Origin of the sequence: Candidatus Accumulibacter cognatus, assembly GCF_000584975.1 — a bacterium.
In the GTDB taxonomy this organism is placed as follows: domain Bacteria; phylum Pseudomonadota; class Gammaproteobacteria; order Burkholderiales; family Rhodocyclaceae; genus Accumulibacter; species Accumulibacter cognatus.
Genome location: NZ_JDST02000007.1, coordinates 1 through 54,837, shown reverse-complemented (window position 1 = coordinate 54,837; position 54,837 = coordinate 1). Strand labels below are relative to the sequence as shown.

At 61.4% G+C, this 54,837-nt stretch carries 42 protein-coding genes, 1 tRNA gene and 2 pseudogenes; 37 read left to right on the top strand and 8 right to left on the bottom strand.

Translation table 11 applies throughout. The annotated features are described in order from the left end of the window. From AW06_RS19670 to dacB, 6 genes are all read left to right on the top strand, one after another. On the top strand, positions 1-363 hold a 363-nt coding region (locus AW06_RS19670; protein ID WP_034944702.1), incomplete at its 5' end, for an SPOR domain-containing protein. Between the two features lie 17 nt (positions 364-380). Beyond that, positions 381-1,028, top strand: a complete 648-nt coding sequence (locus AW06_RS01890; protein WP_034944699.1) for a thiol:disulfide interchange protein DsbA/DsbL — start codon at positions 381-383, stop codon at positions 1,026-1,028. Positions 1,029-1,130: 102 nt separating this feature from the next. Next, on the top strand, positions 1,131-1,892 hold the full coding sequence (locus AW06_RS01885) for an SDR family oxidoreductase (protein ID WP_273704289.1): 762 nt from the start codon (positions 1,131-1,133) through the stop codon (positions 1,890-1,892). Between the two features lie 206 nt (positions 1,893-2,098). Next, positions 2,099-2,791, top strand: a complete 693-nt coding sequence (locus AW06_RS01880) for a Crp/Fnr family transcriptional regulator (protein ID WP_034944756.1) — start codon at positions 2,099-2,101, stop codon at positions 2,789-2,791. 47 nt (positions 2,792-2,838) lie between these two features. After that, complete coding sequence (locus tag AW06_RS01875; protein ID WP_273704288.1) at positions 2,839-4,317, top strand: CYTH and CHAD domain-containing protein; 1,479 nt, start codon at positions 2,839-2,841, stop codon at positions 4,315-4,317. Positions 4,318-4,541: 224 nt separating this feature from the next. Next, on the top strand, positions 4,542-5,915 hold the full coding sequence (gene dacB / locus AW06_RS01870) for a D-alanyl-D-alanine carboxypeptidase/D-alanyl-D-alanine-endopeptidase (RefSeq protein ID WP_273704287.1): 1,374 nt from the start codon (positions 4,542-4,544) through the stop codon (positions 5,913-5,915). Between the two features lie 19 nt (positions 5,916-5,934). Here the strand turns inward: dacB and AW06_RS01865 are convergent, their stop codons facing one another. From AW06_RS01865 to ubiA, 5 genes are read right to left on the bottom strand one after another with little or no spacing between them, the layout of a single operon-like run. Beyond that, complete coding sequence (locus AW06_RS01865) at positions 5,935-9,405, bottom strand: EAL domain-containing protein (protein ID WP_273704286.1); 3,471 nt, start codon at positions 9,403-9,405, stop codon at positions 5,935-5,937. Positions 9,406-9,446: 41 nt separating this feature from the next. Next, positions 9,447-9,848: a membrane protein gene (locus AW06_RS01860; protein WP_034944696.1), complete on the bottom strand. Its 402-nt coding sequence runs from the start codon at positions 9,846-9,848 to the stop codon at positions 9,447-9,449. Between the two features lie 46 nt (positions 9,849-9,894). Next, the gene (gene ubiD / locus AW06_RS01855; RefSeq protein WP_034944692.1) at positions 9,895-11,358 is read right to left on the bottom strand and encodes a 4-hydroxy-3-polyprenylbenzoate decarboxylase; all 1,464 of its coding nucleotides are present in this window, start codon (positions 11,356-11,358) and stop codon (positions 9,895-9,897) included. 11 nt (positions 11,359-11,369) lie between these two features. Beyond that, complete coding sequence (locus AW06_RS01850; RefSeq protein WP_034944689.1) at positions 11,370-11,798, bottom strand: hypothetical protein; 429 nt, start codon at positions 11,796-11,798, stop codon at positions 11,370-11,372. Beyond that, positions 11,795-12,691, bottom strand: a complete 897-nt coding sequence (ubiA, locus tag AW06_RS01845; RefSeq protein ID WP_034944686.1) for a 4-hydroxybenzoate octaprenyltransferase — start codon at positions 12,689-12,691, stop codon at positions 11,795-11,797. The genes AW06_RS01850 and ubiA overlap by 4 nt, the downstream gene beginning before the upstream one ends. A 266-nt stretch (positions 12,692-12,957) precedes the next feature. Here ubiA and AW06_RS01840 point away from each other — a divergent pair, with 266 nt between their 5' ends. The 30 genes and pseudogenes from AW06_RS01840 to AW06_RS19660 all read left to right on the top strand — a co-directional run. After that, on the top strand, positions 12,958-14,199 hold the full coding sequence (locus AW06_RS01840; RefSeq protein ID WP_171047268.1) for an ATP-binding protein: 1,242 nt from the start codon (positions 12,958-12,960) through the stop codon (positions 14,197-14,199). Beyond that, the gene (locus AW06_RS19665; protein ID WP_273704285.1) at positions 14,196-15,845 is read left to right on the top strand and encodes an ATP-binding protein; all 1,650 of its coding nucleotides are present in this window, start codon (positions 14,196-14,198) and stop codon (positions 15,843-15,845) included. The genes AW06_RS01840 and AW06_RS19665 overlap by 4 nt, the downstream gene beginning before the upstream one ends. Before the next feature lie 19 nt (positions 15,846-15,864). Further along, complete coding sequence (locus AW06_RS01830; protein WP_324576586.1) at positions 15,865-16,356, top strand: response regulator; 492 nt, start codon at positions 15,865-15,867, stop codon at positions 16,354-16,356. Between the two features lie 262 nt (positions 16,357-16,618). Then, positions 16,619-17,938, top strand: a complete 1,320-nt coding sequence (locus AW06_RS01825; RefSeq protein WP_034944680.1) for a diguanylate cyclase — start codon at positions 16,619-16,621, stop codon at positions 17,936-17,938. Between the two features lies 1 nt (position 17,939). Next, positions 17,940-20,198 (top strand): EAL domain-containing protein, encoded by a 2,259-nt coding sequence (locus tag AW06_RS01820; RefSeq protein WP_337958722.1) that lies wholly within the window; start codon positions 17,940-17,942, stop codon positions 20,196-20,198. Positions 20,199-20,478: 280 nt separating this feature from the next. Beyond that, complete coding sequence (locus tag AW06_RS01815) at positions 20,479-21,654, top strand: aspartate aminotransferase family protein (protein WP_034944677.1); 1,176 nt, start codon at positions 20,479-20,481, stop codon at positions 21,652-21,654. Positions 21,655-21,665: 11 nt separating this feature from the next. Further along, positions 21,666-22,616 (top strand): ornithine carbamoyltransferase, encoded by a 951-nt coding sequence (gene argF, locus AW06_RS01810; RefSeq protein WP_034944674.1) that lies wholly within the window; start codon positions 21,666-21,668, stop codon positions 22,614-22,616. After that, positions 22,613-23,842, top strand: coding sequence for an argininosuccinate synthase (locus AW06_RS01805; protein ID WP_034944671.1), 1,230 nt, complete (start codon positions 22,613-22,615; stop codon positions 23,840-23,842). Before argF ends, AW06_RS01805 begins: the two co-directional genes overlap by 4 nt. A gap of 18 nt (positions 23,843-23,860) precedes the next feature. After that, a complete protein-coding gene (locus AW06_RS01800) occupies positions 23,861-24,070 on the top strand; it encodes a DUF2788 domain-containing protein (protein ID WP_034944668.1) in 210 nt (69 codons plus the stop codon). A 2-nt stretch (positions 24,071-24,072) separates the two neighbouring features. Beyond that, positions 24,073-24,384, top strand: a complete 312-nt coding sequence (locus tag AW06_RS01795) for a pyrimidine/purine nucleoside phosphorylase (RefSeq protein WP_034944665.1) — start codon at positions 24,073-24,075, stop codon at positions 24,382-24,384. A 69-nt stretch (positions 24,385-24,453) separates the two neighbouring features. After that, complete coding sequence (locus AW06_RS01790; protein WP_034944662.1) at positions 24,454-24,948, top strand: YajQ family cyclic di-GMP-binding protein; 495 nt, start codon at positions 24,454-24,456, stop codon at positions 24,946-24,948. A 225-nt stretch (positions 24,949-25,173) separates the two neighbouring features. Next, positions 25,174-28,194 (top strand): DEAD/DEAH box helicase, encoded by a 3,021-nt coding sequence (locus tag AW06_RS01785; RefSeq protein ID WP_034944659.1) that lies wholly within the window; start codon positions 25,174-25,176, stop codon positions 28,192-28,194. A gap of 130 nt (positions 28,195-28,324) precedes the next feature. Further along, complete coding sequence (locus AW06_RS01780; protein ID WP_034944656.1) at positions 28,325-29,662, top strand: nicotinate phosphoribosyltransferase; 1,338 nt, start codon at positions 28,325-28,327, stop codon at positions 29,660-29,662. Between the two features lie 9 nt (positions 29,663-29,671). Continuing rightward, the gene (locus AW06_RS01775; protein ID WP_034944653.1) at positions 29,672-30,235 is read left to right on the top strand and encodes a phosphoribosyltransferase family protein; all 564 of its coding nucleotides are present in this window, start codon (positions 29,672-29,674) and stop codon (positions 30,233-30,235) included. Positions 30,236-30,498: 263 nt separating this feature from the next. Further along, a complete protein-coding gene (thrS, locus tag AW06_RS01770; protein WP_034944650.1) occupies positions 30,499-32,415 on the top strand; it encodes a threonine--tRNA ligase in 1,917 nt (638 codons plus the stop codon). A gap of 26 nt (positions 32,416-32,441) precedes the next feature. Further along, the gene (infC, locus tag AW06_RS01765) at positions 32,442-32,963 is read left to right on the top strand and encodes a translation initiation factor IF-3 (protein ID WP_138677829.1); all 522 of its coding nucleotides are present in this window, start codon (positions 32,442-32,444) and stop codon (positions 32,961-32,963) included. A gap of 115 nt (positions 32,964-33,078) precedes the next feature. After that, positions 33,079-33,276: a 50S ribosomal protein L35 gene (gene rpmI / locus AW06_RS01760; RefSeq protein WP_034944647.1), complete on the top strand. Its 198-nt coding sequence runs from the start codon at positions 33,079-33,081 to the stop codon at positions 33,274-33,276. 11 nt (positions 33,277-33,287) lie between these two features. Further along, positions 33,288-33,647 (top strand): 50S ribosomal protein L20, encoded by a 360-nt coding sequence (rplT, locus tag AW06_RS01755; protein ID WP_034944644.1) that lies wholly within the window; start codon positions 33,288-33,290, stop codon positions 33,645-33,647. A gap of 52 nt (positions 33,648-33,699) precedes the next feature. Beyond that, the gene (gene pheS / locus AW06_RS01750; protein ID WP_034944640.1) at positions 33,700-34,746 is read left to right on the top strand and encodes a phenylalanine--tRNA ligase subunit alpha; all 1,047 of its coding nucleotides are present in this window, start codon (positions 33,700-33,702) and stop codon (positions 34,744-34,746) included. 52 nt (positions 34,747-34,798) lie between these two features. Beyond that, positions 34,799-37,174 carry a phenylalanine--tRNA ligase subunit beta gene (pheT, locus tag AW06_RS01745; protein ID WP_034944637.1) on the top strand — a complete coding sequence of 792 codons (2,376 nt, stop codon included), beginning with the start codon at positions 34,799-34,801 and terminating at the stop codon, positions 37,172-37,174. Positions 37,175-37,186: 12 nt separating this feature from the next. Continuing rightward, positions 37,187-37,489 carry an integration host factor subunit alpha gene (locus tag AW06_RS01740; RefSeq protein WP_034925120.1) on the top strand — a complete coding sequence of 101 codons (303 nt, stop codon included), beginning with the start codon at positions 37,187-37,189 and terminating at the stop codon, positions 37,487-37,489. Then, a complete protein-coding gene (locus tag AW06_RS01735) occupies positions 37,473-37,844 on the top strand; it encodes a MerR family transcriptional regulator (protein ID WP_034944634.1) in 372 nt (123 codons plus the stop codon). Before AW06_RS01740 ends, AW06_RS01735 begins: the two co-directional genes overlap by 17 nt. Positions 37,845-37,876: 32 nt before the next feature. After that, positions 37,877-37,953, top strand: a tRNA-Pro gene (locus AW06_RS01730). A 387-nt stretch (positions 37,954-38,340) separates the two neighbouring features. Beyond that, a complete protein-coding gene (locus AW06_RS01725; protein WP_034944631.1) occupies positions 38,341-39,132 on the top strand; it encodes an ABC transporter substrate-binding protein in 792 nt (263 codons plus the stop codon). 93 nt (positions 39,133-39,225) lie between these two features. Continuing rightward, positions 39,226-39,918 carry an ABC transporter permease gene (locus tag AW06_RS01720; protein ID WP_034944735.1) on the top strand — a complete coding sequence of 231 codons (693 nt, stop codon included), beginning with the start codon at positions 39,226-39,228 and terminating at the stop codon, positions 39,916-39,918. A 10-nt stretch (positions 39,919-39,928) separates the two neighbouring features. Further along, the gene (locus tag AW06_RS01715) at positions 39,929-40,660 is read left to right on the top strand and encodes an ABC transporter permease (protein ID WP_034944628.1); all 732 of its coding nucleotides are present in this window, start codon (positions 39,929-39,931) and stop codon (positions 40,658-40,660) included. 14 nt (positions 40,661-40,674) lie between these two features. Beyond that, on the top strand, positions 40,675-41,457 hold the full coding sequence (locus tag AW06_RS01710; RefSeq protein WP_034944625.1) for an ATP-binding cassette domain-containing protein: 783 nt from the start codon (positions 40,675-40,677) through the stop codon (positions 41,455-41,457). 151 nt (positions 41,458-41,608) lie between these two features. After that, complete coding sequence (gene rocF, locus AW06_RS01705) at positions 41,609-42,532, top strand: arginase (protein ID WP_034944622.1); 924 nt, start codon at positions 41,609-41,611, stop codon at positions 42,530-42,532. Between the two features lie 328 nt (positions 42,533-42,860). Then, positions 42,861-43,310 (top strand): hypothetical protein, encoded by a 450-nt coding sequence (locus AW06_RS01700; protein ID WP_273704284.1) that lies wholly within the window; start codon positions 42,861-42,863, stop codon positions 43,308-43,310. Further along, positions 43,246-43,434 (top strand): annotated as a pseudogene (locus AW06_RS19660) (Ig-like domain-containing protein); the annotation flags it as partial. The gene AW06_RS01700 and the pseudogene AW06_RS19660, both read left to right, overlap by 65 nt. 33 nt (positions 43,435-43,467) lie before the next feature. On the opposite strand, the pseudogene AW06_RS19655 reads toward AW06_RS19660, so the two are convergent. The 3 genes and pseudogenes from AW06_RS19655 to AW06_RS19650 form a co-directional block, all read right to left on the bottom strand. Beyond that, positions 43,468-43,575, bottom strand: a pseudogene (locus AW06_RS19655) (alpha/beta fold hydrolase); the annotation flags it as partial. Positions 43,576-43,581: 6 nt separating this feature from the next. Next, positions 43,582-44,976: an HlyD family type I secretion periplasmic adaptor subunit gene (locus tag AW06_RS01690; RefSeq protein WP_034944729.1), complete on the bottom strand. Its 1,395-nt coding sequence runs from the start codon at positions 44,974-44,976 to the stop codon at positions 43,582-43,584. A gap of 137 nt (positions 44,977-45,113) precedes the next feature. Then, positions 45,114-54,461, bottom strand: a complete 9,348-nt coding sequence (locus AW06_RS19650) for a putative Ig domain-containing protein (RefSeq protein WP_273704283.1) — start codon at positions 54,459-54,461, stop codon at positions 45,114-45,116. A gap of 3 nt (positions 54,462-54,464) precedes the next feature. Between AW06_RS19650 and AW06_RS01675 the strand changes: the two genes are divergently transcribed. Continuing rightward, positions 54,465-54,837 (top strand): hypothetical protein (locus tag AW06_RS01675; RefSeq protein WP_034944613.1); only part of this gene is annotated, 373 nt, incomplete at its 3' end.

Genomic DNA, 54,837 nt, shown 5'->3' with positions numbered 1-54,837 from the left:
AAGCCGATCGAGACCAAGCCGGTCGAGGCGAAACCGACAGAGGGCAAAGCCGCTCCCAGCAAGGCCGAGAGCAAGGCGGCTGACGCCAAACCAGCAGACGGCACCAGGAGCAGGACCGAAAATACCCTCAAGGAGCCGCTCTATCTGCAGGCCGGCTCGTTCCAGAACGCGCATGAGGCTGACAACCAGAAGGCACGTCTGGCGTTGATTGGGACCGAGGCGCAAATTCAGCAGGTGATGCTGCAAGACAAGGTGTGGTATCGCGTCCGCATCGGGCCGTACCACAAAATCGACGATGTGAACCATTTGCGTGCCGACCTCGCCAGGCAGGGCATCGACGCCAATGTGGTCAGGAAAGACTGAGAGAGGAGAGAAAACCCATGCATCAAGGTCATAGCGGATGGTTGCTTGCCATTACCTTGGCCATGCTGGCAGTGGTCCTGCCGGTGCGGGCCGAACTTGTGGTCGGTCGCGACTACGTACCGATCATCCCAGCACAGATGACCGATACGCCGGCAAAGATCGAAGTGATCGAGTTCTTCTCATACGGTTGTCCGCACTGCAGCGATTTCCATCCGATTGTCGGCAAATGGGCGGCCGCATTGCCGAGTGACGTGACCTTCAAACGCGTGCCGGTTACCTTTGGACGTCCTCCGTGGGCCAGTCTGGCGCGACTTTTTTATGCGCTGGAGGCCACTGGCGACCTGGCCAAGCTGGACAGCGCAGTTTTCGATGCCCTGCACAAGGCGGGCAGCAAGCTCTATGATGATAAAAGCATCACCGCATGGGTGGCTGCGCAAGGGGTTGACGCCAAAAGGTTCACCGAAGCCTACAATTCATTTGCCGTCGTCAGCAAGGCCAAGCGCGCCGATCAGATGGTGCAGACGTACAAGATCCAGGGCGTTCCGGCAATGACCGTCGACGGTAAGTACCTGGTTACCGGCAAGGAACTCAAGGGTCTGGCTGAACTGCCGTCGCTTACCGACCAGGTGATCGGTATGGCGCGTACCGATCGCAAGAAAAAGTAGCAGGTTCAGCCTGTCAAACCCTGCGGCGCCATTCTCCGACAAGCCTTTGCGCCGCCGGCAACGGAACACTGCCGGCGTCTCGTTTCCAGTCTGGCTTCCCGCATGCTCAAGGTTTTCATCACCGGCGCTTCGTCCGGAATCGGTTGGGCTCTGGCCGAATACTACGCAGCGCAGGGGGCACGAATCGGACTGTCTGCGCGCCGGGCCGAACCTTTGCTGCGCCTTTCCGCACGCTGGCCCGGCCAAGTCCGTGGCTACCCGCTCGACGTCACGGACGCGGCGGCATTGCGTGCAGCCGGCGAAGACTTCGTCGCGGCGTTCGGTGTTCCAGATCTCGTGATCGCCAACGCGGGCATCTCGGCTGGCACCCTGAGTGAATTTGCCGCCGATCTTGAAGTCATCCGGCGGGTCATGGACGTCAATTATTTCGGCATGGCCGCCACCTTTTCACCGTTCATCGGTGCCATGCGGCAAGCGGGATGCGGGCGGCTGGTCGGCATCGCCTCGGTCGCAGGAATCCGCGGCCTGCCTGGTGCAGAGGCCTACTGCGCATCAAAAGCCGCGGTGATCAGCTATCTCGAAAGCCTGCGTGTCGAATTGTGCGACACGGGGGTGAAGGTCCTCACCCTTTGCCCCGGTTACATCAATACCCCGATGACCGCCGCCAATCCTTTCCCGATGCCTTTCCTGATGTCGGCCGACGAGGCTGCGCGGCGCTTTGCGCGAGCGATCGAGCGAGGAGGCAGCTACCATGTCATTCCTTGGCAAATGGGCCTGGTGACCAGGATTCTGCGCCTGCTGCCCAACGTTCTTTACGATCGCCTGTTCGCCGTTGCACCGCGCAAACCGCGGCAAGCGCCGTAGCGGTAGTGAAAGTCGTCGGCGATGTAAGAATCTCCCCGACCTACTCGCGCCAGATCTGACCCCGGTATTCTCCTGATCAGGGTGGCCATTTCCGATCGCTCTGTCGCTCTCGGTTCCCATGCAATGCTCTTGCCCCTGAAGGTCACAAATGCGAATATTGCCGACTGCCAATGTCGGCGCTGGCTGATTCCTTCGAAAAACCGCCCATGCACTCAATTCAACACGGCATCAACATAGAAGCGCTGCTAGCGCATGTGCCGCTGTTCAACGGGCTGGATAAAGAAGAAATCGCGCGTATTGCTCACGGCACGCGTGAAATCGCCGCCTCTCGCGGTGACATCCTCTTCCACAAGGGAGATACCCCGACCGGCTTTTTCCTGCTGGTTTACGGCCAGGTGAAACTGGCGTTCACCTCGCCGCAAGGCGGGGAAAAAGTCGTCGACATCATCGGGCAAGGTCAGACCTTTGGTGAGGCCGTGATGTTCGCGGACAGATCATTCGTGGTCTATGCGCAGGCACTGGCCGATTCTCTGCTGCTGCACATCTCGAAGACGGCGATTCTCGACGAACTCGACGCGGACCCTAAGTTCGGTCGAAAGATGATTGCCGGGCTCTCGATGCGTCTGCACCACCTGGTCAGAGACGTGGAATCATATTCACTGTGTTCGGGCCGGCAGCGCATCATCGCTTATCTGCTACTAGATATTTCCGGCAGCGGAGGCAAGGGAATCACCGTGACCTTGCCGACCAACAAGGGCGTCATCGCCTCCCGCCTCAACCTGACGCAGGAGCATTTCTCGCGTATCCTGCACGAGCTCTCGGAGAAAGGGCTGATTGTCGTCGAGGGGCGAAGGATCCACATTCCCGATGTCGAGAAACTGCGCATGCACGATTCCTGAAAACTGCAGTACCTAGCACCTATATCCCCCCACGAGGAGACTAAGATATGGCAATCGAGACCGAGATCAAGCTGAGCCTGCCGGCAGGAGCTGCCAGGCGGGTCCCTGCACACGCGCTGCTGGCCAACAGCCAGCCGATCCGACAGAAGCTGGTCAATACCTACTATGACACACCTGACCGGCGTCTGCAGCGCAAACGTCTCGCCGTGCGTTACCGCCGCAAGGATTCGGCATGGCTGCTGACCGTCAAGAGTGACGCCGCCTCGCCCGGTGGACTGGCGCAACGCCGTGAATGGGAGGCGCCCGGACAACCCGGCGAATTCGATTTTTCACACGTGGACAACCCCAAGCTTCGCCGCTTTCTCGAAGCGGCGATCCCCGAACTGGCACCGGTTTTCAGCACCGACTTCACCCGCAGCTTCTGGTTGCTGACGCCGCAGGAGGGAACTCGCATCGAGGTCGCCCTCGACCGCGGCAAGATCGTCGCCGGCGATCATCAGGAAGCGATCTGCGAAGTCGAGCTTGAACTGCTCGAAGGGAAGGTCACCGACCTTTTCGACGCCGCACTTTCCTTGCAGAAGGATCTGCCGCTGCATCCCGAGAGCGCCAGCAAGGCCGAGCGCGGCTATCGACTGGCCGACGAAACCACGCTGAAACCGGCCAAGGCTGCCGACGCGGAGCTGGCCATGGGGATGACCAGCATCGCCGTTTTCCGCAGCACCCTCTTTTCGTGTCTGGCGCAACTCCAGGGCAACGAGCGTGGGCTGCGCGAGACCAACGCTCCTGAATTCGTCCACCAGGCACGCGTCGCGATGCGCCGCCTGCGTTCGGCGATCCGGCTCTGGCGCCCATTGCTGCCGGAAGAATACGTCAGCAACTTTGACCCCCGCTGGCGGACCCTGGCCAATCAACTGGGGGATACCCGCAACTGGGATGTCTTCATTACCGAAATCCTGCCGCCGATCAATAAGGCTTTTCCCGATCACGCCGACCTGCTCCGGCTCACCAGCCAGGCCAACAGCCAACTGGCTGCCTGTCGCAAGACGGCGCAAGCGGCCATGGCCTCGCCCACCTACTCGCAATTGTTGCTCGAATTCACCGCCGCCACCCTTGCCCTCCCGGAAAGCAAGAAGCCGCCAATCACCGCTTTTGCACCGCGCTCCTTGAACAAGCGCGCCAAACGCGTCGCCGAACTGGCGACTGAAACCAAGGATGCGGATCCGGAAGCCCGGCATGCCCTGCGTGTCGCCTTGAAGCGGCTGCGTTACGCGCTCGAGTTCTTCGCACCGCTGTTTCCGGCACGGCGCATTCAGCGCTATCAACAGAATGCCACCGGACTGCTCGACCTGCTCGGCCGGATGAACGACACTACCGTCGCCGAACAACTCGCCGTGCAGGCCTTGCCTGGTCACCACAGCGACCTGGTCCGCGCCTGGCTGGCTGGACGTAACGACCTGATGCTCAGCCAACTCGATTCGCTGCTGACCAAGTTTCTCAGCCATCCGCCGCCTTGGGAGCACGGCTGAACGGCACGCTTCGGCGTCTGACCGCGGTCGTGGCCATAGGTCGGGTTGGCTTGGCGTTACCCGCCATTCCTTGGGCAGAATGTCGGGCTCGCGACGCCCGCCCACCTACACTGGCGCTCTGTAATTCCTTGGGCAAAATGTCGGCTGTGCTAACCCGACCTGCGCAGCCTTGGCAAGCGGCGTGTACGCACGCGTCAGGGTGGTCCTCCCTCCACAGAATCAGCGTGCTTGTGCTGATCGTGCTCGGCCTGTCGTCAGCCCATGCGGGAGACCTTCCGCCAGCCGTCAGTCAGGCGCTGCAGGAAGCCGGCATCCCCGCGCGTTCGGTCGCCATTGTCGTGCAGGCGGTTGATGGTGGCCTGCCGCTGCTTTCTCACCACCCGCAGCAGGCCATGAACCCGGCCTCGGCAATGAAGCTGCTGACCACTTACGCCGCCCTCGAACTGCTCGGGCCGGCGCATACCTGGCGCACCGAGGTGCTCGCCGAGTCTGTCCCGGTCAACGGCCGACTCGACGGCCATCTCTATCTGCGCGGCAGTGGCGATCCCAAACTCGGTCTCGAACAGTTCTGGCTGTTGCTGCGGCAACTGCGCGCGCGCGGCGTGGCCGATATAGGTGGTGACCTGGTTCTCGATCGCAGCGCTTTCGCGGTTCCACTACACGATCCAGGCGAGTTCGACAAGGAACCTCTGCGACCGTACAACGCCGGTCCGGACGCGCTGCTGGTAAACCTCAAGAGTGTCCGCCTGACACTGTTACCGGACTCGGCGCGCCAGGCGGTCAAGGTGATTGCCGAAACACCAAGCGAAGGGCTGCGCATCGACAATCGTCTGAGCCTCGGAAACGAGGCCTGCGGCGACTGGCGCGAACAGGTCAGGCCGGTGGTCAATGGTCAGAGCATCGAACTTGGCGGTCGTTTTCCGGCCGCCTGCGGCGAAAAGGCATTGCACCTGGCACCCTGGGCTGCCGACCTGCAGGTCGAGGGTCTGTTCCGGGCTTTGTGGCGCGAACTCGGCGGCGGCTTCAGCGGCCGCGTTCGCGAAGGCCATGTGCCGGCCAGTGCGCGCATGCTGGCGGTGCAGGAGTCACCAGCGCTCGGCGAGGTGATTCGCGACATCAACAAGTTCAGTAATAACGTGATGGCGCGCCAACTGTTCCTGACCCTCGACAGCGAGCGCCCGGCGACGGCAGTGGGCGCGCGCCGCCGGATCTCCGGCTGGCTGCAGGCGAAGGGGCTGTACCTGCCCGAACTGGTGCTCGACAACGGCTCCGGCCTGTCGCGCAGCGAGCGCATCTCGGCCGCCAGCCTGGCCGCCTTGCTGCGCGCTGCCTGGCACAGTCCGGTGATGCCCGAACTTATCGCCTCATTGCCGATCGCCGGCGTCGACGGCACTTTGCGCAAGCGTTTCAACGAGGGATTGGCGTCCGGGCGCGCGCATCTGAAGACCGGCTATCTCGAGGGAGTTCGGGCACTCGCCGGTTTTCTGCTCGACCACAGCGGCAAGCGCTGGATCATCGTCTGTATGATCAACGACCCTCAAGCAAGACTTGGGAAGCCAGCGATCGATGCCCTGCTGCTCTGGGTGGCGAGGCGCTGAGCCTACTGATCACAGCCCATCAGCGCTGGCAGGCGTGACGTGCAAAGGATTCGAACTGCGCCGCCGGCAGTGGTTCGCTGAACAGATAACCCTGTGCTTCATCGCAGCCCTTGGCATGCAGGAAGGACAGTTGCTCCTCGCTTTCGACTCCTTCAGCGATGGTCTGCAGGCCGAGGTTGTGCGCCAGGCTGATAATCGCCGCAATAATCGCCTCATCATCCGGATCGGCAGCCAGATCGGCGATAAACGAGCGATCGATCTTGAGCTTGTGGGCCTGAAAACGTTTGAGGTAGCTCATTGAGGAATAGTCGGTACCGAAGTCGTCGATCGAGATGCGCACCCCACGCGCGCGCAGCTTGTCCATCAACTTGACCGCCGCCAGCGGGTTGTCCATGGCCACGCTCTCCGTCAACTCCAGCTCAAGAAACTGCGCCGACAGACCTTCCTCGTCGAGGATTCGTGACACCACCTCGGCTAGATTCGCCTGTCGAAACTGCACGGCCGAGAGGTTGACGGCAACAGTCAGCAGCGGCAGGCCGGCTTGCCGCCAGAGACGCATCTGGCGAACTGCATCGCGCAGGACCCATTCGCCAATCGGCAGAATCAGCCCGGACTCCTCGGCAATCGGAATGAACTCGGCTGGCGGGACCATCCCCAGTTCGGGATGCTGCCAGCGCAGCAGCGCTTCGGCCCCGACCAGACGACGCGCGGCGATCATGAACTGCGGCTGGAAATGTAGGCTCAGCTCTCCATGTTCGAGCGCGCGCCGCAGGTCGTTTTCGAGTTGCAGGGTGCGTGTCGATCGCTCCTGCATCTCGGTGGTAAAGAAGCAATAGGCATTGCGGCCGCGCTGCTTTGCGCGATACATCGCCGTATCCGCACACATCGACAGCGTTTCGAAGCTGTCGCCATCGGCCGGATACATGGCAATCCCCAGCGACACCGTGCAGCTCAGCTGATGCTGTTCGATGCAATAAGAGGGTGCGGTGACTTCGAGCAGTTTGCTGGCCACGTGCGCGGCACCGGTGGCGTCGGTATCCGGCAAGACGAGGATGAATTCGTCGCCACCCAGACGGGAAACGGTATCCTCCGCACGGACGGCGCCGGCCAGACGCTTGGCGAGCTGAATCAGGATCTCGTCGCCAATCCGGTGCCCGAGTGAATCATTGACGTTCTTGAAGCGGTCGAGGTCAAGGAACATCAGTGCCAGCGACTCGCGACCCCGCTGGGCGCGGCTCAGATCATGCCTGACCCGCTCGGCGAGCAGGCTGCGGTTGGGCAGGCCGGTCAGCGGGTCGAAGTGCGCCAGACGCTTGATGCTGGCCTCGGCTTCCTTTTGCTCGGTGATGTCGACCAGGGTGCCGAGGTAGCCGGCAATCTCGCCCTGCAGATGGTACATCACCGTCACCGACAGGCGCACGCTACGGCGGCAGCCATCCTTGCGTATCACGGTCATTTCCCGCTCATCGACTTCGCGGTTGCTGCGCGCCCTGGCGACCAGCGCGTCGAAACCGGCTTCAACCCGATATCCCAGGGTCTCGCTCAGCACGGCAGCCAACGCCGCGATCTCGTCGCTGTCGTGAAAAAGGAGAGGGGTCACCTGGCCAACCACCTCATCGGCCCGGTAGCCGAGGATCGTTTCAGCGCCCGGATTGAATACCGTGATCAGTCCATCAGGATCGGTGGCAACGATGCCGCAGGCGGCATGGGCGAGCACCGACGCCTTCAGAGCCTCGCTTTCCCGCAACGCCTGCTCCGCCTGCCGGCGTTCGGCGAGCAAGGCCGTGTTTTCCAGAGCGACCGAGGCGCTCGCCGCCAGACCTTGTAATAACTGCACATCAGTCTCGTCGAAACCACCGGGTTTGTTGTGGATCTCGAAACAACCGAGCAGCTCGCCGTGGCGGCTGATGATCGGCATGTCGAGCAGGTTGTGGGAAGCCAGTGCCTGTTGAATCTCCGGGGTCATATGAGGATCGTCCCCGGCATCATTGCTGAGATAAAACGTTCTGCTCTGTATGACCCGGCCCGGTACGCCATAACCGCTTGGGAAACGGTAGTCCATGGGCATCCACCGACCTGCGTGGTGGTACTCGCTGAAAACCATCTGTCCATCGCAATAGCGCGCCGCAGCTCCTGTCGTTGCGGCGGTGATTTTCAGGGCAGCGGTCACGAGTTGACGCAGCACGACCGGGATTTTCAGCTCGCTGTTGATTTCCTGACTGGCGGCCGACATCAGCGCCAGTTGCTCGCTGCGCCGCAGCAGCGCGGCCTCCGCCTGCTTGCGTTCGCTGATGTCGCGAGAGAGGACGATGAAGCGGGGCTCTTTGCCGGTCGTGGCAAGCTTACGGGCCACCGACAGTTCGAACCAGTAGTGTCCTTGCGTCAACGGCAGTTCGAACTGATGGCCAAGCGAGCGACCGGTCTCCTCCGCCTCGCGCAAGGCCGACAGGCAAATGGCCGCGGCAGCGGGCGGCAGCACCTCCGACAGCAGCCTGCCGATCAGGCGATCCGGGGGTGCGGCCAACAGATCGGTACGCGGGGAATGGTAGTCATGGTAGCGACCATCGAGTCCCACTTCGAACATCAGATCGGGAACGGCATTCAGGGTGGCTTCGAGCTGGGAGGTGCGCTGCCGGACGAGGCGCCGCAGGGTCAGCACCCAGATCAACAGCAGACTACCGATCAATGTGCCGACCAGCAGTGCGTAGCCGAGATAGCGCGCAAAGGGGGACAGAATCAGCGGGGTTCCCATCCATTTCTGACGCAGTGCCCGCTCTTCGTCCGGAGAAATGCTGGCAAAACCCTTCTGCAGCAGTGCCAGAGTGGCGCTATCGCCTTTCTGCACGGCCCGGTGAAATTCTCCTGTATACAAGGTGAAAGCCTTGTTGAACAGATGCTCGGCGTGATTCAGGTAAAGCAGGTAGTTGGCGGGCGGCTCGTCGAGACAGAACACCCGGACTTTTCCTCCCACTGCCCCGTGCACCAGCGCCTCGTAACTGGCAAACATCTGCAGCGTGCTGATGCCAAGGCTGGTCAACTTCGTGGCACAGGCGTCTCCAGCCTTCACGCCGACCAGAAAACCCTGCAGGGTCATGGCATCGACGATACCGCCGATGCTGGCATGGGTGAAGATCGATACCGGGATCGTTTCGTAAGGCGGCGAAAAATCGAGTGTGCGCTCGCGTTCCGGAGTCCGGAAGATGGTATCGATGACGGCTGCCTGTTGCCGGCTCATGCGTCGCTGTGCGGTTGCCCAGTCGCTTCCCTGCAGGTCGACAGGCACCCCGGTCTTGCTTTCCCACAGCTTCCAGCGATCGACCAGATAACCCGTGAGGGTGCCGCCGGCATCGCGAAACACATAGGGCGGGTAGTTGTCGTCGATGACCACGGCTACCGCAGCGGGCAACTTTGGCGCAGCGGCGCTGCCGGCAATGCTGCAAAGTGGCAACAGCGTTGCCAGCGCGAGGAACAGGAGGCGACAGCTACGCACGAGACTCAACCAAACTGCGCAGCGCCGACAACCCGGCAAGCTCAACTGTCCCCGATCGGTCGCCGGTTTGCCAGCGCGAGCCAGCCGCGAATGACACGATAGGCGACCCACAGACCGAGGATGACGATCAATATCCAGGCGATCGGAATACCGATGAGGGTGATGATCAGCAAGCCGTAGACCAGCAGCCAGAGCAGCGTGAACCAGAAGGTCCGGATCTGCCAGCGATAGTGGCTGTAGAGCCAGGTGCCCGAGACCTCGGCGCGCTTGAGGTAATTGAGAACGACGGCAATCAGCGACGGTAGTCCGAAGACAAAAGCACCGGCGACCGTCGCCGCGCCGGTGACTCCAAGCACCACGGCCAGTGCGTGCAGGCCGTAGATGACATGGCACCAGGCGCGCGCACCATCGATATTCTTTTCGGGAATCAGGTCATTGTTCACTCTGCTCTCCAGTATTGGCTGCCCCGGCCGGGCGGAGCACCGGCACTCACAGCCCGAGCTCGTTCCATAGCGCATCGACGCGCTGTTTCACGGCAGCATCCATGACGATCGGTGTGCCCCACTCTCGAGTGGTTTCGCCAGGCCACTTGTTGGTGGCGTCGATTCCCATCTTGCTGCCGAGACCGGCGACCGGGCTGGCAAAGTCGAGATAGTCGATCGGCGTGTTCTCGGCGATCAGCGTGTCGCGCACTGCATCAACGCGCGTGGTCATCGCCCAGATCACTTCCTTCCAGTCGCGGATATCGACATCATCGTCCACCACGATGATGAACTTGGTGTACATGAACTGGCGCAGGAAACTCCAGATTCCGAACATCACGCGTTTGGCGTGTCCCGGATACTGCTTCCGGATGCTGACCGTCGCCAGGCGATACGAACAGCCTTCCGGTGGCAGGTAGAAATCGACGATCTCGGGAAACTGCTTCTGCAACAGCGGTACGAACACTTCGTTGAGCGCTACGCCGAGCATCGCCGGTTCGTCCGGTGGCTTGCCGGTATAGGTGCTGTGGTAGATCGCTTGCCGGCGCATCGTGATGCGCTCGATGGTGAATACCGGGAAGCGTGCCTGCTCGTTGTAATAGCCGGTATGGTCGCCATAGGGTCCTTCGAGCGCGCTTTCGGCCGGATCGATGAATCCTTCGAGAACGATCTCGGCGGTCGCCGGTACCTGTAGGTCGGAGCCCAGGCACTTCACCACGTCGGTCTTGGCTCCGCGCAGCAGACCGGCAAACTGGTATTCGGAGAGACTGTCCGGCACCGGCGTCACCGCTGCGAGAATCGTGGCGGGATCGGCGCCCAGCGCCACTGCGATCGGGAAAGGCTGGCCCGGTTGCTGCAGGCAGTGCTCGCGAAAATCGAGTGCGCCGCCGCGATGTGCCAGCCAGCGCATGATCACCCGGTTGCTCCCGATTACCTGCTGGCGATAGATGCCCAGGTTCTGGCGATTCTTGTGCGGCCCGCGCGTCACCGTCAGTCCCCAGGTGATCAGTGGCGCTGCGTCGCCCGGCCAGCAGAACTGGATTGGCAGACGCGACAGATCGACGTCTTTGCCTTCCCAGACGAGTTCCTGGCAAGGCGCCGAAGAGCGCACGCGCGGCGCCATGTTGAGCACCTGTCGGAGTACCGGCAGCTTTTCCCAGGCATCCTTGAGCCCCTTCGGCGCTTCCGGCTCCTTGAGGTAGGCGAGTAGCTTGCCGACCTCACGCAATGCCAGCACCGAGTCTTGCCCCATACCCAGCGCCACTCGCCGCGGTGTGCCGAAGAGATTGGCCAGCACCGGCATGGCATGTCCCCGTGGATTCTCGAAGAGTAGCGCCGGTCCGCCGGCACGCAGGACGCGATCACAAATCTCGGTCATCTCCAGATGCGTGTCCACTGTTACCCCGATGCGCCTGAGTTCGCCAAGGCTTTCCAGTTGCGCGATGAAGTCGCGCAGGTCGTGATATTTCATTGTTCGGAGGGCTATCTGAGGCGATAGGAATTGTGGCAGACGACACAGGACGTAGTCAGCGATGGCAGTGCGGCAATGGTTTTCTCGCGGTCAGCGCTGGCGGCGATGCGGGCAAAGTCGCTGGCTGCCTGATGCCCGTCGATGCCGATGCGGTGCATCGCCGGGGGCATGTGCGGCCCAGGACGCGCGTCGAAAGGCTGACCGCGATGTCTCCCCATTGCCGAGACGCCGAGTTCCTTTTCGGCAAGTTCGCCGGCCTCCTTCAGTTTGCCGGCCGCTACCAGGCCGAGAATTTCGTTCAGGGCGAGCAGGCCGGCGCGCATCTCGGCACGCAGATTGGTTTCTGCCGGTCCCGGCATCGGCGCCAACTGGCGAGTGTCTTCGGCCGCCTGCAAGGTGCCTGTCAGTAGCAGGAGTGCGCAGAACAGGGGGGGCTTCATCCGTTGATTCCTTTGTTGGCCAGAAAATCGAGGGCGATACCGGCGAAGATGCTGGCACCCAGCCAGTTGTTGTGCCGGAAAGCCGTGAAGCAGCGCTGCGGATCGCGTTCGCGGATCAGCGTGTAGTGATAGGCGGCAATCGTCGCTGCCACCGCCAGTCCACCGTAGAACAGTGCCCCGAGGCCGATTCGGTAGCCAAGCGCAGCGATCAGCCCGAGAGCGAGTGCGTAACAGATCATCACTGCCGCTACATCGACGCGCCCAAAGGTGATCGCCGAGCTGCGAATGCCGATTTTCAGATCATCGACCCGGTCGACCAGTGCGTATTCGGTATCGTAGGCGATCGCCCAGAAGACGTTGGCCAGCAGCAGCCACCATGCTTCCACCGGCACCCTGCCGAGTTGTGCCGCATAAGCCATCGGGATGCCGAAACCGAAAGCGACGCCGAGATAGGCTTGCGGCACGGCGAGAAAGCGTTTGGTGAAGGGATAGCTGGCAGCGAGAAACAGTGCTGCCACACAAAGACCGGCCAGCAGCCAGCTAAAGAGTGGCAGCACCAGGGCGAAAGCGGCCGACACCAGCGCCAGAAACAGCAGCCAGGCCTCGCCGACTGAAACCCTGCCGGCGGCCAGTGGACGTTCGCGGGTACGCGCCACATGCGGATCGAAATTGCGGTCGGCCAGATCGTTGATTACACAACCGGCCGAACGCATCAGCACCGTCCCGAGCACGAAGATCCAGACCACCAGCCAGTTCGGTCTGCCCAGCGCCGACAGCCACAGTGCCCACAAGGTTGGCCAGAGCAGCAGTAGGATGCCGATCGGTTTGTCGAGGCGCATCAGTCGCTCATAAAGGTCGATCCGTTCGCGCAATGTTTTGCCTGAAATGTTCATGCACCTCATTTTAACGGTCATCAGGGCGCTAGGCATCTGAATCATGATCCGGAACGTCTCCGGCAGCCACCGATATTGGCGACTTTGCTTCCGGGGTTTGACGGAGCCGCGCGAAGAGTGCACTATTTTCTCGGGAAAGCGGTGCAGAACGGCCTGCTGCCTGTACTCCATCGCTTCAGCGCAGGGCCTCCTGTTTGATCGGATGGGCCTTGCCAATCCATTTTCGATCGACGGACGGACAACATGATGACCAACGAGTTTCCCAGATGAACAGTTCCCGGAGCGCGGATCATGACCTGCTGGCCGCTTGGTTAGCCCCGGAACCCGGCCAGGTCGACGCTGCACCGGGCGACGATCCATGGAAAGTGTTGCTGGTGGATGACCAGGAAGATGTGCATGCCGTCCTCCACCTGACCCTGCACGATGTGCTGATCGAAGGCCGTCGGCTGCTCCTGCTCGATGCTCTTTCGGCCAGCGATGCAAGGGCGGCGATCGTTGCTCACCCGGACATTGCCCTGATCCTGCTGGATGTGGTGATGGAGTCCGATCAAGCCGGCCTGGATCTGGTGCGCCACATCCGCGATGAGTTGCGCAACCGCAGCGTCCAGATCGTCCTGATCACCGGTCAGCCGGGCTATGCACCGCAGCGGGAAGTGATCAGCGGCTATCAGATCGATGGCTACCGGCTCAAGTCGGAACTGAGCGCCAACCAAATCTTCGTGCAGGTCTATTCCGCCATCCGCACCCATCGGCTGATGCGCGAACATGAGATCCTGCAGCAGGACCTCGAGCAGAAGGTGAATCAGCTCAAACGCTCGAATGCCGAACTGGAGCAGTTCAGCTACGCCATTTCACATGACCTGCGCCAGCCCTTGCGAATGATTTCGAGTTATATGCAACTGCTCGGGGTCAGCCTTGCCGATCAGCTCGGCAGCGAGCAGCGTGCCTACTTCAATTTTGCCATCAACGGCGCCAAGCGCCTTGACCGGATGCTCGTCGACCTGCTCGAGTACTCGCGCGTCGGTCGCCTGGGCGAGCCGCCGGAGTGGCTCGAAAGCCGGTTGATCCTCGATGACGCGCTACTCTTCCTGCAACCCTCAATTCTCGAAGCGCAGGCGACCCTGCGCATTGGCGGCCAGTGGCCGCGTGTCTTCGTCAGTCCCGACGAGATTTTGCGGCTGCTGCAGAACCTGATCGGCAACGCGGCAAAATTCCGGAATGTCGGCCGGGCACTGGAGATCTCGGTCTCCAGTAAGGTGTTCGCAGGGAACTGGTACATTTGTATCGCCGACAACGGCATCGGCATTCATCCTGGGCAGATCGCCCGGCTTTTTCAGGTTTTCCAGCGCTTGCACAGTCGCGCCGCATTTGACGGCAGCGGTGTCGGGCTGGCCCTGTGCCGAAAGATCGCCGAGCATCATGGTGGGCGAATCTGGGCCGAATCGGCAGGAGAAGGGCAAGGGAGTCGTTTCTGCGTGTCGTTGCCCTTGCCGTCGGAGAACGCATGACACCGCCGGGGTCCTTCCGCGGTTCGCAGCGGCCAGAGTCGTCCAAACCCGGCGGCAAGTGGCTCTCGCGACCGGCGCATGTAGCCATTTTGGTGTTCGTTTCTTCGGTGATTCTGGCGGCAGGGCTGATCTGGCGCCTGGAGGCGTATCGCCTGCACCAGGCACGCCACTTGGCTGCCATTCTGGCCGCCGAGCGCGCCTATACGATCCAGACCAGCATCGATCATGTACTATCCGCGACCTATACCCTGGCGGCAATGTTGCAGCAAGGCAAGGGAGTCATCCCCGATTTTGAACGGACGGCAGGTCGGCTGCTGCGCTTTTACCCCGGCGCTGCAGCACTGCAATTGGCTCCCGGTGGCGTCATTCAGCAAGTGGTGCCACGGGCGGGTAACGAGCAGGCGATTGGCCACGATCTGCTGCACGATCCGGAGCGCGACAAGGAAGCTCTGCGCGCTCGCGACAGTGGTCAGCTGATGTTGGCTGGCCCCTTCGATCTGCGTCAGGGAGGGCGGGGGGCGGCCGGCCGTCTGCCGGTGTTTCTCGACCAAGAACAGGGCAAGGAAACGTTCTGGGGGTTCGCCATCGTCCTGATCGCTTTTCCTGCGGCGCTGGCACCAGCACAGTTGCACGAGCTGCCGGAGCGTGGTTATGCATATGAACTGTCGCGCCAGCATCCGGACAGTGGTGACAAGCAGGTGATCAGCGCGTCGACGATCGCGCCGCTGGATCCGGTGGACAGAATGCTGTCGGTGCCGAACGCCCGCTGGACCCTGAGCATTGCTCCGGTTGCGGGCTGGCATGCTGGCTCCGGGCTCTGGTGGAAGTCCGCTTTGGCCTTGCTGTTGTGCCTGTTGCTGGCGTGGCAGACGGCTTGGCAGGCGAAACTGGTGGCCGTGTCAAAGGAGCATGAGCGTACCCTCGAGCAGCGGGTGGCGCAGCGAACGGCCGACCTGCAGCGTTTTGCCGAGGTGACTGCGCATCACCTGCAGGAGCCGGCGCGCCGGGTCGCCAGCTACGCCGGCCGCTTGCGCTCCCAACTTGCCGGTCGCATCGACGATGATGAGGTGCAGGCATCGCTGAGCTTCATCAGTCAGCAGGCCGCTCGATTGCAGGACTTGCTGCGTGACGTGGAACTCTACCTGGCCGCTGATCAGCCGCGTGCCAAGGTAGAATCCTGCGCGGCCGAGGAAATATTGGCGGCGCTGCTGGCAGCCCTCGCCGCGCCGATTACCGAGGCTGGTGCCAAGATTACGGTCGGTCCCTTGCCGGCTACGCTGATTGATGCGCCACGCCTGGCCGACCTGTTCCGAATCGCGCTCGAGAATGCCTTGTGGCATGGTCGCGGCGAACAGCCCTTACGGATCGACATCAGCGGCGAGCGACTTGGTGAGTGGGTGCGATACTCCATTAGTGACAACGGTCCGGGTGTCGAAGAGGAGTATCGTCGTCGCGTTTTCCGTATCTTTGAACGACTGTCGTCGAGCAGCGCAGGAACCGGTGTAGGCCTGGCCATTCTGCGCCGCATCAGCGAAAGTGCTGGTGGCAATGCCTGGCTGGAAGAGAACCCCGGTGGCGGCTGTCGACTGGTTCTGGAATTGCCGGCAGGCGACCAGCCGCTCCCACTGGTGGGCAGCGCAGTCTGATGGTCATGGTTTGCGGTGATTGGTCATTCAATGGCATAGTATTTTTTTAGATGAAACGTCAAACATGAGCCCAATGGCCCAGAACTTTATGATCCTGATGGCCGAGGACGATCCGGCCGATGCCCATCTGCTCAAGCTGGCATTGAGCGAGAGCTGCATTGCGGCCGATTTGCAGCATGTCGTTGATGGTCGCGAGGCACTCGAGTATCTGCGGCGCCAAGGGCCTCGTTTTGCCCAGGCAAGTCGCCCTGACCTGATTCTGATTGATCTCAACATGCCGCGGATGGACGGCCGGGAGTTCCTTGCCATCGTCAAGAACGATGCTGATCTACGCGACATTCCGGTGGTCGTGCTGAGCACATCGCAGGTTGAACGTGATGTGTTAGCCGCTTATCGTCTCGGTGCTGCCGGCTACATCGCCAAGTCGCCGGATGTCGATGTTTTCTTCAACGACATTCGTCGCCTGAGCAATTACTGGGCCTCGCAGGTCAGCTGGCCAGTTTGTCGATGAACGAGCCATGCCGGGCCGTCCTGCTGGTGCTCAAGTTCAACTGCGCAAGAGGTCTGGTTAACGGGAAAGTCGCGTCAGGGACTTACGAATCTTGCCTCCCATTTGCGAGAGGGAGAGTGAAACGGGCATGACTGCCATGATCAGAGGTGCCGGGAAAAGTCATGACCAATAGTCATGACCGTTAGTACGATGGCACATGCCGCGCAGCGGCGCTTCGATGATGACCGACAGGACGAGGCCGAGAACGAATGGAGAACAATGGATGAATGAGTCAGCTCATAGGCGGATTTCGATTCTGGTGGTCGAAGACGATCCCGGTGATCTGGGCCTGATCCAGGTTAATGTCCGCCTTGCCGGCATCAGACGTATTGGCGACCGGGACCCGGTCGTCTGGGCGCCGACGCTTGCGAAAGGAGTCGTCGCCGCCACTGCCAGCAAACCAGATGTCATCCTGCTTGATCTGTCACTGCCGGATTCCACAGGACTGGAGACGGTCGAGGCGATGCGAGCCGTGGCGCCGGAGGTGCCGATCATTGTTCTGACAGGTCAGGACAACCATCGACTTGCCGAGGAGGCGTTGCAGGCCGGCGCGCAAGACTACCTGGTCAAGGGCCAGTTTCAGCACGATGCACTTGGTCGTGCCATTCGACATGCGCTGGTTCGCCAGAGACTGGAATCCCGCCTCAGTCTTTTCAGGGCCGCACTCAATTCTGTGGCAAATGGGATTCTGATCACGGATATCCATTCGACGATCGAGTGGGCCAACCCGGCATTTACTCGCATGACCGGGTTTTCGCTGGCGGAATCCGTGGGTCGCCACCCCGGCGAAATGCTCAATTCCGGGAAGCAGGATCAGCAATTCTACCAGCGCATGTGGGAAACCATTCTGGCCGGTCGGGTGTGGACTGGCGAACTGATCAACCGCCGCAAGGATGGGAGTCTCTTTGCCGAAGCGCTGACTATCTCCCCGGTTACCGACAGTAACGGCAGGATTCAGCATTTCGTTGCCATCAAACAGGATATTTCAGAACGTAAGGCCAACGAGGAGCGCGTTCAACATCTCGCCCACCATGACCAGTTGACGGACCTGCCGAACCGCAGCCTGCTCAGCGATCGACTCTTCCAGGCGCTGGCGCAGGCCCGTCGGGACCGCGGTATAGTGGCCCTGATGTTTATCGATCTTGACAGGTTCAAACCGGTCAATGACACCCTCGGCCATGACATCGGCGATCTTCTGCTCAAGGAAGTGGCATTCCGTCTGCAGGCTTGCGTACCTAGGGACTCGGATACCGTTTCACGCTTCGGTGGCGATGAATTCGTGATTCTTCTGGCGCAAATCGAAAAGGCGACCGATGCCGTCGTCGTGGCAGGAAAGCTGCTGGCCGCTCTCGACCGTCCGTTTCTCATCGGTCCTCATCACATCAGCCTCTCGGGGAGCATTGGCATCGCGGTTTATCCGCAGCACGGCGAAGATGTCAACCAGTTGTTGAAGAATGCCGACATTGCCATGTATCATGCCAAGACGGCTGGCCGCAACTGCTACCGGTTTTTCCGGGAAGTCACTGAAGTAACAGAGGGCTGACATGCCTGACACGCCGGCATTGATGTCTGGCTGGGTGCACATTGGCGGTGCAGTCGTGCTGCTGCTGATGGTCTTCCTGATTCGCTCGTATCAGCAGCGGATCGATGAGGTGCGTCGCCTGGGCAGCGATCTTGCCCAATGCGACAGAGAGTTACAGGTACGTCAAGCCGATTGCGAGCAGATCATCACGGCGAGAAGGGAAATGGAGGCCGCCCTGCACGAGCAGCAGGAGTTTTTCCGGCTGATCGCCGAGAGTATCGGCGAACATATTGCCGTTCTGGATCTGCAGGGGCGGCGCGTGTACAACAGTCCTTCGTATCGGCAGTTCTTCGGCAATGCGCGGCAACTGCCCGGGACCGATTCTTTTGCCGATGTCCATCCCGATGATCGAGAGCGGGTACGGCGGGTTTTCTACGAAACGGTGCAAACCGGCGTCGGGCAGGAGATCGAGTATCGCCTGATACGACACGATGGTAGTGTTCGGTACATGGCGTCAGTCGGCAAAGTGATTCAGGACAAGGACGGCCAGGCAGTTCGTGTCATCGTTGTCGCGCACGACATCACTGATCGAAAGCAGGCGGAACAGTGGGAGCGAATTGCTGCGACCGCTTTCGAGTCGCAACAGGGCATGTTCATTACTGATGCAGCCGGGGTGATCCTGCGAGTCAACCAGGCGTTTACCGAGATTACTGGCTATAGCGCCGAAGAATGCATCGGCCAGACCCCAAAGTTGCTCAGTTCCGGGCGCCACGACGCCGCTTTTTATGCCGCGATACGCCACAGTCTTGAACGCCAGGGTTCATGGCAAGGCGAGATCTGGAACCGGCGCAAGAACGCTGAAATCTTTCCGGAATGGCTGACGATTTCCGCCGTGACCAACAACGAGGGCAGGGTCACTCACTACGTTTCAACGCTGGCCGACATCAGCCTGCGCAAGGCCGCCCAGGAAGAAATCCAGCAACTGGCTTTTTATGATGCCCTGACTCGCCTGCCGAACCGCCGTCTATTGCAGGACCGCCTGCGGACGGCCATGGCCGCAAGCGCACGCAGTGGCCGCCAGGGTGCCTTGCTGTTCATTGATCTTGATAATTTCAAGACGCTCAACGATACGCTCGGGCACGACATGGGGGACTGCCTGTTGCAGCAGGTTGCCAAGCGATTGTTGGCCTGCGTTCGTGACCGCGATACCGTTGCCCGTCTCGGTGGCGACGAGTTTGTGGTCATGCTTGCAGATCTGGATAAGCAACCGCAGGAGGCGGCTACCCAGAGCCGGATTGTCGGCGAGAAAATCCTTGCGGCACTCAACCGACCCTACGATCTGGCCGGTTCCGAGTACCATAACACGCCGAGTGTCGGGATCACCTTGTTTGGCAGCCAACAGGATGCGGTCGACGAACTGATGAAGCGGGCCGATCTGGCGATGTACGATGCCAAGGCGACTGGTCGCAATACCTATCGCTTTTTCGACCCCCAGATGCAGGCCGTAGTCACCGCCAGGGCAGCCCTTGAGAGAGATTTCCGGGAAGCGCTGCAAAGGCAGGAACTCTTCCTTTGTTACCAGCCACAGGTCGACCGGGCTGGCCGCATCGTCGGTGCTGAGGCGCTGGTTCGCTGGCGGCATCCGCAACGCGGTCTGGTGTCCCCTGCCGAGTTCATTGCTCTCGCCGAGGAAACCGGACTGATCCTGCCGCTCGGTCTATGGGTGCTGGAGACCGCCTGTGCGCAGACGACAGTCTGGGCGGCACAAGCGGGACGGGAAGAGTTTACGGTCTCGGTGAATGTCAGTGCACGTCAGCTACGGCAACCCAACTTTGTCGAACAGGTACTGGGGGTTCTCGCGAAAACGGCAGCCAATCCGCGCAACCTCAAGCTGGAACTCACCGAAAGCATGTTGCTCGACAATGTCCAGGAAATCATCGCCAAGATGACGGTGCTAAAAAAACACGGCGTCGGCTTCTCTCTCGACGACTTCGGCACCGGTTATTCGTCTCTTTCTTATCTGAAACGACTTCCGCTTGACCAGTTGAAGATCGACCGGTCGTTCGTGCGTGACTTGTTGAGCGATCCCAATGACGAGGCCATCGCACGGACCATTGTCGCCCTGGCCAGCAACCTCGGCCTAGAGGTGATCGCCGAGGGCGTCGAGGGTGTCGAACAGCGCGATGTTCTGGCCACGCAAGGTTGCCACACCTACCAGGGTTATCTGTTCAGCAGACCGCTGCCGCTTGCCGAATTCGAAGCTTTTCTGCAGGCGCATTGAACGCTCGGCCGATGAATCCAATCGATGGAGATTGGCCATCCTATTGCTGACGGCTATTGCCAGAATGTGCGCGCTGCCGTCACAGTGCGGTTCAGCCGATCCTTGACACCCAGTCCTATACATGAGAATGCTTTTCCCGTAGAATCCACAGCTTGTCTTCCGGTATATCGGGCTTTGCGAAGTCTGTGGGAGCGTACAGGTCTGGGGTTCGAGTGCATGTCTCGTTATCCGGCGGCGCAAGCCGCCGTTTCAGTTTAAAAGCCTCCGCAATGGGTGGTCCATGTCGCATCTGATGAATACCTATTCCCGCTTGCCGGTCGCCTTCAGCCATGGCCAGGGCAGTTGGTTGACCGATTGCGATGGCAAGGTCTACCTTGATGCCCTGGCGGGGATTGCAGTCAACACCCTGGGGCACAACCATCCGGCACTGGTCTCGGCGATTGCGGCGCAAGCCGGGCGTCTGCTGCACTCGTCGAATCTCTATCGCATTCCGCAACAAGAGCAGCTCGCCGACAAACTGGCCGCGTTGTCGGGGATGGACGAGATCTTCTTCTGCAATTCAGGCTGTGAAGCCAACGAGGTGGCGATCAAACTGGCGCGTCTCTATGGTCATCGGCAGGGCATTGCTGCGCCGGCAACGATCGTCATGGAGAAAGCTTTCCATGGCCGCACCATGGCAACCCTTTCGGCGACCGGCAACCGCAAGGCGCAGGCGGGTTTCGAGCCGCTGGTGTCGGGCTTTGTGCGGGTTCCCTACAACGATCTCGATGCGATTCGTGCAATCGCCCGATACAACAAGAATATCGTTGCGGTGATGCTGGAAATCGTCCAGGGCGAGGGTGGCGTCAACAGCTCCGACATTGATTTTCAACGGGGTCTGCGAGCGCTTTGTGACGACCGGCAATGGCTGCTGATCTGCGACGAGGTGCAGTGCGGCATGGGTCGTACCGGGCGCTGGTTTGCATTTCAGCATGCGGGCATTGGTCCTGATGTGGTGACCCTGGCCAAAGGCCTCGGCGGCGGCGTGCCGATCGGCGCCTGTCTGGTCGCCAGGCAGGCGAGCGGCCTGTTCGAGCCGGGTAATCATGGTTCGACCTTCGGTGGCAACCAGTTGGCGACGACCGCCGCCTTGGCGACCATCGAAGTCATCGAGCAGGAAGGTCTGATCGAGCACGCGCTTGCTATCGGCACGGCCATCCGAGCAGGCCTGACGCGTGCACTGGCCGGCTGCTCAGGCCTGGTGACCATCCGCGGCCAGGGGCTGATGATCGGTATCGAGCTTGATCGTCCCTGCGGCGAACTGGTGACGCGTGCTCTCGATGCCGGGTTGTTGATCAACGTCACTGCCGACAAGGTGGTACGTTTGTTGCCTCCCCTTACCTTCAGTACCGACGAGGCGCACGAGCTGGTGTCGCGACTGTCGAAACTGATTCGTGATTTTCTCGAAATTCCCTAGAGAAGACCTCCATGAGCCGCATCAAACACTTTCTTCAGTTCAAGGACTTCACACGTGCGGAGTTTGATCATCTCCTGGAGCGCGCGCGCTGGATCAAGGCCGAATTCAAGGCCTATCGCAAGTACTGGCCACTCAGCGATCGCACCCTGGTGATGATCTTCGAGAAGGCCAGTACCCGTACTCGTCTGTCGTTTGAAGCCGGCATGCAGCAACTTGGTGGTACGGCAATCTACCTCAACAGCCGCGACTCGCAGTTGCAGCGTGGCGAGTCGATCGAAGATGCTGCACAAGTGATCTCGCGCATGAGCGACGTGGTGATGATCAGAACTTTCGAACAAGCAATAATCGAGCGTTTTGCGGACCACTCGCGGGTGCCGGTGATCAATGGCTTGACCAACGAGTATCATCCTTGCCAGATCCTGGCCGACATTTTTACCTTCGTTGAGCATCGTGGTCCGATTCAGGGAAGAACCGTCGCCTGGATCGGCGATTCGAACAATGTCTGCAACACTTGGCTGCAGGCCGCCGAGGTGCTTGATTTCAAGGTGCAGGTGTCGACACCGCCGGGCTACGAGGTGGCTGCCGACCGGGCTGGCCTGCATGGCAGCGATCACTTCGAACAATTCGCAGACCCGATGGACGCCGCGCACCTTGCCGATCTGGTGACCACCGATGTGTGGACCTCGATGGGCTTCGAGGCCGAGAACGAAGCGCGTCGGCATGCCTTCGCCGCTTGGCAGGTCGATACCGAGATGATGCGCGTCGCGCGTCCCGAGGCGCTGTTCATGCACTGTTTGCCGGTGCATCGCGGTGAGGAGGTCGCTGCAGCAGTCATTGATGGGCCACGTAGTGTCGTCTGGGATGAGGCCGAGAACCGCATGCATACGCAGAAGGCATTGCTGGAGTATCTGGTGCTGGGCGGCGATGCTTCGAAAATCAATTCAAGCAGGGAGCAGTCATGAGTGACATCAGGAAAACCGTTCTCGCCTATTCGGGTGGACTCGACACATCAGTGATCCTGAAGTGGTTGCAGGATACCTACCGTTGCGAGGTCGTGACCTTCACGGCCGACCTTGGTCAGGGCGACGAACTGGAAGCGGCGCGTCCGAAAGCGCTGAAGTTCGGCATTGCACCGGAGAATATCTACATCGAGAACCTGCGCGAGGAGTTCGTTCGTGACTACGTCTTTCCGATGTTCCGCGCCAATACCCTTTATGAAGGGGAGTATCTGCTCGGCACTTCGATCGCGCGGCCGCTGATCGCCAAACGGATGATCGAAATCGCCAACCTGACCGGCGCCGAAGCGGTGGCACACGGCGCAACCGGGAAGGGCAATGACCAGGTCCGCTTCGAACTGGGCGCCTACGCGCTGCGCCCTGATATCCGGATCATCGCACCGTGGCGCGAGTGGGATCTGCTGTCGCGCGAGAAACTGCTGGCGTATGCCGAGCGCCATGGCATACCGGTTGAAATGAAGCACCGGCAGGGCGGTTCACCGTATTCGATGGACGCCAACCTGCTGCACATCAGTTATGAAGGTCGCCATCTCGAAGACCCGGCAGCCGAAGCAGAGGAATCGATGTGGCGCTGGACGGTGTCGCCGGAAGCAGCGCCCGACGCTGCCGAGTATCTCGATCTCGAATTCGAGAAGGGCGATCTGGTGGCGATCAACGGCCAGCGCATGCCGGCGGATGCGCTGCTGGAACTGCTCAATCAGCTCGGCGGCAAGCACGGCATAGGCCGCATCGACCTGGTCGAAAACCGTTACGTCGGCATGAAGTCGCGTGGCTGCTACGAAACACCCGGCGGCACGATCCTGCTGCCGGCGCACCGGGCAATCGAATCGATCACCCTCGACCGCGAAGTCGCGCATCTCAAGGATGACCTGATGCCGCGTTACGCCAGCCTGATCTACAACGGTTACTGGTGGAGTCCGGAGCGTCTGGCGTTACAGACGCTGATCGATCATACGCAGAAATCGGTGAATGGCTGGGTGCGGGTGAAGCTCTACAAAGGGAACGTCATTGTCGTCGGTCGCGATTCGAAGACCGATTCGCTGTTCGATCCGACCATCGCCACCTTCGAGGACGATGCCGGTGCCTACGACCAGAAGGACGCCGGTGGTTTCATCAAACTGAACGCGTTGCGCATGCGTATCGCGGCCAATCTGGCGGGCCACAAGAGCTGAGCGAGGGAGGGTCCGTCGATGTTCGGGTTGACGGAAGAGCAGATTTCGGATTTTGGGATGACCTTCGGTGTTGGCGCCTTCATGCTCTTCATGCTTTTCATCATCGGCGAGATCGCCTGGAAGTCGAAAGCCGGAAAGACGGGTACGATCGTGCTTTTTTTTGTTCTGTCGTTCGGCATGATCGGTTTCATCACCAAGACCATCCTCGAAAAATTGTGGAGAATGTGAACATGTCGCAATTCGACAATGTCAGCGTCGTCAAACGGGCCAACGTATATTTCGAAGGCCGCTGTGTCAGTCACACGCTCTTTTTGGCCGATGGGACGCGCAAAACCATTGGCGTGATCCTGCCATCGACCCTGACTTTCACCACTGGGGTTCCGGAAGTGATGGAGGGCGTCGGCGGCTCATGCCGTGTTCGCCTCCAGGGCGAGAGCCTGTGGCGGGAGCATGCGGCCGGCGACTCATTTGCCGTACCGGGTGATTCGTCGTTCGAAATCGCTTGTGACGAGCCTTATCACTACGTCTGTCACTTCGGGTAAGGTCGGCGCTGTCGTCGTCGACGACTGCCGCCTGCCTACTGCTCACACCCATCTTCAACCGGACGCCACATGCCTTCATTCGATTTTTCTTCAGAAGCCGACATGGCTGCACTGCACAATGCAATCGACGTGACGATGCGAGCGATCGACAATCGTTATGATTTCAAGGGAACGAGTGCCAAGGTTGAGCTGAACGAGAAGGACAAGCTCATCACCCTTTACGGCGACTCGGAATTCCAGATCGGCCAGATCAAGGACCTGCTCTTTCCGGCGATGGAGAAGAAGGAGAAGGAAAGTACCAAGCGCCTGGAAGATCAGCCGCAGCAGCGCATCTCCGGCAACAAGGTCAAGCAGGAACTAAAAATCAGGATTGGCATCGAGTCGGAGTTGGCGAAGAAGATCGTCAAGTTGATCAAGGACTCAAAAATCAAGGTGCAGGCCTCGATCCAGGGCGACGCAGTGCGTGTCAGCGGTACCAAGCGCGATGAACTGCAGGCCTGCATCGCCATGGTCACCAGGGCAATCAGCGATTTTCCAATCAAGTACGGCAATTTTCGCGACTGATTGCGGCGACCAGCGAGGTCGAATGCTTGCCAAGGCGCAGCTTTCCTCCCGCTGTTGGCCGCCATGTGCTACGTTACACGGCTGTGTCTCGAATGTATTGGCCCGTGCTCCCGGAAAACGGGCAGCCGATCACTGTCCTGAAGCGAGTCCAGACCTTGAAAACATTGTTGACCCGTTCGCCGCATCGTTTCCTGAGATGGCACCGCAGTAGTACTGAGGGTGCGCATGCTGAATAAGCCGGCCGATGACCCTGGCCCTGATTCGCCGGGCAAGGCAGACCCCGGCGTGCTTTCGTGGACAGAAGAGTTGCGTCGGGTGGCCGTGGCGGTCAGCAAGAAGGACCGCAATTCGGTCAGCAGTCGCCAGCAGCTCTTCTACGTTCTGCACTGGACACCCGATGCACGTGGCTTCGGGATTACCGTGCGCAAGGGGCGCGATCCTGAAAGTGCTGACGAACTGTGGAGCATTGATCGCGCACTCAGCAAACCACCACGTTTCGTCAGCGACGACGATCGTCCGATTCTCCGCCTGTTGTGGGCCAGCCGTTCCTTCGACACTGGTTTACGGGCTTTCGGTCTGACGCCCCGGCACGGTGGCGAGGCGCTGCAATTGATGGCAGAAACCGGGCGGCTGTGCCGCAAGGATGACTTCTTGCCCTTGCTGCTGGCGGCGGCGCGTCCGGCAACTGTCGGCTGGCGGGCGAGCGGCGACGGGCGCCAGCTACCGGTATTGCTGCCCGAACCCGCAGCCAGCCTGGTTGTTCCCCTGCAGGCGCCGTGGTATGTCGATCTTGAAAAGCACCAGCTCGGTCCCTTACAGGTGCGTGGCAATCCGGCGGTTGTTGCGCGCCTGTTCTCGCTGCCGCCGCTGTCGGCAACGGCAGCAGCACTGGTTGGCGAAGCCTTGGCCGAATCGGCACTGGAGTTGCCGAGCGACCCCGAACATGCCCGCATCAACATGCGCAGCATCATTGCCGAGCCATTGCCGGTGTTGCGCCTGCAAACCCTGAAGACGCATGGCAACCGTAGCTGGCGAGAATACCCTGCGAACTACGGAGGCGGGCTTTTCGATGTCGCCCTGCCGGTTTTTCGCTATGCCGATGTCGATGTCATCCCCGACGACGGGCGCGATTTCTCGATTCTGGCCAGCGGGGAGACGGTCCACGTCGAACGTCGGCATACGCTCGAAGAACAGTGGATGGACGAGTTGGCCGCCACCGGCCTCGAGAAAATCGCAGGCTACGTGCTGCACACCTTCGGGCGGCCGCCGGATAATGCCTTTGGCCTTGCTGAGGAGGGCGTTTGGCCCTTATTCATGCGCGATGAACTGGCGGGTCTATCCGCTGCCGGCTGGCAGATCGAGTTCGCCGAGGATTTTCGCCATCGTCTGCTCGATATCGAGGCCTGGGATGCGGATCTCGTCGAATCGGGAGGCGGCTGGTTTGACCTCGACATGGGCATCATCGTCGAAGGTGAACGTCTGCCGCTGGCACCGATGCTTGCCGCCCTGTTCCGGCGTGACGCGCGCTGGCTCGACACCGGTCAACTAGCGCAAATCGCCGATCAGGAGATGATCGAACTGGTCACGCCAGGCAGCAGCCTGCGCGTGCGTGCGCCGGCCTGGCGTCTGAAGCCGCTGGCGGCAACGCTGATCGATCTCTTCGACGGCTTTCCCGGCGGCAACAGCCTGCGTCTGTCGCGCTTTGACGCGCCGCGACTGGCGGAACTCAACGACAGCAGTCGCTGGCAGTTCAAGGGGCAGGGTGATGTGCTGGCGCTCGCCGAGCAATTGACGGCCGCGCAGGGCATCGGCCACATCGATCCGCCCGCCGAATTGGGGCTGGAACTGCGCCACTACCAGACCGAAGGTCTGGCCTGGTTGCAGTTCCTGCGCGAACATAATCTAGCGGGCATTCTCGCCGACGACATGGGACTTGGCAAGACCGCCCAGACGCTGGCACACCTGTTGCTCGAAAAGGAAGCCGGACGGCTCGATCATCCAGCCCTGATCGTCCTGCCGACCTCGCTGATCTTCAACTGGAAGAACGAGGCGGCGCGTTTCGCACCGGGTCTGTCGATCCTGTCGCTGCACGGCCCCGAGCGCAAGAGCCGTTTTGCCGAAATCACGCGGCACGACGTGGTGCTGACCACTTACCCGCTGCTCTGGCGCGATGCAGCAGAACTGACACGGCACCGCTATCATCTGCTGATTCTCGACGAGGCACAGACGGTCAAGAACGCGCGCAGCCAGGGTGCCGAAGTGGTGCGCAAGATCGTCGCCCGGCACCGCCTGTGCCTGACCGGCACCCCCCTGGAAAATCATCTGGGTGAGCTGTGGAGTCAGTTCGACTTCCTGTTGCCCGGGTTTCTTGGCAACAACCAGACCTTTACCAAGTACTGGCGGACACCGATCGAAAAACAGGGCGACATCCAGCGCCGTAACCTGCTCGCGCGCCGGGTTCGCCCGTTCATCCTGCGTCGCAAGAAGGAAGATGTGGCGCGTGAGTTGCCATTGAAAACGATCATCGTGCGCAAGGTCGAACTGGTCGGCAGCCAGCGTGACCTCTACGAGACCGTGCGCGTCGCGATGGACGAGAAGGTTCGCGAGGAGATCGCCAGCAAGGGTTTCAACCGCAGTCAGATCGTCATCCTTGATGCCCTGCTGAAGCTGCGCCAGGTGTGCTGCGACCCCCGTCTGGTCAAGGCCAAGGCCGCCCAGAAAATCAAGGAGCGGGCCAAACTCGATCTGTTGATGACGATGCTGCCGGAACAGGTTGAGGAAGGACGGCGCATCCTGCTGTTCTCGCAGTTCACCAGCATGCTGGCACTGATAGAAAAGGAGCTGAAGCTGCTTGGCATCGCCTATGGGATTCTCACCGGCGATACCCGCGACCGCGAGGAGCAGGTGCGCCGTTTCCAGGCCGGCGAAGTGCCGATCTTCCTGATCAGCCTGCGCGCTGGTGGTGTCGGGCTGAATCTGACGGCGGCCGACACCGTCATCCACTACGATCCCTGGTGGAATCCCGCGGCGGAAAATCAGGCCACCGACCGCGCGCATCGTCTGGGTCAGGACAAACCCGTTTTCGTCTATAAGCTGATCGTCGCCGGCAGCATCGAGGAGAAGATCCTGGCCCTCCAGGAGCGCAAGGCTGAACTTGCCGAACGCATTCTCTCGGCAGATCGCGGGGTCGATGCCAAGTTCGGTCGCGACGACATTGCTGCACTGTTCGCGCCGCTGCCGAACTGAACTGCTGACGGGAGGGATGGACCATGATCGATTACCAGGAAGGGACGACTGGTTTCCGGACACGCTGGCGTGCGCGATCGACGATCACCCGGCGAGAACCCGGCATGGCAAGGCTGGACAAGGGGCAGCCATGAACCGCGAGAGCGTTTTGCTGACTGATCTGTATCAACTCACCATGCTGCAGGCCTATTACGAGCGCGGCATGAACGAGGTGGCGGTATTCGAATTCTTTGTTCGCAAGCTACCTGAAAAGCGCAATTTCCTGATTGCCGCAGGACTCGAGCAAGTTCTCGAGTATCTTGAGCAGGCTTGTTTTGCGGCCGATGAATTGCAGTGGCTACAGCACTGCGGTCGTTTCCGGGGCGATTTCGTCGACTCGCTGGCCGATTGGTGCTTCACCGGCGATGTTGATGCCTTGCCCGAGGGGACGTTGGTATTTCCCGATGAACCCTTGTTGCGCATCATTGCGCCGATGCGCGAGGCGCAACTGGTCGAGACGCGGATCATCAACCTGCTTCAGTTCCAGAGTATGGTCGCAGCGAAGGCTGCCCGTTGCGTGCTCGCCGCCGCGGGCCGGACGCTGGTGGACTTCGGTTTGCGGCGCGCACATGGCGCCGAGGCCGGTCTGCTTTCGGCGCGTGCGAGTTATCTTGCCGGCTTCACTGGTACGGCGACGGTGCTTGCCGGCATGCGCTGGGGAATTCCGCTCTTCGGGACGATGGCGCATTCGTATATCCAGGCGAATGCCAGCGAAACGCAGGCCTTCGAAAATTTTGCCCGTTCGCAGCCCGGCGGCACGACGCTCTTGATCGACACCTATGATACGGAAGAGGCGGCACGCAAGCTGGTTGCGCTGATGCCAAAACTGGCCGTTCCGAGCATCCAGGCCGTGCGTCTCGACAGCGGTGATCTGGGTGAGCACGCAAGACGTGTGCGCGCGATCCTCGATGCTGGTGGGCTGTCGGATGTGCGAATTTTCGCCAGCGGCAATCTCGATGAATACCGGATTCGCGATCTCTTGCAAAGTGGTGCGCCGATCGACGGCTTTGGAGTCGGAACGCGCATGAATACCTCCGCCGACCAACCCTATCTCGATTGCGCCTACAAGCTGCAGGAATATGCCGGTTCGCCGCGTCGCAAACGCTCGGAAGGCAAGGCCACTTGGCCCGGGCGCAAACAGGTCCGGCGAGCGTACGGCGCGGATGGCAGGATGATTGGAGACCTGCTGACGGTCGCCAGCGACAGCCACGAGCAGGACGATCTGCTGATCCCGGCCATGCGTCATGGGCGGAGAGTCAAGCAATCGCCTGCTCTTGCGGACATCCGCGCGCGCGTGTGCGACGGTCTCGCCCGTTTGCCCGCGCCCTTGCGTAGTCTGGATCCGGCGCAGGCGTATCCGGTAACGGTTTCGCAGGCCTTGCACTCGCTCGCGCTGGCCGCAGACCGCTCCGCCAGCAGGCAGTCCTGAGCGCAGGCAATCAGGGTGAACGATCGCACCTGTCTTTACGACCAGCAGCAACTGGCGAACGTGCTCGATGGTATGGCCGGTCGACTGCTGGGCTTGCTCGATGGACGCAGCGACGTGGTCCTGATCGGTATCCTCCGGCGTGGTGTGCCACTTGCCAGTTTGCTGGCCGAACGGCTGCTGCGGCTGGGAGTCCCGCCTGCCCAACGACTGCAACTGGAGGTGAAGCGTTACGGTGATGATCTCACGCTGCTCTACCCGCAAACCCTGCTCAGGGAAAATCCTGCCGAGACCGCTGTGGACCTTTCGGGAAAAACCGTGGTGGTGGTGGACGACGTGCTGTACCGCGGCCATTCGCTGCTGCGGGTGGCGCAATTCCTGGCGCTGCGAGGCGCGGCCGAGATCCGCAGCATGGTCCTGGTCGACCGTGGGGTGAGCCTGCTGCCGGTCCATGCCGATGTCACTGGAGTGCGGCTGCAGGTGGCCCCAGGCTCGATCATCGAAGTGCACGTGCCTCCCTATGAGAACGATTTCTGCATCGAACTGGTCAGGCACGACGCTCCTCATGACCCTTAGGCGCTCGCGGTCGGCGGGGACTCTGCCTGTTGCAGTCGGTTCGCTCCTTTGGCAGGCACCTTTGGGGTATGTTAGACTGCTGCGCTCGCGGGCGGGGCCGTTGTGGCTTGCGGCAGCGCCGGCCGTCCTGATGCCTGCATCGATTGTCTGGCCAGCATTTGCGACATGCTGGCAGGATTGGCCGGACAAGCCGGCCTTGCCGGTCGAAGACACGCACGCCAGGCCGGGTCTCTGGCTTTTTCATTTCTTGCTGAGGTTATCATATGCCGGTTGTCACACTGCCTGACGGTTCACAAAGGGAGTTCGCAGAGTCTGTCACGGTTGCCGAGGTGGCGCAGAGCATCGGTGCCGGGCTGGCGCGCGCCGCCCTGGCGGGCAAGGTCGATGGTCGCCTGGTCGACACCTCATTCCAGATCACCTCTGACGTGCAGCTTGGCATCATCACCGAGAAGGATCCCGAGGGCCTGGAGATCATCCGTCACTCGACGGCGCACCTGATGGCTTACGCGGTCAAGGAACTCTTTCCGGCGGCGCAGGTGACGATCGGTCCGGTCATCGAAGACGGTTTCTACTACGACTTCGCCTACGAGCGTCCGTTCACGCTTGACGACCTGGCGGCAATCGAGAAGCGCATGGCAGAACTCGCCAGGCGTGATCTGCCGGTGCAGCGCGAGGTCTGGCAGCGCGACGACGCCATCGCTTTCTTCCAGTCGATCGGCGAGCACTACAAGGCGGAACTGATCGATGCCATTCCGCCCGGTCAGGAAGTCTCGCTCTATCGCGAGGGTGAGTTTGTCGACCTCTGCCGCGGCCCGCACGTCCCTTCGACCGGCAGATTGAAGGTGTTCAAGCTGATGAAGCTGGCCGGCGCCTACTGGCGCGGTGATCATCGCAACGAGCAACTGCAGCGGATCTACGGAACGGCCTGGGCCAAAAAGGAAGATCAGGAGGCCTACCTGCACATGCTCGAGGAGGCCGAGAAACGCGACCATCGCAAACTCGGTCGACAACTCGACCTGTTTCATCTTCAGGACGAAGCACCGGGAATGGTGTTCTGGCATCCAAAGGGGTGGACGATCTGGCAGGAAGTCGAACAGTACATGCGTGGCGTTTATCGGGACAATGGCTATCAGGAAGTGAAGTGCCCGCAGATTCTCGACCGCACCCTGTGGGAAAAATCCGGGCACTGGGAGAACTTCAAGGATCACATGTTCTCCACCGAGTCGGAAAAGCGCGAGTACGCAATCAAGCCGATGAATTGTCCAGGGCACATCCAGATCTTCAATACCGGGCTGCGCAGTTATCGCGATCTGCCCCTGCGTTATGGTGAATTTGGTTCTTGTCATCGCAACGAGCCTTCGGGTGCGCTGCACGGCATCATGCGCGTGCGCGGCTTTACCCAGGACGATGGTCATATTTTTTGCACCGAAGATCAAATCCAGGACGAAGTCACCGTTTTCAATGATCTGGTGCGAAAAGTGTATGCCGATTTCGGTTTTCACGAGGTGACGGTCAAGCTGGCATTGCGCCCGGAAAAGCGCGTCGGCTCGGACGCGGTATGGGACAAGGCCGAACTTGCCTTGCGCGCTGCATTGCGGGCATCCGGTCTGGCGTGGGAGGAATTGCCTGGTGAGGGGGCTTTTTACGGCCCGAAGATCGAATTTCACATCAAGGACGCCATTGGGAGATCCTGGCAGTGCGGCACCATGCAGGTCGACTTCTCGATGCCGCAGCGACTGGACGCGGAATTCGTCGGTGACGACAACTCACGCCACACGCCGGTGATGCTGCATCGCGCTATTCTGGGTTCGCTGGAGCGTTTTATCGGGATGCTCATCGAGAACTGCATGGGCGCCCTGCCTTTGTGGCTCTCGCCGGTACAGGTCGTGGTTCTGAATATCTCGGAAAAACAGGCCGATTACGCTGCGCATGTTGCAAAAACACTACGTCAGGCTGGTCTGCGCGTCGAGTGTGATTTGCGCAACGAAAAAATTACCTATAAAATACGAGAACATAGCTTGAACAAGTTGCCCTATCAAATCGTCGTCGGCGACAAGGAAGTGGCAGCCAATCTAGTGGCCGTGCGGACACGCGGCGGTCGGGATCTCGGGCAGATGTCGATCGAGGCTCTGGCCAGGCAACTTCTTCACGAAGTTGCAGCGCGAAGTGGCATGGCTTAACTTTTGTCGAAACAAGGAGTGGACCCATCGCACTGCAAAAGGCGCAACGCGTTAACGAAGAGATCAACGCACCGGAAGTCCGTCTCGTCGGAGTAGGCGGCGAGCAATTGGGAGTCATGAGCGTCAGGGCGGCATTGGCGCTTGCCGAGGAAGCGGGAGTGGACCTGGTCGAAATTGCCCCGATGGCTCAGCCGCCGGTATGTCGCATTGTCGATTTCGGCAAGTTCAAGTATCAGGAACAAAAGCGTCAGCATGAGCAGAAACTCAAGCAGAAGCAGGTACAGGTGAAGGAAGTCAAGTTTCGTCCCGGTACCGACGAGAATGACTACCAGATCAAGCTGCGCAACATGATTCGCTTCCTTGATGAAGAAGATAAGGTCAAGGTGACCTTGCGCTTCCGTGGCCGGGAAATGGCGCACCAGGATATCGGCATGCGGCAGATCGAGCGGATCAAGACCGATCTGCAGGAGCTTGCACTGGTCGAGCAGATGCCGAAGATGGAAGGTCGCCAGATGGTCATGGTGCTTACCCCGAGCAAGAGAAAGTAGAAAGTAGCCACCGATTCAACCGTTTGTAGAGAAACGGTGAAACACAAGTGCTGCCAGGTCGAAAGTGCCCCCGCCGGGGGACACCCGCCAGCATGTCTATAAACAGGAGCATTCAATGCCCAAGATGAAGACCAAGAGTGGAGCGAAAAAGCGCTTCACGATCAGTGCCAGCGGCCGCATCAAGCGTTCGCATGCGTACAAGCGACACATCCTGACCAAGAAGGACAGCAAAACCAAGCGCCAGTTACGCGGCGTGACCGAGGTGCACCATTCTGACAAGGCCATGGTTCGTGCCATGCTGCCTTACGCTTGAGGAGATAGAAGATGCCTCGCGTCAAACGTGGTGTAACGGCGCACGCGCGCCACAAGAAAATTCTCGATCTGGCCAAGGGTTACCGCGGTCGTCGCAAGAACGTCTATCGTGTTGCCAAACAGGCGGTCATGAAGGCCGGGCAGTATGCTTACCGCGACCGTCGGCAAAGGAAGCGTCAGTTCCGCAGCCTCTGGATTGCCCGTATCAATGCGGCGGCCCGGGAACTCGGCATGAAGTACAGCACATTCATGAATGGTCTCAAGAAGGCGCAGATCGAGGTCGACCGCAAGGTTCTGGCCGATCTGGCGGTTTTCGACAAGCCGGCTTTTGCTGCTCTGGCCGTGCAGGCCAAAGCCCAGCTCGGACAATAAGCCATTTGGGCGTCAAGAAAGGAGGCGCGAGCCTCCTTTTTTTCGGTGAACCATGCACAACCTCGATCAAATAGTCCATGCAGCGTCGGCGGCCTTTGCGGCAACCGATGACCCAGATGCGCTTGAGCAAGTCAAGGCCAGTTACCTCGGCAAGAGTGGCGAGATCACCGGATTGCTCAAGGGATTGGCCAAACTTCCGCCGGACCAGCGCAAGACTGCCGGTGCGGCCATCAATCGCGCCAAGGATGCGGTCGAAGCAGCGCTCGCTACGCGTCGCGAAGCGCTTCGGCAGATGGCACTGCAGGCGCGTCTGGCCGAGGAAGCGCTGGATGTGACGTTACCGGGTCGCGGACAGGCTCGTGGCGGTTTGCATCCGGTGACGCGTACGCTCGAACGTATTGAAGCTCTTTTTGCTTCGATCGGTTTCGAAGTCGCCGACGGTCCCGAGATCGAGGCCGACTTCCAGAATTTTACGGCGCTGAATACCCCAGCAGATCATCCGGCCCGTTCGATGCACGATACCTTCTATCTGCAGGACGAGGCGGGCGGGATAGCCGAGGGCGTTCTGCTGCGCACGCATACCAGCCCGATCCAGGTGCGCTATATGCAGGCGCATGTCGCCAGACATGCCGGTCGGGAAACCATGCCGGAGATTCGGGTCATTGCGCCGGGACGCGTGTACCGGGTGGATTCCGATGCCACGCATTCGCCGATGTTTCATCAGGTCGAAGGGCTGTGGATCGGCGAGAACGTCAGCTTTGCCGACTTGAAGGGCGTGATCGGCGATTTCCTGCGCCGTTTTTTCGAGAACGACGATCTGCAGGTGCGTTTTCGCCCCTCGTTCTTTCCTTTTACCGAACCCTCGGCCGAGATCGACATGGCCTTCATGAGCGGCTCCTTGAAGGGGCGCTGGCTGGAAATTGCCGGTTGCGGCATGGTCCATCCGAATGTCTTGCGGCATGTCAACATCGACCCCGAGAAATACCTCGGTTTTGCCTTTGGCATGGGCCCTGATCGGCTGACGATGCTACGCTATGGGGTTAATGACCTGCGCCTTTTTTTCGATGGCGACCTGCGCTTCCTGCGGCAGTTCGTATGACCTTCCTTTTTCATGAGTCGCGGACGCGACTTTCACATTAATTTGAGCGGTCATGAAATTCTCCGAATCCTGGCTTCGCAGCTTCGTCGACCCCGCCTGCGCGGGTCATGAGTTTTCGCACCTGCTGACCATGGCCGGTCTCGAAGTGGAGGAGGAAGAGACGGTCGCACCGCTCTTCGACCAGGTCGTCGTGGGCCATCTGCTCGCCGTCGATAAGCATCCCGACGCCGACCGCCTCAACGTTTGCCGGGTCGATGTCGGTACCGGCGAGCTGCTGCAGATCGTCTGCGGGGCACCCAACGCGGCTGCCGGCATCAAGGTGCCGTGCGCACTCCCCGGTGCCGAATTGCCGGGTGGATTCGCGATCAAGGTCGCCAAGGTGCGTGGCGTCGAGTCGTCAGGCATGCTCTGTTCGGCCAGGGAACTGGGCATCTCGGAAGATGCTTCTGGCTTGCTGGTGCTGGGCGACGATGCCCCGATAGGTGAGGATATCCGCCGCCATCTTGATCTCGATGATCGTCTGCTGACTCTCAAGCTGACGCCGAACCGGGCAGACTGCCTGTCGCTCGAAGGGATTGCTCGCGAGGTCGCAGCGCTGACCGGTATGCCGGCCCGCTTTATCGAAGTCACGGCTGTTGATGCCACCATCGCGAGCACGCGCGCGCTCGTACTGGACGCCCCGGATGCTTGCCCGCGCTACTGCGGCCGGGTGATCGCCGGGGTCGACGCCAGGGCCGCGACACCCGCCTGGATGCGCCGTCGTCTTGAGCGAAGCGGTATTCGCCCGATTTCTGCCTTGGTCGATATCACCAACTACGTCATGCTCGAAGTGGGACAGCCGCTGCATGCTTTTGACAATACCCGTCTGAGTGGGGCCATTCACGTCAGGATGGCGCGCCCGGCAGAAACGATCCTGCTGCTCAACGAGCAGATCCTGCAGATGCAGGCCGACGTCGTATTGATTGCCGACGACCAGCGCCCGTTGGCGATGGGGGGCATCATGGGCGGCGAGGAAAGTGGCATTACGCTGGCAACCACCGAGGTGTTCCTCGAAGCCGCCTTCTTTGCGCCCACTGCGATCGCCGGCCGTGCCCGTCGCTACGGCTTCGTTTCGGACGCCTCACATCGTTTCGAACGTGGCGTCGATTTCGGCGGTACTCGGCGTGCATTGGAGCGCGCAACGCGGCTGATCCTCGATATTTGCGGTGGACAGGCTGGTCCGGTCAGTGAAGCACTGGCCACCTTGCCCGCGCGCAAGCCGGTTCGCCTGCGACCGGCGCGGGTTGCCAAGGTGCTTGGAGTGCCGTTTACGAACGAGCGGATCGCCGAACTGTTTGCCCGTCTCGGCCTGCCGTTGACCCGGGACGGCGACGATTTCATCGTCACGCCGCCGACCCATCGCTTCGACATCGAGATCGAGGAGGACCTGATCGAGGAGATCGCTCGCCTGCACGGCTACGAGAACATTCCGTCGCCAGCACCGCGGGGTTTGCTGTCGATGTTGCCACAGACCGAGCGGGCGAGACCCTTGGCACGCATTCGGCAGAGCTTGGCTGACAGTGGCTATCAGGAAGTCGTCAACTTCGCCTTCGTCGAAGAAGCCTGGGAAGCCGATTTTGCCGGCAACGATCGGCTCATTCGCCTGGCCAATCCGATCGCCAGCCACTTGAGCGTGCTGCGCTCGTCTTTGCTTGGAGGGCTGGTGGCCAATCTGGCAAGTAACCTCAAACGCCGGCAGAGCCGTGTTCGCCTGTTCGAGACCGGACGCTGCTTCTTCCGCGATCCGCAAGGTGGTCCGGTCGCCGGTTTTCGTCAGCCCTGGAAACTGACCGCGCTGGCCTATGGCACGGCCTTTCCGGAGCAGTGGGGTTGTGCGGCGCGCAACGTCGATTTTTTTGACATCAAAGCCGACCTGGAACAGCTGTTCACACCGATCGTCACCAGCTTCGAGAAAGCACTGCACCCTGCGCTGCACCCTGGCCGGAGCGCGCGGGTGACGGTCGCTGGCCGGGCTGTTGGTTTCCTTGGCGAATTGCATCCGCAATGGCAACAAAAATATGAATTGCCGCTACCGCCGGTAATTTTTGAAGTCGATCTCGATGCCGTGACGATGGCCAGTGTTCCGCAATATGCCGAGGTTTCCCGCCAACCACCGGTCATACGGGATATGGCGGTGGTCGTCGATCAGGCGCTGGAACTTCAGCAACTGATCGCTGGATTGACTGCCAATCGCCCGGCAATCGTGCGGGATATTCGTCTGTTCGATGTCTATGTCGGGCCTGGAATCGAGGTCGGCAAGAAAAGCCTTGCCTTCCGCATAATGATGCAAGATACTCAAAAAACGTTGCTCGAAGCTGAAGTCGAGGCCGCCATGCAGCAGCTGATGGCCTATTTGCGAGCAGCATTTGCAGCACAACTGCGCATCTGAGAAGGGAGAGGAATGACGCTTACCAAGGCAGAACTTGCCGATCTATTATTCGATAAGGTTGGCCTCAACAAGCGTGAGGCCAAGGACATGGTCGAGGCTTTTTTCGAAGAAATCCGGAATGCCTTGGAGCGCGGTGATGGCGTAAAGCTTTCGGGATTCGGAAACTTTCAGTTGCGCGACAAGCCCCAGCGGCCAGGCCGCAATCCCAAGACCGGTGAAGAAATCCCGATCACCGCGCGCAGAGTGGTGACTTTTCATGCCAGTCAGAAACTGAAGGCCGAGGTGGAGCACGCTTATGATGGAAGTCAGTCATAAAGAACCGGGGCAAGAGCCTTTGCCGGCCATTCCAGCCAAGCGATATTTCACGATCGGCGAGGTCAGCGAACTGTGCGGCGTCAAACCGCACGTCCTGCGTTATTGGGAGCAGGAGTTCTCGCAACTCAGTCCGGTAAAGCGCCGAGGCAATCGCCGCTATTATCAGCACCACGAAGTTCTGTTGGTACGTCGGATCCGGGAGCTTCTTTACAGCCAGGGCTTTACAATCAGCGGCGCGCGCAACCGTCTCGACGATGCCGGGACCGGCTCCGATGCCAGTTCATCTCTCCTGGCACCTGAGGTGCTGCGCGCGGAGCTATTGGACATTGCAGAATTGCTGCGCACATGCGAGTAGCGGCGCATTTTCGGTTATAATCCGAAGCCTGTCGGGGCGTGGCGCAGCCTGGTAGCGCACTTGCATGGGGTGCAAGGGGTCCCGAGTTCGAATCCCGGCGCCCCGACCAATCGAAGCAATCACTTGGGCCGCTCTTTGGAGCGGCCTTTTTGTTGGGTATTAGCCGATTGGCGAGAATGTCGACGAAAGCGCTCTTCGAAAATGCCCGCCCGATACCAATCTCCAGCGTGCGTTTTGCTGTTCCAAGTGATCCTCGGTCATCTGTTCTCCTGCTCATGACCTCTCCCCAGTCATCTCAATTGTCGACGACGATGAGGTGTGTTGCTCCGGGGAAGCATAAATCCGTTGTACAGGCCCGTCTTTCTTGTCATCATTCACTTCGCATCCAAGCGGAGACCTGCAATGGTTTCCTGCGGCGCAAGGAAAAAGCTGAACGCGACCCGGTGCATGGTTTACGGTCTTTGAGCAATCGATCATCCTAAAGGAGGAGTTTCAAATGAAAAAAATGCTGTTGTTGTCGGCCCTTCTGGTACTTTCGACGGCCAGCGTCTCGGCAAAGGACTGGACGGATATTCGCATGGCGTCGGAAGGCGCTTACCCCCCGTTCAATGAAATAGGTGCCAATGGCGCGTTGAAGGGGTTCGACATCGATATCGGCAATGCGCTGTGCGCCGAGATGAAGGCGAAATGCACCTGGGTGAAACAGGAATGGGACGGTATGATCCCGGCACTGATGGCACGCAAGTTCGACGCCATCGTCGCTTCGATGTCGATTACCGAAGAACGCAAAGCGAAGGTGGATTTCACTAACAAGTACTACGCTTCGCCGGTGGTCCTGATTGCCAAGACGGGATTGCCCTTGAGACCGGAACTAGCCAGCTTGAAAGGCAAGAAGGTCGCAGTTCAGCGCGGCACTGTTGCCGACAACTTTGCCACCAAATACTGGGATGGCAAGGGGGTCGAAATTGTTCGCTATGGCAAGCAGGATGAGGCCTATCTGGATCTCAAATCAGGCCGTGTCGATGCCACCTTTGCCGATTACTGGGAAGCTTATGGCGGCTTCCTGACCAAGCCTGAAGGCGCCGGTTATGGCGTTCTCGGTGAGCAGCTTTACGGCAAGAATGCCGAGGAGCGCGCCGTGATCGGTGAAGGAATCGGCATTGCCGTGCGCAAGAAGGATCAGGACCTCAAGGCGCAACTCAACAAGGCACTGGCCGCCGTGCGTGCCAATGGCAAGTACGAAGAGATCCGCAAGAAATACTTCACGATGGATATCTACGGCGATTGAGGTTCTGCTGTGGAACGTCGGCTGCCGGCGCGGCCGGCGTTCCTGTTTTTTCCCCGGTTGTTTCCAAGGTACAACGCGAGGCGCAAATCAGCCATGGACGCCCTGATCGAATACTCCCCCAGCCTGCTGGCCGGCGCCTGGATCACTCTCCAGGTTGCCCTCCTTTCGCTGGTTCTTGCCGTCAGCATGGGCCTGGTTGGTGCCGCCTGCAAGTTGTCACGCATCGCTCCACTACGCTGGTGGACCGCGTTGTATACCACTGTCTTTCGTGGCGTCCCCGACCTGGTGATGATGCTCTTGTTTTTTTACGGCGGCCAGGTGATTCTCAATGTCATCAGCGACCATCTGGAAAGGGAGATGATCGAACTCGACGCCTTTGCCGCTGGCGTTCTGACGATTGGATTCATTTTCGGCGCCTACTTCACCGAAACCTTTCGTGGCGCCTTTCAAGCGGTGCCGGCCGGCCAGATGGAAGCGGGCCGAGCCTACGGCATGAGCGGCTGGCAGGTTTTCTGGCACATCCTTTTTCCGCAAATGCTGCGTTATGCCCTGCCAGGCATTGGCAACAACTGGCTGGTCCTGCTGAAAAGCACCGCCATCGTGTCCATGATCGGCCTGGCCGACATGACCTGGCTGGCCGATCAGGCCGGACGGTCGACCCATCAGCCTTTCACTTTCTATCTGGCCGTTTGCGTACTCTATCTGGCGATGACTGCTGTCTCGAACCAGGTTCTACAACGCCTGCAGTGCCGCTACGACGTCGGTGTCCGCGAAGCCAACGTTTGAGGAGACGATCATGGAATGGTTTGACCCGAACGTTATCAGCAGCAGCTTGCCCGAGTTCTGGCGTGGCCTGTGGATGACCGTGCAACTGACCGTCTTCTCGTTGGCGGTCGGCTTCGCTCTTGCCATTCCGCTGTCGGTTGCCCGAGTGTCAAGAAACCCCTGGGTCAGTCGGCCGATCAGCGCCTATACCTACTTTTTTCGCGGCACCCCGATGCTGGTGCAGCTATTGCTGATTTACTACGGAGTTGGCCAGAGCGAATGGATGCAGCAGCAGTGGGAAGCCGGCAATTCTTTCTGGTTACTGTTCCGCAACGCCTATTTCTGCACAATGCTGGCCTTCAGCCTCAACACCTGCGCGTATCAACTCGAAATGTTTGCCGGCGCAATCCGCAACGTTCCACATGGCGAGGTCGAAGCCGCCGAGGCGATGGGCATGACGCGCTACACTGCGCTGTGCAGAATCGTGCTGCCATCGGCCTTGCGCCGGGCGATTCCGCCGTTGAGCAACGAAGTGATTCTGATGCTGCAAGGCTCGGCGATTGCCAGCGCGGTGACACTGGTCGATCTGACCGGTGCGGCACGCAATGTCTACTCGCGCCATTACGCGCCTTTCGAAGCCTTCATCTTTGCCGGACTGCTCTACCTGGCCGTCACCTTTGTTCTGGTCGGATTGTTCCGCTTCGCCGAAAGCCGTTGGCTCGCCCACTTGCAACCGCGTAGCGCCAGCGCCAAGCAAGACTGATTGGAAAGGCTGCCATGACTGCTAAGGCCAACAACGAACTCCTCCGCGTCGAGGACCTGCACAAGCAATACGGTGACAACGAAGTCTTGAAAGGCGTTTCGCTGACCGCCCACTCGGGCGACGTCATCAGCATCATCGGCTCGTCCGGGTCGGGCAAGAGTACCTGGTTGCGCTGCATCAACTTTCTCGAGCAACCGACTTCCGGGAAAATCATCGTTGCTGGCGAAGAGATCAAAATGCTTTCCGGCAGCAAGGATGCACTCAAGGTTGCCGACCCGAGGCAATTGCAGAAGATCCGCACGCGTCTGTCGATGGTCTTCCAGCACTTCAATCTCTGGGGCCACATGACAGTGCTGCAGAACGTCATCGAAGCGCCAATCCACGTGCTGGGCCTGTCGAAGAAGGACGCCATGGAACGTGCCGAGCGCTATCTCGAGCGCGTCGGTGTCTGGAAATTCCGTGACACTTACCCGGCGCACCTGTCGGGCGGCCAACAACAACGCGTCGCGATTGCGCGTGCACTGGCGATGGAACCCGAAGCACTGTTGTTCGACGAGCCAACCTCGGCGCTTGATCCGGAACTGGTTGGCGAGGTCCTCAAGGTGATGCGCTCGATTGCCGAAGAGGGCCGCACCATGCTGGTCGTCACCCACGAAATGGGTTTTGCACGCGAAGTTTCCAATCACGTCATCTTTGTCCATCAGGGGCGTGTTGAAGAAAGAGGAAACCCCAGGGAAGTGCTGACCAGGCCGAACAGCGAACGTCTGCAGCAGTTCCTGTCGGGCAACCTCAAGTAGGCGAATGAGGCGAATGCCGTGGAAGAAACCTCGTCAGGGCCGTGATCGGCGGATCAGCTTACTCGCCGATCACTGTGGCGAACAAGGCCCGGTGCCGGCCACCATGGCGTTGGCCGCCTGATTCAGAGACGACAACCGTTCGAGGATTGCAATGACTGCGCTGCCGGTGAGCATCATCGGCGTTCCAACCGACGTCGGTGCTGGAACGCGCGGGGCCAGCATGGGGCCGGAGGCGCTGCGTATCGCGGGTATCGTCAAGGCGATTGGCCAGTTTGGTTTGGCGGTCAAGGACTGCGGAAACCTGCCTGGGCCGACCAATCCCGACCTGCCAGCGGTCGATGGTTTCCGCCACATGTCCGAGGTCGTGGCGTGGAACCGTAGCCTGCACGATGCGGTGTATGTCGAACTGAGAGGCGAGAGCCTGCCGATCATTCTCGGCGGCGATCACTGCCTTGCCATCGGTTCGATCAGTGCCGTGGCGCGTCGTTGCCGCGAGACTGGAAAGAAGCTGCGCGTGTTATGGTTCGATGCACACGCCGATTTCAATACCGCCACGATGACGCCGAGTGGCAATATTCATGGCATGCCGGTGGCTTGCCTGTGCGGGTACGGTCCGTCCCGATTGACCGAAATTGGCGGCCATGTACCCGCCATTTCGCCGCAGGAAATTCGCCTGATCGGCATTCGCAGTGTCGATGCAGGGGAAAAGTGCTTCCTGGCCGAAATCGGCATCGAAGTGTTCGACATGCGCTATGTCGACGAAGTCGGCATGCGCAGAACCATGGAGCAGGCATTGGCCGGCATCTGTTCGGAAACACACCTGCACGTTAGCCTCGATGTCGATTTCCTCGATCCGGAAATCGCGCCGGGGGTGGGGACCACGGTGCGTGGTGGTCCGACCTATCGCGAGGCACAACTCTGCATGGAAATGGTCGCGGATACCGGACGGCTGTGCTCGCTCGACATCGCCGAACTCAACCCGGCGCTCGACCGGCGGAACATGACCGCAGAGCTGGCGGTGGACCTTGTGGAGAGCCTGTTCGGCAAGAGTACCTTGATGCGCATGCATCAGTAGGGAGTGCGCGCAAACCGCTGGGGATTATCCGGAGGGGGCGTCATCGGCCTCGAAATGGCTCCCAGATTCTGGCTTGGTTTTGGCAACAGATAGGCTGTTCTTGGGCTCTGAAACGATGAACAACGATTCTCCTGGCCGCAACGCATCCTTCCTTGTGCAACGGGCTGGCAACGGACTGTTTGACCACTCGCCAGGTTCCGGGTGTCAGTGCAGTCGAGGGTTCGCGCGCCGATCGAGGCTGGCTCGACGGATCATGACGGCCGCGCTGCTCGCTCTCCCTTCCGTGGCGGCGGCTTGCACGCCACATATCGAGGAAGGACCCGGGGCAATGACCGCGTCATTCCGTCCACACACGGACGCCTTCATGCACTGCGAAGTGGCCGAGTCGAGCTATCGGGAAGTGATCAGCAACTGGTTGTCGACGCGGTCGGCGAGCGCACCCCCGCTTCGCGGTCTGTATCTCGGGCGAGCGCTTACCTTCCCCTGGATCTCCCGCCACCTTGCCGAGGCGGCACTGCGCGATCCGCAATGGGATGCCCGCCGAGGCAAGGCACGCTCGGGTGGGCCGAACCAGTGGGTATCGTCGACGCTGTCCGGGCCGACCTTCCTGGCACGCATCGCGGCACCTTTCGCCGGCACGCCTTACACCCCAGTCGGAATTTCGGTCGAGAAGGTCCTCGTCGGCAGAGCGCAGGAAATGGCGCCGGAACTGAATGCCGGCAAGCAACTGCTGCCATTCGACGCACAGCTCTGGCTCCACCTCGACGCAAGCCGATGAGAACGTCACCCTGGTCAATATCACCGGCCTGCAGGGCGCCCTGACGCCTTTCGCCGACGGTCACTTCAACTTCACCCCGACGACCGGTTTCACCGGCACCATCAGCTTCACGTACACGGTCGGCGACGGCTTTGGCGGTTCGGCGTGGAACGATCAAGCTTTGCCCGTAGCCCCGCCAGTCGGGTGCCAGCACGTCCCACGCGTGTCTGAGCGCGTCGATGGTGAACTGGAAGCTGGCCGATGAATCCATCCAGCCGTGCAGCATGCCGTTCTACCGCTCCCGCCCCGCCTCATGCCACGCCTTCTGCACCGGTGAGAGGAGGTATTCGGCCACGGTGCGCGTCCCCAGCATGATCTCCGCGTTTGTCTGCATGCCGGCGCCGAGCGCGAAGCGGGCGCCGTCCATCTCCAGTTTCATGGCCTTCAGCCTCACCAGGGCCTTGTAGACCAGCGGCTGCGGGTTCTTCCGACCCTTGTCGTTCGGCGCGTTGCCGCCTGCGCTGTGACCCATGCCGCCATCCGCCGCATCGGCGCTGACGTGTTCGACCGTCCCCTCGACCATCCCGTACTTCTGGAACGGGAAGGCAGCGAACTTGAGCTTGACTGGTTGCCCCTGGCGCACGAAGCCGATGTCCTCATTGCTTACCCAGACCTCGGCGCGCAGTGTCTCCTCTTTCGGCACCAGCGTCAGCAGCACGGTACCCGGTTGCACGACGGTGCCGGTGGTGTGCGTCGCGAGATCCTTGACCACGCTGTCCTGGCTGGCCTTGAGTTCGAGCAATTCCTTGCGGTGAGCCTGCTTGGTGCGCTCCTGCGCAAGCTTGTCGAAGGCGGCCTGTACCTCGTTGCGTTCGGCGTGCAGGCTGCGCCGGTAGTCGGAGTCGAGCTGGGCGAGCTTTTTCTCGGACTGGGCGATGCCGGCCCTGGCCGAGTCGATCAGGTGGGCCTGGGTCTTGAGTTCCTGTTCCTTCTCGATGCGCTCGCGCTTCTTGTCGCTGGCCATCAGCCCGCCGGAAAAGCCGTCCTTGACCAGCTTGTCGTAGGCCCTGTCCTGCTCGCGGTAGTGCGGCAGGACTTCGGCGAGCTTGGTCTGTACCTGCTGGGCGGAGGCGAGTTCGGCTCTGGCCTTCAAGAGCCGGCTGCGCTCTTCGGCCAGCGCCGCCTCGATGGCGTTGCGGTTAGCGCGGGACTGGGCGTCGATCTCGCGGGCGAGCGCGGGGGGATCGTCGGCGTCGGCGAGGAAGGGTTTGCCGGCGAGTTCAGCGTCGATGCGGCGCAGGGAGAGGCGCTTCCGTTGCCAGTCGGCTTCGATAGTCTGCGCATCGGCTTCGGTGATGAGGGTATCCATGCGCATCAGCACCTGGCCGGCCTTCACCGTCTCGCCTTCGCGCACGAGGATTTCCTTCACGATGCCAGCCTCGGCCGGCTGCACGATCTTGAGGTAGCTCTGCGGTACGAGCTTGCCCTCGGCCACGGCCACGATGTCGAGCTTGCCGATCAGGGCCCAGAGGATCAAGAGACCGAGCATGCCGGCCTGCACGCGCAGCACAGTGCGGCCGAGCGGGTTGGGTGGCGCGTCCTGCAGGCGCAGGAGGGGTGGGGAGAAGTCGTGATAATCCGGCGTTGCCGGTGCGGGCAGCGTTGGGAGTTTGAAAGGGAGTTTCATGGTCACGGGGAAGGCATCCGAACAGGGAACAAGCCGTCACTCCGGCAAACGCCGGGGTCCAGACAAATTTCCACAGCACATGCTGGATGCGCCGTTGCTGGATTCCGGCATTCGCGGGAATGATGGATGGTTATACGTCACGACAAACGCAGCGCTCCTTCCTGAATGGTCGCCAGCGGCCGCAGGGCCTGCGCCTGCGTACCGAAGCCGGCGTCGCCGATCACCTGCTGGGCGGAAGTCAGGCCGATGCCGGCCAGCGTGCCGTTTTTCCCGTACTGGTAGGCCAGATCGCCGCCCATCGCGGCCGTGTCCGAGCCGGCCAGATGGAAATTGGCGAGCGCATTGGTCAACGCCCAGCTGGTGAGGCCGGGGTTGGCCACGCGGGCGGCATCGAAGGCGTCGACCAGGCCCGAGAAGTTGAAGTTCTCCACCTTCTGATCCTTGAGCGGATCGCTGCCGCCCTGTGTGAATCCGGCCATGGCTTCGGCGATCATCTGCAGGTTGAGTACGGGCTTCGAGGGCGTGGTGGCGTACCAGTTCTTGAAGGTGATCTGGTCGGTACCGCCGGTCTTCAGGACGAGGTCATTGCTCGATTTGCTGAAGCTGAGGTCGGCGTAGTCGATGCCGCCGCCGAGCGAGAGGGTATCGCTGCCCGTTCCTCCGGCGGCGAAGGTGTCCTGCCCGTCCCCCTTGTTGAAGAGGAGAATGTCGTTATCCCCGGCCGTCGTGTACGTGTCGTTGCCGAGGCCGCCGAGGTAGAGCTCGGCCGCGGCGCCGCCGGTGAGGGTGTCGGTGCCGGTGCCGCCGTTGAAGAGGGCCACGCCGGCGGTGTCGGTGAGGGTATCGTTGCCGTCGCCGCCTTCGAGGAGGTCGTTGCCGGTGCTGCCGTTCAGCGTGTTGGCGCCGGTATTGCCTCTGAGGAGGTTGTCGAGAGCGTTGCCGGTGCCGTTCAGGGCGGAAGATCCGGAGAGCGCCAGCGCCTCGACGTTGGCGGCCAGCGTCAGCGTGAGGCTGCTGTTGACGAGATCGATGCCTTCGCCGGCGTTTTCCGTCACGACATCGGCGCTGTTGTCGACGGTGTAGGCGTCGTCGCCCAGACCGCCCAGCAGGGTGTCGGCCCCGGCGCCACCGTTCAGCGAGTCATTGCCGGTGCCGCCCGTGAGACTGTTGGCCACGCTGTTGCCGGTTAGCACGTTGTTGAGCTCGTTGCCAGTGCCGTTGATGGAGTTGCTGCCGGTCAGGGTCAGGTTCTCGACGTTGGCGGACAAGGTATGGGTGACGCTCGACTGCACGAGATCGGTGCCTGCACCGCCAGCCTCGGTCACCACATCCGCAGTGTTGTCGACCACGTAGCTGTCATCCCCGGCACCGCCTTGCATCGTGTCGGCGCCACTACCACCGGAAAGCGTGTTATGAGCACTGTTGCCGATGAGGAGGTTATCCAGGGGGTTGCCCGTGCCGTTGATGGCCGCGCTGCCCGATAGCGTGAGGTTCTCGAGGTTGCTGCCGAGCGTCCAGGTGACGTCGGAGATGACCGTGTCGGTTCCGGCACTGGACCCTTCGGTCACGGTGTCGCCAGTGCTGACCTGGTAGGTGTCGTTGCCGGCACCGCCGACAAGCGTGTCGTTGCCGGCACCGCCGTTGAGGATGTTGTCGCCCGAGTTTCCGGTGAGCGTGTTCGCCAGGTCGTTGCCGGTCCCGTTGATGGCCGTGGTACCGGTCAGCGTGAGTTTTTCGACGTTGCTGCCGAGGGTGTAGGTCATTCCCGCCTGGACGGTGTCGGTTCCTTCGCCGGCATTTTCCGTGACGACGTCGCCAGCGTGATCGACCACGTAGAGGTCGTTGCCGGCGCCGCCGGCCATCGTGTCGGCACCGGTCCCGCCATTCAGCGTGTTCGCGCCGGCGTTACCGGTAAGCACGTTGTTCAGCGTGTTGCCGGTCCCGTTGATCGTACCGGTACCCGTCAGCGTCAGGTTCTCGACGTTCGCCGACAAGGTATAGGTCACGCTCGACTGGAGGGTGTCGGTTCCCGCGCTTGCCGTTTCGGTCACGACGTCGCTGGTATTGTCGACGACGTAGGTATCATTGCCGGCTCCGCCGACCAGGGTATCGGCACCACTGCCGCCATCGAGGAGGTTGTCGGCACTGTTCCCGGTCAGGGTGTTCGCCAGGGTATTGCCCGCCCCGTTGATGGCCGTGGTGCCAGTCAGCGTGAGGTTTTCGACGTTGGCGCCGAGGGTGTGGGCGACCCCCGATTGAACGGTATCAGTCCCTCCGCTGGTGTTTTCCGTGACGACGTCACCGGCGTTATCGACCACGTAGAGGTCGTTACCGGTGCCGCCAGCCATCGTGTCGGCACCGCTACCGCCATCCAGCGTGTTCGCGCCGCTGTTGCCGGTGAGCATGTTGTTCAGCGTGTTGCCGGTGCCGTTGATCGCACCGGCGCCTGTCAGCGTCAGGTTTTCGAGATTCGACCCCAGCGTGTACGCAATCGAGGACTGAACCAGATCCGTGCCTTCGGCGGCATTCTCGGTCACGATATCGCCGGCACTGTCGACCACATAGGTATCGTCGCCGTCGCCGCCCTGCATCGTATCGGCCCCGGTACCGCCCGAAAGGACGTTGGCGCCACTATTGCCCACGAGCACATTCGCCAGCGTATTACCCGTGCCGTTGAGCGCGGTCATGCCAGTCAGCGTGAGATTCTCGACAGTGGTGCTGAGGATGTAGGTGACGCTCGACTGGACAGTGTCGCTACCTTCGCCGGCATTTTCAATCACGCTGTCGCCCGCATCATCGACCACATAGGTGTCGTTGCCGGCGCCGCCTGACATCGTATCGGCCCCTGCACCGCCCTCCAGCGTATTCGCACCAGCATTGCCCGTCAGCACGTTGCCAAGCGCATTCCCGGTCCCGTTGATGGCCGACGTACCTGTCAGGATCAGCCTTTCCAGATTGGCCCCCAGCGCATGGGTCACGGAGGACTGGACCGTATCATCGCTTCCCTCGCCGGCGTTTTCGATCGCGACGTCGCCGGCGTCATCGACCACATAGGTGTCGTTGCCGGCGCCGCCCTGCATCGTGTCGGTACCGGTACCGCCATCGAGCCTGTCGTTCCCCGCATTGCCGATGAGCTGATCATTGCCGCCGGCACCCAACAGCGTGTCGTCGCCGGACAGGCCGATCAAGGTATCGGGACCGGCGGTCCCGGTCAGCGTCTGGTTCTGGATCACTACCGACAGGTTGAAATCGTCGCTCGCGGTGAGCCCCGCCCGGTCGGTCACGGACACCCGGACCCCCGTCGTACCGAGGGTAGCGGTCGATGCCGTCCCCGTGAAGGTACGGGTGGCTGGATTGAAGGACAACCATGCCGGCAGGGCACTCCCATCGGCCAGGGTCGCCGAATACGTCAGCGAATCGCCTGCGTCGAAATCGACGAAGGCATCAGCCGGCACAGCGAAGTCGATCGTCGCCCCCTCGGCGATACTCTGGTCGGCGAGGGCGACATTCAGTACCGGCGCCGTATTGCTTGGGTAGAGAAGGTCATGGATCGTCTGGAAGTCCCAGACGGTCGAATCATCGAACCAGATCTCCTGGATCGGATTCGATCCGTTTCCCGGATCGTCGCCGAGGAGGTAATTCCGGATGGTCACCTTCTCCTGACCGACTCCGAGGCGGGCCTCCAGATCGTCGCCGACACGCGCCAGCGAAACGTGGGCGGTAGTCACGCCGGGTTTGAAGCGCAAGACATTGTATTTTCCCGGCGTCGTGTCGAACGCTTCGCTGATCACGTCCTGTCCGTCACCGAAGCCGAACAGATACGTGTCGTTGCCGACACCGCCGTCGAGCTGATCATGACCGTCACCGCCATCGAGGATATTGCTGGAACTGTTACCTCTCAAATCGTTGTCCAGCGCGTTGCCCGTTGCGTTGATGATTGCATTGCCGGTCAGGCGAAGGTTTTCGACTTGCTCCGATAGTGTCCAGCTGACGATCGATTCGACGGTATCGGTGCCTTCATTCGCTTGCTCGACAATCTGGTCGCCGCTGTGGTCGACGACATAGGTGTCGTTGCCCGTACCGCCCTGCAGCGTGTCCGTGCCGCCACCGCCGTCCAGACGATTGTCCGCGTTATTGCCGACCAGGAGATTGTCCTGCGAGCTGCCGGTTCCGTTGAGGGCGGACGAGCCGAGCAGGCGGAGATTCTCCTGATCGATGGCGAGCGTCCAGTCGATGGTGGCCTCGACCGTATCGCCATCGCCGAATCCTCCGCCGTCGACGAGATCGCCGACATTGTCGACGACGTAAGTGTCGGCGCCCCCGCCGCCCTGCATCGTATCCGCGCCGGCGCCGCCGTCCAGGCGGTTGTTGCCAGCATTGCCGTACAGGGTGTTGGCCTCCGCATTCCCCGTACCGTCAATGGCGCTGGGGCCATTCAGATACAGGGTTTCGACGTTGGCGCCGAGCGTATAGCTCACCGATGCGCTCACCACATCGAGGCCCTCGCCGGCTTGCTCGACCACCACGTCGCCGGCATCCTCGACAATATAGGAGTCGTTGCCGGGCCCCCCTGCCATGACATCGTTGCCGGCGTCGCCCTGCAGATAATCGTCGCCCTGTTCGCCGATCAACACGTCGGCCCCGCTTTCGCCAAAGAGAGCATCGTTGCCGTCGCCGCCGTACAAGGTGTCGTTGCCGGCGGCACCCTCGAGCTGATTGCCGCCCGTGTTGCCGGTCAGCGTGTTATCCAGGGCGTTGCCGGTACCGGTCAGACCGCCCGAACCGGTGAAATGCAGATTCTCGACATGCGCGCCGAGCGTGTAGTTCAGGCTGGACTGCACCGTATCGATGCCTTCCTCCGCGTATTCGACCACCACGTCGCCGGCCATATCGACGACGTAGGTATCGTCGCCCAGTCCGCCGCTCATCGTGTCGACCCCGTCGCCGCCATTGAGCACGTTCGCCGACGCATTGCCGACGAGCACGTTGTTCAGGGCATTGCCCGTGCCGTCGATCGCGCCCGTTCCGGTCAGCGTCAGGGTCTCCAGATTCGCGCTCAGCGCATAGGACGCGCCGGAAAGCACGGAATCGTTCCCTGCGAACAGCCCCTCCACGATCACGTCGCTGACGTCGTCCACCACATAAAGGTCGTTATCCGTGCCACCCACCAAGGTATCGGCGCCCGCCCCGCCGTCGAGGGTGTCGTTCCCCAGTCCAGCCGTCAGCGTGTTCGCCGCGCTGTTGCCGACGAGGACGTTCGCCGCATCGTTGCCGGTACCATTGATCGCGACGTTGCCGGTCAGGGTCAGGTTTTCCAGCGTTCCGCCAAGGGTGTAGCTCACAGTCGACAGAACGAAGTCGGTACCCTCGCTCCAGGACTCGACCACCTGATCGCCGACGTTGTCGACCAGATAGGTATCGTTGCCGGGGCCGCCCTGCATCGTGTCGGCGCCCAGGCCACCATCGAGCACGTTCGCGGCCAGGTTGCCCACCAGAACGTTGTTCGACGCATTGCCGGTGCCGTTGATGGCCGCCACGCCGGTCAGGGTCAGGTTTTCGATGTGGGCACCCAAAAGGAAGGATACCGCCGACTGGACAAAATCGTTCCCCTCGTTCACGGCTTCCGTCACGGTATCGCCCGCGTCGTCGACCGCATAGACGTCGTCGCCGGCGCCGCCAAGCAGCGCATCGGCGCCCGTTCCGCCGTCCAGCGTGTCGTTGCCGTCGCCGCCGCTCAGGGTGTTGGCGCCGGCATTCCCGATCAACAGGTTGTTCAATACATTGCCTGTCGCCGCGATCGCCGCCGTACCGGTCAGCGTCAGGTTCTCAACGTTTGCCGAAAGGAGGTAGGTCACGCTCGATTGCACGAGATCGGTTCCGGCAGCGGTGTTTTCCACGACCATGTCGCCCACGTGGTCGACAACGTAGGTGTCGTTGCCGCCGCCGCCGCTCAGGGTATCGGCCCCGGTCCCGGCATCCAGAACGTTGGCCGCGGCATTGCCCGTCAACGCGTTGTCGAGTGCGTTGCCGGTACCGTTGATGGCGCCCGTGCCGACCAGGGTCAGGTTTTCGACGTGGGCCCCGAGGGTATAGGACACGCCGGCCTGAACGATATCCGTACCTTCGCCGGCGGCCTCGATCACGGCATCGGCGGCGTTATCCACCCAATACGTATCGTCGCCCGAGCCGCCCTGCAGCACGTCGGCGTCCAGGCCTCCATCCAGCGTATCGTTGCCGGCATCGCCGATCAGCAGATTCGCCGCGCCGTTGCCCATCAGAGCATTGGCCAGCGCATTGCCGGTGCCGTTGATGGCACCCGATCCGGTCAAGATCAGATTCTCCAGGTTTGCCCCGAGGGCGTAACTGGCCGAAGACAGTACGGTGTCGAGACCCTCGTCCGCATTTTCCGTCACCACGTCGGCAAGGCTATCGACGATGTAGGTGTCGCCGCCGTCGCCGCCGATCATCGTGTCGTCGCCCGCGCCGCCATCGAGCAGATTGGCGGCGGCATTCCCCTGCAGGACATTGCCCAGGGCATTCCCGGTCGGATTGATGGCCCCGCTACCGGTCAGGGTCAGATTTTCCACGTGGCTGCCGAGCGCATGGCTGACGCTCGACAGCACGAGATCGACACCTTCGCCGGCCGCTTCCGTGACCGTATCACCGACGTTGTCCACCACATAAGTGTCGTTGCCGGCTCCCCCCTGCAGGGCATCGGCGCCCAGGCCGCCATCCAGCGTATCGTTGCCCGCTTCCCCCGCCAGGGCGTTGGTGGCGCTGTTGCCCGTCAGCACGTTATCCAGCGTATTCCCGGTGGCGTTGATCGCCGCCGCGCCGGTCAGGAGCAGATTCTCCAGGTTCGCCCCGAGGGCGTAGCTGATGGAGGAGCGCACCGTATCGACGCCTTCGTCGGCGAACTCCGTCGCCACCTCGGCGACGTTGTCCACGAGGTAGGTATCGTCTCCGGCACCACCGCTCATCGTGTCGGTCCCCGCCCCGCCGTCGAGCAGGTTGGCCGCGCCGTTCCCGGTCAGCACGTTGTTCAGCGTGTTGCCGGTAGCGTCGATGGCGGCACTGCCTGTCAGGGTCAGGTTTTCGGTATTGGCCGGGAGGGTGTAACGGATGCTCGCCTGTACCGAGTCATTGCCGGCGCTGGCATTTTCGGAAACGACATCCCCGGCATCGTCGACGACGTAAACATCGTTGCCGGCGTCGCCGCTCATCGTGTCGGCAGCGGCCCCGCCGTCGAGGACGTTGTCCGCGGCGTTGCCGGTGAGCGTATTGGCCAGCGCATTGCCGTGGCCGGTCACCGCGGCATCGGTCAGGGTCAGGTTTTCCACATTATCGGGCAGCGTATAGTCGATCCCGGATTGCACGGCGTCGATTCCCGCCGTCGCGGCCTCGACAACGACATCGCCGGCATGGTCGACCACGAACTGATCGTTGCCGTCGCCGCCGTCCAGGCGGTCGGCACCGCTGCCGCCGTCCAGGGTGTCGTGACCGCCCTCGCCGTAGAGAAGGTCGTCGCCGCTACCGCCCTGCAACTGGTCGTTGCCTTCGCCGGCAAAAATCTGATCGTCGGAGGCGAGCGCGTCGATCCGGTCGTCGGCACCGGTGCCGGTGATGATGTCGGCGTCCGGCGTGCCCTGCAGGCCGAAGCCCTTGGCCAGCAGCTCCTGGTAGGTGCGCACGCCGTCGTCGAACTGGAAGTACTCGAAGCCGCTGCCCGCCTGCGGGTTGGTGGAATCGAACTCGTCGATATGAATCTCGCTGCCGGCAAGGCCGGTGTCGATGAGCAGCGAGCCCAGGCGGAGGTTGACGCTGGCAAAGCTGACGCCCTGAATCATCAGCGTGTCGCTGCCGCCGCCGCCGGTCACGTGCCGGATGCCGCTGCCGGTCTGCACAACGATGAGGTCGTCGCCGTCGCCGCCGTCGAGCTGGTCGTTGCCGCTGTCGCTGAACAGGATGTCGTTGCCGTCGCCACCGCTGAGGAGGTCGTCCCCGGCCTCGCCGTAGAGGGTGTCGTTGCCGTCACCGCCATCGAGGTGGTCGTTGTCGTCGCCCCCCGAGAGGTAATCGGCCCCCGCACCGCCGGAGAGAACATCTTCCCCGCCCTGCCCAAAGAGAACATCGTCGTCGTCGCCGCCGTCGAGGGTGTCGTCGCCATCGCCGCCCCCGAGGGTGTCCATTCCGATCCCGCCGGCGAGGAGATCGTTGCCGCCTTGTCCGTAGAGGGTATCGTTGCCCTCTCCGCCGTCGAGCTGGTCGTTGCCCTGCACCGAGGCCGACAGGCCGTTGCCGTCGCCATCCAGGATGTCGTCGCCGACGCCGCCGAGCAGGATGTCGGCACCGCCCGCTCCGACCAGGGTGTCCGCGCCCTCGCCGCCGTCGAGGAAGTCGTTGCCCATGGCCGCTTCCGGGGTGCTGCCGCTGTCGCCGTAGAGGGCGTCGTTGCCGGTGCCGCCGAGCAGGGTATCGGCGCCACCAGCGCCCTGCAGTTGGTCGCTGCCGTCACCGCCGTCGAGGGTATCGTCGCCTTGCCGGGCGACCGGGGTGTCGGCGTCGTCACCAGCCATGATGTCATCGCCGTCGCCGCCGTGGAGGATGTCGGTACCGCCGGCACCGTAGAGCTGGTCGTTGCCGGCCCCGCCGTCGAGGAAGTCGTCGCCCTGGGTTTCTGGCGGGGTGTCGCTGTTGTCGCCGGCGAGCACATCGTTGCCGGCCCCGCCATAGAGCACGTCGGCCCCGCCCATGCCGTAGAGCTGGTCGTCGCCTTCCTCGCCGTCGAGGAAGTCATCGCCCTGCAGAGGGGCCGCGTTTTCGTTGTCGTCGCCGATCAGGACATCGTTGCCGCCGCCGCCGTAGAGTATATCGGCGAGGGCGCCGCCCTGGAGCTGGTCGCTGCCGTCTTCGCCGTCGAGAGCGTCTTCGCCCTGCAGGTTGTCGGCGAGGGTGTGGTCGTCGGCGATCAGGAGGTCGTCTCCGGCGCCGCCGAAGAGGGCGTCGCTGCCGCCCTGCCCCAAGAGAACATCGTCGTCGTCGCCGCCGTCGAGGAAGTCGTTGCCGTGCAGGCTGCCGTCGATGTAGCTGGCGTCGCCAGCGACCAGGTCGTTGCCGGCGCCGCCGAGCATGACGTCGTTCCCCGCTTCGCCGTTGAGGGTGTCGTTGCCGTCTTCGCCCCAGACGTTGTCGTCGCCTTCGCCGGCCCAGGCGCGGTCGTCGCCGGCGCCGGCGTGGAGGGCGTCGCCGGCCCCGCCGACGGGGTTGGTTTCGCCCCTCACGGGGGAGAAAAGGCGGCCGCCGGCGGTGTCGGTATAGCCCCAGTCGAAGGTGGTGGTGCTGCCGTGGTACCAGGAGATGGAGCCGATGCTGTAGCGCCGGGTGGCCTCGGGGATGAACTGGGGGACGTAATCGGCGTCGCCGAGGAGGTTGTCGTCGCCGGCGCCGGCGATGAGGACATCGGCACCGGCGCCGCCGGCGAGCACGTCGTGGTCGGCGCCGGCAATCAGGAGGTCGTCGCCGGCATTGCCGGAGAGCCAGTCGCCCTTGAGGCCGCTGGCCGTGCCGGTATTGCCGGCGGCAATGGCGGCCTCCAGAGTGATCTGACTATGGCCGTAGAGCCGGTCGTTGCCGGCTTCGCCGAAGACGATGTCGCTGCCGTTGCCGCCTTCGATGAGGTCGTTGCCGTTTTCGCCGTGCAGGTAGTCCTGACCGTTGCCGCCTTCGATCCAGTCGTCGCCGTCGCCGCTGCCGACATCGTCGTTGAGTTCGCCGGCGAGAATGTGGTCGTTGCCGGCGCTGCCGCTCAGGATGTCTTCGTAGGCGCCGGCCTCGCCGATGGGGTTGCCCTGGGCGTCGCCC

Bases quoted from the DNA above. Each gene is read 5' to 3' on its own strand.
- AW06_RS01890 (WP_034944699.1), top strand. From the start codon at position 381: ATGCATCAAGGTCATAGCGGATGGTTGCTTGCCATTACCTTGGCCATG.
- AW06_RS01885 (WP_273704289.1), top strand. From the start codon at position 1,131: ATGCTCAAGGTTTTCATCACCGGCGCTTCGTCCGGAATCGGTTGGGCT.
- AW06_RS01880 (WP_034944756.1), top strand. From the start codon at position 2,099: ATGCACTCAATTCAACACGGCATCAACATAGAAGCGCTGCTAGCGCAT.
- AW06_RS01875 (WP_273704288.1), top strand. From the start codon at position 2,839: ATGGCAATCGAGACCGAGATCAAGCTGAGCCTGCCGGCAGGAGCTGCC.
- ubiD (WP_034944692.1), bottom strand. From the start codon at position 11,358: ATGAAATATCACGACCTGCGCGACTTCATCGCGCAACTGGAAAGCCTT.
- AW06_RS01850 (WP_034944689.1), bottom strand. From the start codon at position 11,798: ATGAAGCCCCCCCTGTTCTGCGCACTCCTGCTACTGACAGGCACCTTG.
- ubiA (WP_034944686.1), bottom strand. From the start codon at position 12,691: ATGAACATTTCAGGCAAAACATTGCGCGAACGGATCGACCTTTATGAG.
- AW06_RS01840 (WP_171047268.1), top strand. From the start codon at position 12,958: ATGAACAGTTCCCGGAGCGCGGATCATGACCTGCTGGCCGCTTGGTTA.
- AW06_RS19665 (WP_273704285.1), top strand. From the start codon at position 14,196: ATGACACCGCCGGGGTCCTTCCGCGGTTCGCAGCGGCCAGAGTCGTCC.
- AW06_RS01825 (WP_034944680.1), top strand. From the start codon at position 16,619: ATGAATGAGTCAGCTCATAGGCGGATTTCGATTCTGGTGGTCGAAGAC.
- AW06_RS01820 (WP_337958722.1), top strand. From the start codon at position 17,940: ATGCCTGACACGCCGGCATTGATGTCTGGCTGGGTGCACATTGGCGGT.
- AW06_RS01815 (WP_034944677.1), top strand. From the start codon at position 20,479: ATGTCGCATCTGATGAATACCTATTCCCGCTTGCCGGTCGCCTTCAGC.
- argF (WP_034944674.1), top strand. From the start codon at position 21,666: ATGAGCCGCATCAAACACTTTCTTCAGTTCAAGGACTTCACACGTGCG.
- AW06_RS01805 (WP_034944671.1), top strand. From the start codon at position 22,613: ATGAGTGACATCAGGAAAACCGTTCTCGCCTATTCGGGTGGACTCGAC.
- AW06_RS01800 (WP_034944668.1), top strand. From the start codon at position 23,861: ATGTTCGGGTTGACGGAAGAGCAGATTTCGGATTTTGGGATGACCTTC.
- AW06_RS01795 (WP_034944665.1), top strand. From the start codon at position 24,073: ATGTCGCAATTCGACAATGTCAGCGTCGTCAAACGGGCCAACGTATAT.
- AW06_RS01790 (WP_034944662.1), top strand. From the start codon at position 24,454: ATGCCTTCATTCGATTTTTCTTCAGAAGCCGACATGGCTGCACTGCAC.
- AW06_RS01785 (WP_034944659.1), top strand. From the start codon at position 25,174: ATGCTGAATAAGCCGGCCGATGACCCTGGCCCTGATTCGCCGGGCAAG.
- AW06_RS01780 (WP_034944656.1), top strand. From the start codon at position 28,325: ATGAACCGCGAGAGCGTTTTGCTGACTGATCTGTATCAACTCACCATG.
- thrS (WP_034944650.1), top strand. From the start codon at position 30,499: ATGCCGGTTGTCACACTGCCTGACGGTTCACAAAGGGAGTTCGCAGAG.
- rpmI (WP_034944647.1), top strand. From the start codon at position 33,079: ATGCCCAAGATGAAGACCAAGAGTGGAGCGAAAAAGCGCTTCACGATC.
- rplT (WP_034944644.1), top strand. From the start codon at position 33,288: ATGCCTCGCGTCAAACGTGGTGTAACGGCGCACGCGCGCCACAAGAAA.
- pheS (WP_034944640.1), top strand. From the start codon at position 33,700: ATGCACAACCTCGATCAAATAGTCCATGCAGCGTCGGCGGCCTTTGCG.
- pheT (WP_034944637.1), top strand. From the start codon at position 34,799: ATGAAATTCTCCGAATCCTGGCTTCGCAGCTTCGTCGACCCCGCCTGC.
- AW06_RS01740 (WP_034925120.1), top strand. From the start codon at position 37,187: ATGACGCTTACCAAGGCAGAACTTGCCGATCTATTATTCGATAAGGTT.
- AW06_RS01735 (WP_034944634.1), top strand. From the start codon at position 37,473: ATGGAAGTCAGTCATAAAGAACCGGGGCAAGAGCCTTTGCCGGCCATT.
- AW06_RS01725 (WP_034944631.1), top strand. From the start codon at position 38,341: ATGAAAAAAATGCTGTTGTTGTCGGCCCTTCTGGTACTTTCGACGGCC.
- AW06_RS01720 (WP_034944735.1), top strand. From the start codon at position 39,226: ATGGACGCCCTGATCGAATACTCCCCCAGCCTGCTGGCCGGCGCCTGG.
- AW06_RS01715 (WP_034944628.1), top strand. From the start codon at position 39,929: ATGGAATGGTTTGACCCGAACGTTATCAGCAGCAGCTTGCCCGAGTTC.
- AW06_RS01710 (WP_034944625.1), top strand. From the start codon at position 40,675: ATGACTGCTAAGGCCAACAACGAACTCCTCCGCGTCGAGGACCTGCAC.
- rocF (WP_034944622.1), top strand. From the start codon at position 41,609: ATGACTGCGCTGCCGGTGAGCATCATCGGCGTTCCAACCGACGTCGGT.
- AW06_RS01700 (WP_273704284.1), top strand. From the start codon at position 42,861: ATGACCGCGTCATTCCGTCCACACACGGACGCCTTCATGCACTGCGAA.
- AW06_RS01690 (WP_034944729.1), bottom strand. From the start codon at position 44,976: ATGAAACTCCCTTTCAAACTCCCAACGCTGCCCGCACCGGCAACGCCG.